We start from the raw sequence: 57,671 nt of genomic DNA on the forward strand, positions 1-57,671 counted from the left end.
CGGGCAGCCGGCCCATCCAGTCGATCTCACCACGAGCCACCCGGATCGCCTCATCGCACTCCTTCAACGTCGCCAACCGGCCCTGCCGGAAGGTGGCGTACTCGTGCAGCAGATTCCACAGCGCGCGAGCGGAATGCGCCTGACCGTCCAGCACCGCCGCCTGGGCCACGCTCAACTCCAGGCGGGCCACATGCGCCCGCGTCTGCTTTACCTTCGCCACACCGTGATCGTATCGTTTCGTTGCGTTACCGGGATGGAAACCGGACCCGGATGTGCGCGCGGACGGCATGTCGTGCACGGTCTCCACGCCCACGCCGATTTGGTGTTCGCCACGAAGTATCGGCGTGGGGCCTTCACCGGCCCGATGCCGGTCCGATGCGAACAGATCATGCGGAAGGTTTGTGCCGACTTCGAGGTCGAACTCGGTGAGTTCAACGGCGAGGACGGCCACGTCCACCTGCTGGTCCACCATCCGCCCAGGGTCGCCTGGTCCAGGCTGGTCAACTCGTTGAAGGGGTTCGGCTCGGATGCTGCGCAAGGAGTTCGGCGCCCACGCCCGCGAATACCTGTAGATGATCATTTCTGATTGGGCTCCTACTTCGCCGGGTCGGTTGGCCGGGGCCCCGCCGACCGTGCTCGAGCAGTACATCGAGCGGCAGAAACGGCCGGTCTGATCGGGGTGGACGCCGGTTCACCTGACGGCGAATCGGCTGTTCTTGCCCCGCTACGCGGGACGGCCCGCTTCACCCCCGGCCTGAAGACCGGAGCACTACGGACGAAACCGGTAGATGCTGCTGCCGTCAGCCGCGAGCCGGTATGCCGACAGATGCCCGCGCTCCCGTAGGTCATCGCGAAGCGTGTCCAGAGCCCGCCGGATCTTCTGCAACGAAGCGTCTTTGCGGAGCCAGACACAGGTGCGAAGCGCCACGACATCTCTGAACGAATAAAGGATCGGCGGGTGGGGTCAGGCGTCTCCCCCACCGTCTGCGGACAGCAGGAACCAGAGGACGCAGCGGGGTCTCTCCTCGGTGAACCCCCAGCGTGAGGACAGCGTGCGGATCAGGCGGATGCCGCGCCCGGAGGTGGCCGGCTCTTCGCCCGTGTCCGGGGTGATGCTCGGCACGGTCCGCCCGCCCTCGTCGCCCACTTCGATCCGGACGCCGTCACCCTCCTCGACCACCACCGCGACGGCGATCACCGAGGTATCGGTGTGCACCAGGGAGTTGGTGACCGCCTCCGACAGCAGCAACACGGCGTCGTCGTGGCGGGGATGGTCGCTGAGGATCTTGCTCAGCCAGCGCCGGGCCTCGCCCGCGGAGGTCTCGGTGGCGGGGAAGGCGGCGCTCTCCGTTCGCCGGGTGTGGGTGCTCATCTGGTCGGTCGTCCTACATAGGGGGAGGTCGAGGTCATGCGGGTCACGCGGCCGGCCTGGCCGCGGTGCGCGTACGGCCGGTCATTAGGACGTCCCGCTCCGCCTGGCGCATCTGCTCGGTGAGCTCCTGCGCGGTGGATTCCTCCACGATCAGCGGATACGGGGCCGGGAACATCGCCACGGCGTAGAAGCGGCGGCTCCATGGTCCGTACAGGATCGTCCAGGCCGGTTCGAGCCGGTCGAGCAGTACGGCGGTGGCGCGGGCGCGCGGGTCGGGATCGCCGGGCTCGACCGGTACGTAGGGCCGTCCGAGGGTGTGGCGGCCGGTCGGCTCGGCATTACGCCCGTACAGGCGCCACCGGCGTTTAGGCTGCGTCACGGGTCAGGACCACCTTCCTGATCAGGGACCCGTACGGCGCTCTCATCGCCTACCGGTCCCGACTTTCGGGAGCGCTACGGGCTGTAGCAGTGCAATCATGGAAAGTGATCGACGATGGTATAAGGGCAACGGTGTGGTCGGGTGCGGCCGCGCCGGACCACTATCCCGAGGGGTGTCATGGCCGCAGACCCGATCGACCCGCACGCCTCCGCATGGCATTTGTTCGGCGCGGTCATGCGCCGCTGCAGGGAGAGCGAACCCAAGATCGCCCTGCGCCGCGTGGCGGCCGATCTCTACATCGACCATTCCAACCTGGCCAAATGGGAGCGCGGTGAGCGCACGCCCCCGCCTGAGATGGTCCCCCGCCTGGACGAGGTGTACGGTGCGCGCGGCATTCTGACCGCGCTGTACGGGACGCTGGTGCGTCTCAACGCCGCCGCCGAGTCAGACCGGCTGCGCGCGGGTAGATATATGGAAAACCCCGCATATCGCAATGGAGATGACGATATGGAACGCCGGGCCGCCCTCCAGCTCCTCGCCGGACTCACCGGACTCGGCGTGCTCGGCACCCCCGGTATCTCAGGTGAACCTCTCCGCCGGCTCCTGGAGCTGTCCCCTGACCAGGCCCACCGCGCCATCGAAGACTGGGAGCTGACCTGCGCCGACCACCTGCACGCGCTGCGCACCCGACCCCCCGCACAGGTCGCCGCCGACCTCCTCATCGACCTGCTCGCGGTACGGCGCCAGTTGGACGCCTCCACCCCCGAAGACGTGATCGAACTCCAGCGGGTCATGGCGGCGCTCTCCACTCTCCACGCCAACGTGCTGACCCGCCTGGGCGATCACGGTGCCGCCATCCGCTGGTGGCGCACCGCACGCCAGGCCGCCGACGCCTCAGGAGACCTCGAACTACAGCTCAGCGTGCGCGCCACCGAGACCGGACACGGCCTCTTCGGACAACGCGATCCGGCGACCGTCCTGAGGCTCACGCAGAACGCCCAGCAGATCGCGGGAGATCACCCATCCCTGGGACTGGCGCTGGTCCTCTGCTCTGAGGCCAAGGCGCTCATGCTCCTCGGAAGGCACGCGGAAGCCCAGCAGACTTTGAAAACCTTCCGCGACCTTGTCACGGCTGATCCGCCAGCGGTGAGCATCATGACCGGCTACTGGAAATACGGGCAACTACCCAACGCCGAGAACACGATCTACGCGGGTGTAGGCAATGAGGCCGAAGCGAACAGCGCGGGCGAGCGCCTGCTCGCCGTCAACAGCGATTATGCGACGGCGGCCAGTGTTCGCCTGAAGGGAGCCCTCTGCACGGTCGTCAACGGGGGCATCGATCAAGGGATGCAACTGGCGGCCTTGGTGATCGATGCCCTGCCACAGGTCTACAACGACAAGATCGTGCTCCAAACCGGACGGATGGTGCTCAGCGCCGTGCCCAGGCACCAGCGCGACCGCCCCTCTGTTGCCGAGTTCCGTGAGATGCTGGCCCTCGAATCTGCCAAAAGCGCCTGACGACAGCCCTTCTCCAGACCGACCAGCGCGTGGCCGTGCAGGCGAATATCACGATCTGGGCGCCAACCCGCTATTGTGTTCCTCCCCCCAGCGGTACCAGACCAGGAGCGGCGACCTCGCCGATCATCTCGCGCAGTGCCGCGCCAGCCATGGCGTCGGGCAGCAGTGCGCTCCCCTCGATCCGGCCACCTCCGAGCGGAGCGCTCTCCGTGGTCAGGGCGGTGACCTGGCAGATACCGAGCGCGTCCCACCTCACGACTACCGTGATGCTCGGGACACAGACCTCCTACGGAGGCACCCGGACCAGGACGATCGGTTCGGCCGGACGGCGGGGCGCGGTCCCGTTCAGCAGGTGTATTCCTCCCAGGACGACCCAGGTGCGTCGCAGCCGCGCATTATTCTGCATGGCTGCTACCCCTTCCAGGATCGCGCACGTCAAGGTGCCCCTCGATGTCGTCGCTCGGCGTTTCCGGCCCGCCGCCGACAGGGGTGCGCGCCCGGAGAGTCATCCGGTCGGATCCACGGACCGAACTGGCGGCGGCATAAGGTGTGGCGGGTGACTCACGGTGTGCCTGGACAAGTGACCTTGGACGCGGCAGGCGCCGATGCTCGCCTCGCTGTGCTGGAGTTCGATGACGCTCGGGCCTGGCTGGAGCGGGCTCGTCAAAGGCCGATGGAGCCGCTGGCGGCGGAGGTCTGGATTACTGACCCTGCCCTCAAGCACGTCCTGCTTGTAAGGCATCGCCGGCGGGGATGGGTCCCGCCTGGAGGCAAGGTCGAGCCAGGTGAGACGCCTCGAGCCGCCGCGTCCCGTGAACTTGTGGAGGAGACCGGTCTGCAGGCTGAGCTGCTTCCTGTTCCGGCGGCGGTGTCCGTACGCTCCTACCGTGCGGATTGGTCGCCGACGTTGGGCCTGTCGTACGCCGCGATCATCGACCGTGATGTTCCGCTCGGTGGGGAGAGTGACCAGCCGCCGAAGTGGTTCGAGCTCGGCGACGAGTGGGAGAGCGTCTTCCCGGAAGACCGCAACCGCATCCAGACGCACGTGCGCCGACTGGCAGCCGAGCACCCGAGAGAGGTGAGCTGAGCCCGTCGCCGAGCATCCATCAGATGATCTTGTCGATCTGAGTGAGAGCGTCGCTGGGCAGCGTCAGGAGCTGAAGGTCGTGCAAGAAGCGGAACCCATACCGGTGTTAGCCCGGGCTGCGCCGTGAACTTCGGTTCGCTGACGTGCTCGGCGGCGTAGGCAGCGGTGCGTTGCGCGTACCACTGGAGCTGGTCGGGGGGGTATCCATCGGGGGGCACGCACCTCTCGGACAGACGGCGGAGTTGACCGGCTGCCTGGGCCTGGTAGATCCACCAGCGATGGTCGGCCCCGCCGTCACTCGGGCGGCGGCACCGGTTGAGCCGCCATGCGGTCAGCAACAGCTGGAGGTGGGCGACTGCCAGGCCGACTTCTTCGGCGAGCTCCGCGATTGCGGCCTGCTCGGGGCCGCCGTGCTGGTCGATGTGACCGGCGACGGGCGCCCGGCTGTTGAAGGGCACGCAGGCCGGTCACGAGGGTGCTCAGGTAGTCGAGTCGTGGCAAGGCCAGGCCTGCCGCCAGTTCCGTCATGCGCGCCTTGGATCGCCACACGGCGTGCGGGGCCGGCTGCCGGGTGTCGCCTCCTAAGGCCCGCATCAGCGCCATCGTGCCGGCGACGATGACGCCTCCCTCGCCGGAGGCGACGAGCTTGTAGGTGTGGGTGGAGAAGGTGGCCAGGGTGCCCCAGCCGCTGGCTGGCCGTCCCTCGACGTCGACGCCCCAGGCCTGGGCGCAGTCCTCGATGAGGGCGATGTCGCACTCGCGTCTTCGCCCTACCTCGGCGCCCAGACCCTCCGCGTCCTGGTCGCCATGGCACTGCTCCTCCTGAGACTATGGCTGTGTGCCCGCACGCTATGCCCACCACGACGACGGCCGGTCACAACCGAACCGTCCCCGCCCGCCGTCATCACCCTCGCCCTGGGAGTGGGCGTCATCGGCGGCATCTACGGGGCGGCGGATCCATCCTCGGCCCCCATCCTGGCCGGCCGCGGCGTGCCCATCGCCCACGTCGCCCCCGCCTCCACCTTCCTCGCCTCGATCGCCGACGCCGCCTACGCCCTGCTGTCCCTCCTCACCCACGGCCCCATTAGCCCCGAGCCCCTCACTGCTCAACCTGCAGGCAGACACTGTGGACTACGCTCGCATCACCGACGCAGATCCACCCCGCGTGTGCGGGGAACGCTGTGGCATGCCGCCGGAAATCCGGAGAGGGCAACTATCACCCATCCGCGGGGAGCACCGAACCACGTCGCCCACCGCGTAGCAGTAAAGGAACCATCCCCGCGTGCGCGGGGAGCTACCTGTAGACGGCGGCCAGGTGGTTGATGATGGGACCCCGCGCGGGGATGGTCCCGGTCGCATCGGCGCCCTGGAGTCCTGGGGCGGTGCTCCCCGCGCACGCGGGGATGGCCCAGTGGAGAACACGGTCGTGCCACTGTCCGCGTTCTGCTGCCCATGCTCGCAGAGTTTCCGACACGGTTATCTTTGATATTGACCGGCCAAGCCCTCGCTTTTGACCAAGCGACCCCAGCGGGCCGAGCGGGCGAACCGGGGCGCTGTTCGGGCCACTACAAGTCAAGGTGTGCCGCCGTCCCTCTCCAAGACGGCGGCACACTTGTTCACTTAGATGTGTTCAGGTGACCCCGCGTTTGGGGGTCCTTGGGGATAATTGGATCGCGCCACGAAGAATTCCTCGACGAGGTCGAACAACGCCCGAATCCGGTCCTCCTCGCCGCTGCATTCAGCATCGCCCGCCTGCCCTGACCCGGCCCTGCGCGCGTCGAGCAGTTCGGCCGCAAGAACAGGCCACGCAAGGTTCGCGCCACTGCCCAATCGCTCGGCCGCCCATTCATTAAAACCATGCAGCAAGGTCCAGCCGGTGGCCATATCCGCACCAATCAGGAACGCCGCGGCCTCATCGAAGGTCCTCAGACCGTAGGAGGTGGGACGACGTCGCGCGTCTCTCAGTCTGTACCGAAGATCGATGTCCATGTCACATCAGTTGAAGTGGAGGTAGTTCTGGTGAAATGGGCGTGAAAACAAGGTCTTCCCCATATTGCCAGTGGTTCCGATACTCTTCCATTGATTCACCTTTGGGACCTGTCCAGGAATCGAAGACCCGATTGTCCTTGACCAGGACGTCATGATAGCGCCAGAAGGTATCCTGGTCTCGATACTTAGGAAGATATGGGGCACCGTATCGGTCGGTTATGCGGTAGCGTGTTCCGCCGAGTTTCATCTGTATATCCATGGCGACTCGATCGCAACCGTTGCTCTTGCAGATCTTGGAGACCGGCAGAGGCCTCCAGTTGGGCCCCAGATCGGGGACCGGCCCACGTCCTATCGGCCCTGCAGGGGCACCGAATTCCATCCCGGCGACGATGCCCAGGCGCCCGAGTGTGTCACCGATGGCGGACCAATCGTCCTTCCACGCTCCCTTTGAGCAGGTGTGGAGCAAGCATTCCACGAAGCCGGGGCCGTCTCCGTCGTCGCCTCGGAAGCCTCCGCCGCCGTAGTTCTGCGAGGGATCGTACTCCCATCCGTCTGTGGGCGGCAGGCTCGGTGAGTTCTGCGTGACGGTATCGCTGCGCGGCTGGACGGGAGTGGGCGAAGCCTGCGGTACACGCGTGGTCGGTGCGACGACTTCCACGCAGTCACATTGGACATATTCTTCCCCATTGCCGCCGGCGCCCCCACTGTCGTCCTTCTGCTTGCAGCCTTTCTTGCACGGTTGGCTTCCGCAGTTCTTTTTACAGGACTGACCGCCACCGCAGTTCTTTTTACAACTGGTTCCTCCGCCCTTGCCGTTCGGACCCATTCCTGAGCAGTTCTTGGTGCACTTGGTCCCCGAGCAGTTCTTTATGCAGCTTCCGTGGCAGTTCTTGATGCACGTGCTCACGCAGTTTTTGGCGCATCTGCTGGTGCAGTTCTGCTTGCAGCTTCCGTGGCAGTTCTTGAGACAGGCACTGCTGCAGTTCTTCACGCATTTGGTGGTCGGCGAGCTGTTCCCGCTGGACCGGTTGCCGCCGCCACCGCCACCGCCTTGGCCGCCACCGCCTTGGCCGCCGCCGCCTTGGCCGCCACCACCCTTACCGCCAGCGCCCCCGCTGCCACCCTTACCTCCACCCTTGCCACCCTTACCTCCGCCCTTGCCACCGCTGCCACCTTTGCCACCCTTACCTCCATCCTTCGGGTTCTTGGCTGGCGGCTCGTATGGTGTGGGCGTTTTCTCGTACCGCGGCGGAAGGGCGATGACGCTCCACTCGTCGTCATTGGACCCGCCGCCGTCTCCTCCTGTCGGCCACAGCCCTTGGTGACCGGACGGGTCGATGGTCGTCAGAGGGTTGGCGTTGCCGTAGACGTAACCATTCTGCTGAAGTGACGGGTCCGGGGAGAGGTTCCAGCTGTCATGACTGGTGAAGGCCCCGGTGCCGGGCTGGTACCAGCGGCTTAGCATATTCACCTTCCCGGAGTCCGGGTCGGTCCATTCGCCCTGGTATCCCAGGTCATGCCTGGTGCCGTTCCGGGCGACCTCCTCGCCGAACGGGTTGTAGGCGACCGAGTCGCTCAGCGTGTTCCCGGTGCCCTGGAAGGTGCCGATGACGTCCCCGTGCAGATCGGTCAGGGCGAAGCGCGGGCCGGTGCCGTCCGAGATGCTGACGGGCTCGCCGTTGATGCCTCTGCCGAAGGTGGCCTGCCTGGCGCCGGCGGCGTCGGTCGTCGCAACGACGTCATTGCCCAGATCCGCGTAGATGAAGCGGCTGACCGCCGTGCCCTGGGTACGACCGGTGACCCGGTCCAGGGCGTCGTAGGTGTAGGTGGCCTGCCCGTCGCTGGTCATCCGGTCGAAGGCGTCGAACTGGAGCTGCTTGGTCACCGCGCCCGTAGTCTGGCTCTTGAGGGTGCCTCGCGCCGTGTAGGTGTAGCTGGATCCGCCGCCGGTCAGCAGCCTGTTGCGCTCATCGTAGGTGAAGGTCTGGGTCCCGGCCTTGACGCGGTTCCCGGAATCGTCCCAGGCGTAGTCCGTGACGGCTCCGCCCGGCGCGGTCCAGGAGGTCAGCCGGTTGCTCCAGTCGTAGGTGTAGGTGTTGGTCCCCGCGCCTGCTGTACCTGTGGTCGTCTTGGTGGTGAGGTTGTCGTCGCGGTCGTAGCCGTAGGTGATCGAAGCGAGTGTGGCGTTGGACGACGACTTCAACGTGTCGCCGGTGAGCCGGTTCATTGGGTCGTAGGTGTAGGTGCGCTTGGGCCCGCCGACGCCGTAGGAGATGTCGGTGAGCCGGTCACCGACGTCATAGCCGTAGGTCAGCGTGGTGGAGGTCACCGAATCGCTGAAGGTCTTGAGCCGGTTGGCATCGTCCCAGGTGAAGGATGCGGTGCCGGACGCGTCGGTCCGCTGGACCAGACGGTCGTCGGCGTCGTAGCTGAAGGACGACAGGGTACCGGGCGTGCCCTGCTTGGCGGTCGTCAGCAGCAGGCCACGGTCGTTGAAGTCGAAGTCGAGATCGCCGACGCCGGTGGGCCGGCCAGCCAGGTCCCAGGTGAAGGTCTTGGCCTGGGTGGCGGCCTCGGCGCCGGTGCCCTGCTCGCTCACCAGCCGGTTGAGGTGATCGTAGGTGTTGTCGACCCGGACACCGCCCGGCCGTAGAAGGCTGACGAGGTTACCCGCCGCGTCGTAGACGCTGGTCGAGGTGCGGTCCTGCAGGTTGGGATGGGCCTGGGTGGAGGGCTCGATCCGACTCTCTAGCAAGCCCATCGTGTTGTAAGTGGCGAGGAAGGAGTTGCCGCGCCCGTCGGTCGTGCGTGTGAGCTGTCCTTCGGCGTCGTAGCCGAAGGATGTGGTGATGCTCTTGGTGGCTGACACGGGCTCGATCAGCTGGGTCAACTGGTTGGCGCCGTCGAAGGAGCGGCGGGTGACGTGGCCTTCGGGGCTGGTCTCCGTGATGAGGTTCCCCACCCCGTCATGATCGAAGCCGTAGGTGCGCGATACCCCGCCGGAGGAATTGAGGTCTTTGACGGTGGTCTCGCGCCCGGCCAGATCGTACTCGGTGGTGGTGGAGTTGCCGAGCGCGTCGGTGACCTTTGTGGTCCGGCCAGCCAGATCGTAGTCGAAGCTCCGGGAGTGTCCGAGCGCGTCGGTCTGCGAGATGGGTTCACCCACGGGGTTGTAGGCCGTCTGGCTGCGGTTTCCCGCAGGCAATTTGAGGGCGAGAAGGTTTCCGGCGGTGTCGTACTCGGCGGTCGTGGTGAGCGCGACGGCGGTGGGCTTCCGTTCGAGCTGTGTCGCGGTGACCTGGCGGCCGAGTCCGTCATAGGTGGCCTCCACACGCGATCCTGTCTGATCGGTGGACGAGAGCAACTCGCCGGTCAAGGTGTAGCTATAGTCCCAGGTGCCCCGTGCGGCTTGATTGGCGGCCGCGGGATCGGTGACGCGCACCGTCCGCCCCAGTGCGTCGTAGGTGGCGTTGGTGACGTAGCCGCGCGGATCGGTCACCGATACGACGTGGCCTGCGGGGTCGTAGCCGAACACGACCTTGGGCGTGATGGCCGCGCCACCGGGAGCCGTGTACGAGGCGCCGGTGATCGAGGTCATCCTGCCCGCCTTATCAAAGGCGGCCACGCTGGTATGGTTCTCCGGGCTGACCTGGTGGGTCAGCTCTCCCGCGGCGTCGTAACCCATCTGGGACGTGGGGCGCTGGGTGACTGCGGGTGAGCCGCCGTGCTCAACCTTCCCCGGCGGCCCCTGGACCTGGACACTCCTGCCCAGCGCGTCGTAGCCGATGAGGGTCGTGTAATCCATCCGGTCCGCGCCGGGAAGGTTGCCACGCGGATCGGTCACCTCGGTGACCAGGCCACGGTCGTCCACTGTCCAGGACGTCTTCAGGTCCGTGGCGCCGTTCTCGGTCGTCCGCTCGATGAGCTGGTCGCCGGCGTCGTAGCCGTAGGACTCCAGTTCGGTTCGCGTGGTGCCTGCGGCCTGCCATTTCACCTGGATGACATTGTCGTCGGCGTCATAGGTGTAGTTGGTCTTCCTGGCCAGCCCTGCCGGGTCCACGGTCGTCGAGGTAAGGCGTCCCGCGGCGTCGTAGACGTAATCGGTCCTGGTCTTGCCGCCTCCGGTGATCTCCCGGGTGAGGTTGCCCGCGGCGTCGTAGTCCGTCGAGGCCAGCACCACGTCAACCGGCGTCGTCGAGGCGTTGAGCTTGACCTGGTCGGCTATCGCCTCGGCGAGCGTGTCGTCACGGTTATAGGTGTAGCGCGTCGTGCGACCCAGTGCGTCGGTCTCGGACGCCAGGCGCCCGCCCGGGTCGTAGGCGTAGGAGTGCACGACCACGTCGTGAGGCGCTTCGGGACTTGTGGGGCTGCCGGTCCAGGCACGCAACGTGACGGTGGCGGACTCGCCGCGCGCTGTGTACCCGTAGTCGTATCGGGCCCCCTCCGCGTCGGTCGTGCTGACCAGTCGTCCCATGTGGTCGTACGCCCGGAGAGCGGTCGCCCCTTCAGGCCCGGTCACCTTACCCAGGCGACCGTAGGCGTCATACTCGTAGGTGGTCGTCCGGTCGGGATCTCCGCCGGTGAGATCGGCCATGGTGCTGGTGACCACGTTGCCGTCGGCGTCGTAGGTATTGCGGAGCTCGGTGGTGTGCGTGACACCGCTGACCCGGTTCTTCACCCCCGAGCCTGTCTCCTTGGCGATACGCCCCATGGCGTCGTAGGCGTACGTCAAGGTGGTCGACGTGCCCGACGTCGCGGTGGCGGCCGCCTGTTGAGCGGAGCGGACGACAGGGGTGTCCTTGTCGGACTGGATCTCGCTCTCCGACAGCGCCCGGTCGTAGACGCGGACCTCGTCGATCACCCCGGCGAAGTACTCGCCCCAGACACTGTTACCACCGATGCGCAACGGCCCGCCGTCGGCACGCAGATTCCCAGAGAAGGCGGATTCGTCAACCTTGTTCCCATTGACGTAGAACTGAAGCTTGGTGCCGTCGTAGCTGAGGGCCAGGTGCGACCAGGTGTTGGACGGCAAATCCTGAGGAGCGTTCACTTCGCCCTCGGTCCCGCTGGTGTTCACCGCCCATCCGTTCGGCTGTGCTCCGTTGGACGCGTAGAGGGCGTAGGACAGCCCGCCGCTGAACTCCTTCATCAAAACCTGCCGCCAGCTGTCCTGGGAGCTCGGTTTGACCCATGCCATGAGAGTCATCCCCTGCGACAGGCGCAGTGAAGGGGAATCAGGCACGGTAACCCACGAGGAGGTGCCGTTGAACTGGAGCGCCTTACCGAACTTGCCGGAGGCCACCCAGGAGGTGTCGGTGGCGACGCCGGCCTGATGCTTACCGGAGTCATCGTCGATCGCCGTCCCGGCGCCCGCGTCGAAGCCGTACGCCGCCACGAGGCCCGCAGGACCCGGATCTCCCGGGTCAGGATCGGGAGTGGGGTCACCCGCCTCTGGCGTGCTGGAGATCTGAGTGGTGGATGCCGGGCGCCCCAGGGCGTCATAGGTGTACCGGGTGATCAGACCGGTCGGCTCGGTGACCTGGGCCAGGTCCCCGGCGGCCGTATAGGCGTACGTACGCTGGTTGCCCTTGGGGTCGGTCTCGGTCTTGAGAAGGCCGGCCGGTGTCAGGCCTCCGCCCATCGCGGGCTCCGAGCCGTCGGTGTAGGCGTAGGTGGTGGAACGCCCGCTAGGGAAGTCAGTGGTGGCCGGGCCGGTCTCCTTGGCCTCCTCCCCGAACGCCGTGTACTCCCACTTGGTCGCGTACGTGTCGCTCGTGCCGCTCGCTGATCGTGCGTCACGGTAGGCGATCATCTGATCGTTGCGCGGGTCGAACTTGTCGGCGGGATTCAGATGAAAGGTGGTGTAGGAGGTCTGGCAGTTGTTCGAGGATCGGCACTTGGTCACGCTGAGTTCGTTGCCACGCTCATCATGGGTGACCTGCGTGGTGTTTTTGTTCCTGTCGGTGACCTTGGATAGATATCCGCCGATGTCGTACTCGTAGGTCGTGCTCTGGTTTAGCTGATCCGTCTGGCGGGTGATCCGCATCTCCCTGAGCGCGTCGTGCACCGAGGTCAAGGTCCCCTCGTGGGGATCGGTTACCGTGACCGTGGCCTGGGGGTCCCCCTCCGGGTTCGCCGAATACTGCGCAACGCCCAGCTTCCACAGGCCGCCGTCGGAGTCGGTATGGGTCCGCAAGCGCCCACCGTCGGCAGCGTAACTGTTCTCAGCCCACACACGTCCGGATGGCAGCGTGGCCTTGGTCATCTGCGGCACCGCCGCCCCCGCCTGGTAGTGGGCGCGGATCTCGGACGCGTTCAGCGATCGACTGTAGATCGCCACCTCGTCGAGGTCACCCGCGAAGGGGAAGACCTGGGTGGAGCCAGTGGAGGAAGGCCAAGAGGGCGAGGTGTACCCCGAGCCAAGGCGCGTGTAGAACTGGTCCCGGTGGTCTATGCCACCGGTACGCGTGCCCGCGGCCTGTCCGTCCAGGTACAACGTCTGGCTGACGCCGTCGCCGGTCAGCACAACGTGATGCCACTGGCCGTTGTTAATCGCCGAAGTCGACGTGATAGGCGACGCCTGCCCGTTCCAGAACTGCGCGCGCAGCTTCCCGTCGGTCCCCACGTACATCACGGGGGTGAAGTTCTGCGGCATGCCTGAGGAGGTGGAGCTGTTATGCCCGACCACCACGCCCGACCCGGTGGTCTTCAGCCACGCCTCGACGGTCAGGTGCGTTCCCCTGCCACTGATCGCCGAATCCGGAAGCCTGACGTATGAACTGGCGGGCGAAGCGCCCGCAAATCGGACCGCAGAGTCGGCCGAACCGCTGAGCGCTCCTGGGACCCCCGTCGTGGCATCGTAGACGCCGGGGCCGCCGTCGAATAACGCGGAGTCGAGGCCGAGCTTCCGTCCTAGAGCGCTGGCCAGTTTCGAGCCGTGGGCGCCGCTACTCTCGTCCAGCCGCCAGTAACTGTAGGGCATCGAGTTCTCCACGCTGTTGCTGTAGCGGGAGGCGTCGGCGTAGGTGAACTCGGTGCAAGCGGTGGCGGATCCCGGGCCGCACACCTTGACCAGCTTGTCCCCGTCGTAGGTGTACGCCCAGCTCAGCGGGCTTCCGTTCACCGGATCGGTCGAGACACCGACCGCGTGGCTCCCGCTCCAGGTGAAATACAGCGACCGCCCGCCAGTGGCCGTTACCTTGGACAGCCTGCCGTCGGAGCCGTACACAAGTTGCTGCGCACGCCCGCGGTTGTCAGTCACGCTGGTGACACGGCCTTGTGCGTCGAACGCATACGAGGTGGCGGACTTGTCCATCAGCCGCCACCCGCCGCCGGTGACCGTGGCCAGGGTCACGTAGACGCCCTGCGGCGGCGCGTATCCGCCGTCCCCTGTGGAGCCGAACCGCATCTGCCGGCCGTCCGGATAGGTGACCAGCACCGTCTGGCTGTCGGGTTCGTTCACCAGCCGCATGTCCCACCGCGTGCTCCAGCCGGTGCCGAACATGCCGTCGTTACGCGGGTCGAGGCTGTTGTAGGTCCGGGTGACGGCCAGCGGCGGACCCACCGTGGTCACCGAAGCGTCTGTCACCGTCTGGACATAGTTGCCCACCACCCGATTGAACTCCCGATCACCGGTGCCGCTGCCCAGCAACGAATTGATCGACGGCTGCTCCGGCTGAGGGATGAAGCTCATCCAATCCGAGGTGTGGGACAGGCTGTTGGATGTGTCCTCGGCCTGCACCGACCACCAATAAGTCTTGCCCCATTTGAGCTTGTTCGAGGGTACGTCCCAAGTGCCCGTGACGTTCCGGCCGGAGCCTTCGCACCAATCCGAGCCGCCCGACGGCCCCGACGGCCCCGAGCACACTTGGAACCAATACACGACCTGCCTGCCGGTGGCGGAGCTCGCCCAGGCGCCGAGCGTAGGGGTCAACGACCCGACGAGTGCCTCGTCCCTCGGCCGGAACATCTGAAAGGTCGGCGGCTCGGGCTCTGGGGCCACATAGCACGGTCCCAGGTCCTGCCACGCGGTCGTCGTCATCGGCGGCGACAGTTGCGAGCCACGCACGGCCTTGAAGTCGTGCGGCTCGGTCATACCCTGGGTCACGTTGAAGTAAGAGACGATCTGTCCCGTCTCGTAGGGCCATAACAGCGACCACGCGGGGTAGGAGCAGTCCGACGCCGCAGCCGCCTGCGCCGCCGGGGTGGAACCACTCGCAGCTGGCACGCTTCTTGAAGGTGACCGCGGCGGCTTCAGCCCGCCCTTGGCAGGTTCATGAGTAACCGGATGCCGGACTTCAAGCGGCAGCGCGCCCTTAGGCTTCTTACCGGCGTTTCCCACGGCATTGGACGCGGATGCGCCGGAGGCGGTCGTCTCCTTGGCCGGCACCAAATGTGGCAAGTTGGCCGCAGATCCTATCTGCTGGACAGGTGTTTCCAAACCTGCGGTCGACATCGGTGCGATCGCCCGCACGGCGGCCTCCGCCGACGCGTTCGAGGGCACCTCGTCGCTCAGCACAGCCCCCGAGGCTAACAACGTCGCTAAGATTAAAAATGACGTACAGGTACGCAATCGCCGCCGAATTCGAGCATGGAACATCGTTCAGTCTCCTTCTTTATGGCATGAAAAAGTCAACAGTCAGGGATGTGGAAGATCCTCGCCTCGCCGCGCGCCGCCCCGTCGAAAATTGCCTTAGGCGACCAATTGCACGGTAATTGGCGAAGGTCACCTTGCCAATGGTGATCCAGATCACATCGCAAGGCGTATCGGAGACTGTGAGCAGGGTGATCGCGTCGACCGCTCAGGCGAGGCCCTTGACGGCCTCAACATCACCAGCGGGTGCTGAACTGGCTCGCAGAGATGCGCCTGAATCGGTGCAGGCACCGGGTGGGCTCAGTCGTCGCTCCGGAAGGTGGCGGGCTTGGGGCTGCTCACTGCTGCTGAAGCTTGCCCACGCCCCCATACAGCCCGGTCTGCGCTGGAGGGATGTCTTCAGCGATCCCATCAGGTCGCGATTCGGGGACGAACACCACGCCGGGGTCGACGAGGTCGAACCCTGCGAAGAAGTGCGAGACCTCGTCCTGATCACGTAGCGAGGTCGGTGAGGTTACCCGTGCGTAGACGGCTTTCACCCAGTTGAACAGCCGACGCTGGTCTGCGAGCGCGCTCTGGTATCCCGTCGCGGTGCCGTGACTGATGGCCAGATAGCTGCCAGCGGGCAGAGCATCGCGGAAGGTGCCGATGATGTCGGCAGGTCGGTCATCGTCGTGGACGAAGCATCATTTCAGACGGAGGCATTTCACGCGATTCGCGGCGGCGCATTGGCGCGCAGTCGTGCCCCAGGGGCGGGCGAGCCCGCACCAGGAGCACGACTTCGGTGGTCGACCCGGCGACCTTGCTATGGAGCCTTTCGGGAGCGGCGGCGACTCCGGTGCCGTCGATGCCCAGCAAAGAGGTGTAACGCCCTCGTTCCAGGCCTCCTGCGTGATGTCGCCGCGCTCAAGCTCGGCGCGCAGGCGGCGCCCGGTGAGGTGGACGGTAATGGCGTACAGGCACGCCTCCTCGAGCGGTCCGCGTTCCAGGGAGAAGGCGCGGGCGCAGTCGTCCAGGCTGGTGGTGGACTCCACCGAAGTCGAATATGAAGGCCTCGAAGGGCACGCGGGCTCCTTTGGTCATCGGGTGATTGGGATGTGGGCGGGTGCGGCGCTCGGTGTGGGGATATGAAGCTCGGCGGTGCGGACGATGGCATCAATGAGGTGGACGACGCGTTCCGCGCGCCGCGCGGAACATCGTGGTTCGCGGGCTTCCCGGAGCGCGTTGGCGAGGTCGAGGACACCCAAGCCGCGGCTGGAAGGTCCAGAGATCGGGGCGGGAGGGAGGGTGTCCCAGCTTCGGGAGCCGTAGGCGCGGTGCAGCACATGGCCGTCGTGGAAGTTCGGGTCGGGCAGGACTAGGGTGCACTCGGCGCCGTGGATCTCCAGGTGCGGCGCTTGGGAGCCGACGGCGTCGAAGCTCGTGGTCAGCGTGACGGGTGTCCCGGTGTCGGTGTCCAGCAGGGCGGCCACGTAGGTGAGCTTCGGGGGTGGTCAGGGCGTACGCCTTGTCCAGGATCTTCATGCGCTGCTGATGTGTGAAGTCGCCGGACGGCTGGGCGAAGATCGGGATGGACAGCCATGCCTTCTTTTCCGCCATCATGCTGTGCTGAGCGTTGACCTCGGTTTCCAGGAAGGTCAGCGCCCGGCGGCAGCCAGGTGTTCGGTAACGGCCTTCAGCGGCAGCTTGGGATTCACATCGGCGGCCAGGGACGGCGTGTAGCCGTACTCGCGGACGGCGATCTGGTGGATCAGCGTGGTGAGCGAGGGTCCGGTGCGCGCGGTCTTCTCCTCCGGGTGGGCGACTCGGGCGAAGCCACCGCCGATGTTGAACACGAACCGGCCGCCGGGCCGCAGAACGTCGCGGAACGCGGCGAATGTGGCCCGGACGTCGGTCTTCCAGATCGCCGAGTTGCACACCACGGCGTCGGCCATGCCGGGGACGTGCTCGGCAAGGTCCTCGCGGCCCGGGCGGTGACCCAGGACAGGCGCGGGCCGGTCACGGTACGGCGGCCGACCTGCTGCATGGCTGCGGCGTTGTCCAGGGAGATGACCTGGGCCTCGGCTGGGACCAGGGCGAGGATCGCTTCAGCGGCCGCGCCGGTTCCGCCGCAAAGGTCGACCACCAGGCGGCTATCGGAGACACGTGTGCGGCGAGTTGATGACGCACGTGCCTGACACCCAATGCTCGTGGGCAAGGCGAGTTCGCGAGCGAGGCCTCGTCGTCGGCTGCGCGGATGGGGGATGCCCGTTAGGGCGAAGGGGCGAAGCCCCCTGGGGAATACAGTCCGAGCCGGAGGCGAGGCCCATTGCCGGCTGGGCGATTAGTCCCCAGGCTTCGCCCGCGAGTCGCGTCGCCCGGGTACGGGGGCGGCTCGCGGGCGGGCGGGGGGCTGCGGTCAGTCGGGGTCGTAGGCGAGGTTGGGGCGGAGCCAGCGTTCGATCTCGGCGAGGTCGACGCCGCGCCGCTTGGCGTAGTCCTCGGCCTGGTCGCGGCCGATGCGGCCCACGGTGAAGTACCGCGAGGCGGGGTGCGCGAAGATCAGCCCGCTGACGCTGGCGGCCGGGGTCATCGCGTAGGACTCGGTCAGGTTCATGCCGAGCCGCTCGGCGTCGAGCAGTTCGAACAGGTCGCGCTTCTCGCTGTGGTCCGGGCTCGCCGGGTAGCCGAAGGCGGGGCGGATGCCACGGAACCGCTCGGCGTGCAGCTCCTCGTACCGGGGGGCGGCGTCCGGCTCGAACCAGTCGCGCCGCGCCTGGAGGTGGACGTACTCGGCGAACGCCTCGGCGAAGCGGTCGGCCAGTGCCTTGACCATGATCGCGTGGTAGTCGTCCTGCCGGTCCTCGAAGGTGCGGGCGAGTTCCTCGGCGCCGTGGACGGCCACGGCGAACCCGCCGAGGTGGTCTCCGGCCGTGGCCACGTAGTCGGCGAGGGACCGGTTGGGACGGCCCGCCGGCTTGGAGGTCTGCTGGCGCAGCATCGGCAGCCGCAGGTCGCCCTGGTCTCCCACGCGGACCACGATGTCGTCGCCCTCGGAGTGGGCGGGCCAGAACGCGTACACGCCCTGGGCGCGGAAGGACCCGTCCGCGATGATCTGGTCGAGCAGGACGTTCGCCTCGTCGTAGAGCTCGCGGGCCTCCGGCTGCTCCAGGATCGCCGGGTACTTGCCCTTGAGCTGCCAGGCGAGGAAGAAGAACTGCCAGTCGATGAACTCGCGGAGGGTGGCGAGGTCGGGCTCGACGAGGCGGGCGCCGGTGAAGGCGGGAACGGGCAGCTCGTCGAACGGCACCTGCTCACGGTTCGCGCGTGCCTGCTCCAGGGTGAGCAGGGGACGCTGCTCGCGGTTCGCGTACTGCTCGCGCAGGCGCTCCTGCTCCGCACGGTTGCTCTTGGCCAGTTCCTCGGCCCGGTCGGCGTCGAGCAGGTCCGAGACCACGCCGACGACGCGGGACGCGTCCAGCACGTGGACGGTGGTGCCGTCGTAGGCGGGGGCGATGCGCACCGCCGTGTGCTGGCGGGAGGTGGTGGCGCCGCCGATCAGCAGGGGCAGTTTCAGGCCGCGCCGCTTCATCTCGGTGGCGACGGAGACCATCTCGTCCAGGGACGGGGTGATCAGCCCGGACAGGCCGACGGCGTCGGCGCCCTCGGCGATCGCGGTGTCGAGGATCGTGTTGGCGGGGACCATGACGCCGAGGTCGATGACCTCGTAGTTGTTGCAGCCGAGCACGACGCCGACGATGTTCTTGCCGATGTCGTGGACGTCGCCCTTGACCGTGGCGAGGACGACCTTGCCGTTGCCGCGGATGACGTCGGCGCGGCCCTCCAGACGCGCCTGCTCCTTCTCGGCCTCCATGTACGGCTCCAGGTAGGCGACCGCGCGCTTCATCACGCGCGCGCTCTTCACCACCTGCGGCAGGAACATCTTCCCCGCGCCGAACAGGTCGCCGACGACCTTCATGCCGTCCATCAGCGCGCCCTCGATCACGTCGAGCGGGCGCGCGGCCCTCTGCCGGGCCTCCTCGGTGTCGTCCTCGATGAAGTCCACGATGCCGTGCACGAGCGCGTGGGACAGGCGCTTCTCCACCGGGGCCTCGCGCCAGGACAGGTCCACCGTGCGGCGGGTGCCCGTCCCGCTGACCGTCTCGGCGAAGGAGACGAGCCGGTCGGTGGCGTCGGGGCGGCGGTCGAACAGAACGTCCTCGACGAGTTCGAGCAGGTCGGCGGGGATGTCCTGGTAGACCGCGAGCTGACCGGCGTTGACGATGCCCATGTCCAGCCCGGCGCGGACGGCGTGGAGGAGGAACGCCGAGTGCATCGCCTCGCGGACGACGTCGTTGCCGCGGAAGGAGAACGACAGGTTGGAGATGCCGCCGCTGGTGCGCGCGCCGGGGCAGCGCTGCTTGATCAGCGGGAGCGCGTCGATGAACGCCTTGGCGTAGCCGTTGTGCTCGACGATGCCGGTGGCGACGGCGAGCACGTTGGGGTCGAAGACGATGTCCTCGGCGGGGAAGCCGGCCTCCTGGGTGAGCAGGTCGTAGGCGCGGCCGCAGATCTCCACCTTGCGCTCGGTGGTGTCGGCCTGGCCCTGCTCGTCGAAGGCCATGACGACCACGCCGGCGCCGTAGTCGCGGATGCGCCGGGCCTGCTCCAGGAACGGGCCCTCGCCCTCCTTGAGGCTGATGGAGTTGACCACGCCCTTGCCCTGCACGCACTTGAGGCCGGCCTCCAGCACGCTCCACCGCGAACTGTCGATCATGATGGGGGTGCGGGCGACCTCGGGCTCGGTCGCGATCAGGTTGAGGAAGGTGGTCATGGCCTGCTCGCTGTCGAGCAGGTCGGCGTCCATGTTGACGTCGAGCAGGTTGGCCCCGCCGCGCACCTGCTCCAGCGCGACGTCCACGGCGGCCTGGTGGTCGTTCGCCTCGATCAGGCGCCGGAACCGGGCGGACCCGGTGACGTTGGTGCGCTCGCCGATCATGACGAACCCCGTGTCGGGGCCGATCTCGAACGGCTCCAGGCCGCTGAAGCGGGTGCTCGCCGCGGGCGCGGGAACCGGGCGGGGCTGCGCGTCCGCCACGGTGGCGGCGATCCGCGCGATGTGCCCGGGCGTGGTCCCGCAGCACCCGCCGACGATGTTCACCATGCCGGACGCGACGAACTCGCTGAGCAGCCCGGCGGTCTCCTCCGGCGTCTCGTCGTAGCCGCCGAACGCGTTCGGCAGGCCGGCGTTGGGGTGGCACGCGGTGTACACGCCGGCCAGCCGCGACAACTCGGCGATGTGCGGGCGCATCTCGGCGGCGCCCAGCGAGCAGTTCACGCCGACGACCAGCGGGTGGGCGTGCTCGATCGCGTTCCAGAACGCCTCGACCGTCTGCCCGGACAGCGTGCGCCCGCTCAGGTCGACGATGGTCACCGAGATCCACAGCGGCAGGTGGGGCGCGACGTCGCGCGCGGCGGCGATGGCGGCCTTCGCGTTCAGCGTGTCGAAGATCGTCTCGATCAGCAGCAGGTCGACGCCGCCGTCCGCCAGCGCCTGGATCTGCTCGGCGTACGAGGCGCGCACGTCGTCGAACGTCACCGCGCGGTACGCGGGGTCCTCCACGCGGGGGGACAGCGAAAGCGTCACGTTCAGCGGGCCGATCGAGCCCGCGACGAAACGCCCGCCCGCCTCGTCCGCGGCCTGCCGCGCGAGCTGGGCTCCGCGCAGGTTCATCTCGCGCACGTACGCCTGGAGCCCGTAGTCGGCCTGGCCGATGCTCGTCGCCGTGAACGTGTTCGTGGTGGTGATGTCCGCGCCGGCCGCGAAGTACTGGCGGTGGACGTCGAGCACGAGATCCGGGCGCGTCAGGTTGAGCAGGTCCGGGTCACCGGTCACGTCGTACGGGTGGTCGTCGAAACGGCCCCCGCCGCGATAGTCGGCCGGCGTCAGGCCCGCGGCCTGCAACATGGTGCCCCAGGCTCCGTCGAGCACCACCACCCGCCGGTCCAAAAGCTCCCGTAGAGCCTCGGTTCCCACCGGACCACCTCCCCATACGGAAGGCGCCCGAGGAGCTGTTCCGGCCGAGCTCCATCACAGCGCCTCTGAGCTTGAAACCCCAAGATACAAGAGCGCATGGCGAGCCCAGAACGGCCCGCGACCCCAGGGCGGGTCATTACGGGGGCCCTCTGGGGTGCGGCCACCCCGCCGACGGCACGGGCCTGGAGAAAGGCCACGTCATTCGGGACGCCGAATGCCCCGCCGCGGTGCGTCACATCGGGCGCGAATGGACGTCATGAAGAATCGAAAGCGTTCCGCCGTTTTCCGCGTACCGGAGAGAGGGCTCCGCCGGCGTGAAAAGTGCGCATCATCAAAGAAAAGCGCAAATGAATTCATACGCGCGTGCACGTCCATGTACGGCGCGGGGCGCGCGTGACGTGGGCGCACGGGTTCGGCGCCTGGACGAGCGGGCGATACGGGACGGCCCGCCGCGGTTCCGCTCGAATCGTGACGGGCCGGGAGCCGTGCTCAGGCGGGGGAACCGGAGATCACGCTGCCGTAGCCGGCCTCGATGATCATCTTAGCGATCGGGACGTACTCCTCCTGGCCGGTCAGGGGGGTGGTGCCGAGGCCGTCGACGTACCGGTTGAACATGCAGAAGGCGGCGGCGATGAGCACCGTGTCGTGGATCTCCAGGTCGCCGGCTCCCGCCTGGTGCGCGGCGGCGATCGCCTCGGCGGTCACGGCCTTCCCGCCCTCGCGCACCTGGGCGGCGACGTCGAGCAGGGCGCGCATCTTCGGCGACACGTCGGCCGTGTGCGGGTTCGCGCAGGCCGCGGCCACCTGCTCCTGGCCGCCGGGAAGCTGCTCGGCGGCCATCGCCCCGTGGATGGAGCCACAGAAGTCGCAGTCGTTGAGCCGGGACACGTAGGCGGCGATCAGTTCGCGCTCGCCGCGGCTCAGCGTGTTGTCGGCCCGCAGGAGCACGTCGACGAGGTCGTTCAGGGGTTTGGCCGTCTCCGGCCGATAGAGCATGGGCCCCACGATGCCGGGGGCGTCGTTTCCTAGCGAGATATGCGGCATGCCGCCGATTCAATGGGACGGGATGCCGCCGTCACCAGATCTCTCGCCGGCTCAAAGGGGTCGCCTAGGGGGCACGGAAAACGCTTCCCCGCGACGGCGACGCGTCGCGTCCCGGCGAGTGCAGGCGAGCGCCTCCCGGTTCGGGGCCGACAGATCCCGTTGAGGACCCCCGCGGCCGGTCAGACGATGGGTCAGACCCCACCGGGAGGCGATCACCTACATCCTCACCGTCAAACGAAGGCGTAGCACTCGACCTCGGCGCGGCGGCTGGAGAGGCCGGCCTTCACCAGGTAGACCACGCAGCGGCGTTCCCGCTTGTTGAGCTTGAGCGTGCCGCAGACGGTGATGCCGGAGTACGTCCGGCAGTCGAGGTTCTCGTTGAACGCCCCGATGCGGTACGTCACCCGCACATCGTGGCGGCACTGCCGGCGCGCCCTGCGGGTGTCGGCGTAACGGCACTGGTTGTAGAGGATCTTGTATTGGGTCGCGCTCACGGTGATCTTGGCCGCGCGCTTCTTGCCCGCCGCCGGAGGCGCCCCCTTACCTCCCGGTGGAGGCGTCCCGCCTCCGCCTCCCCCGGTCACCACGGACGCGGGCGGGGCGGAAATCCCCTCCGGGGCGAGCGCCGAGGCGGATACCTGGGTCGCGGCGAGCGCCGAGGCGGTGAAGACGAGCAGCGCGGTCGCGGCGAGTGTGCGATTCATAGTGCTCTCCCCTGATCACGCGCCGCGTTCACGGCCGGGCTAGGGGGGTCAAAATGACAGATACCCGGACGTGCTGGAAAAAACGCATCTGAGACCAGGCGTCACCTGCGAGGATCCGGACCGGCCAGCGCCGAGAGCACCGTCTCGGCGATGAGCCGGTGCCCCGCGGCGCCGGGATGATCGCCGTCGGCGGCCAGCAGCGCGGTGTCGTCGCGCGTCCCGTCCTCCCCCTTGAACGCCGTGTAAAGGTCCGCGAACAGGACGCCGGACGCGGCGGCCGAGGCGGCGAGCGCCTCGTTGACGGCCACGGTGAGCCGATCGCTGCCCGCGGCGTACTTCGGGCCCCGGGCGCGTCCGGCGGCGCCGTCCAGGAAGACGTTCCAGTACCCGGTCACCACCACGCGCCCGCCGGGCCCCCGCAGCGCGTGGATCCTGCTCAGGAGGGTGTCCATGTTGGCCCGCAGCCGGGCCAGCTCCGTCCCGTAGCAGGCGAGGTCCACGCCGCAGGAGTCGTCCTCGACGCCCTCCTCCGCGAAGTCGTTCGCCCCGATGGTGATCACCGTCAGATCCGCCCCCGCCACCCCGGCCCGCACGGTGTCGTCGTCCAGCATGTCCAGCAGGCCCTGGGTGGTCAGGCCCGCGGCGGCGAGGTTCGACCCGGCGACCGGCGTGCCCTGGCGGGCCGACAGGGCCTCGGCGACGAGCGCCACATAGGAGACGCAGTCGCAGCCCGACCCGGCGGGTACGGAGTCGCCGAGGCCGAGGACGGACTCCACCGCCCGGCGCCCCTCGCTCGCCGGCGGACCGGCGGCCTCTGGCGGACCGGCCGTCCACGGCGCCGCGAGGGCAGTGTGCGCGCGCGGCGCTCCGGACGCGGAGGCGACGTCCGGCGCCACCGCGGACGTCACGGCCGTGGCGAGGATCGTCACGGCCGTCCCGAACCGGCGGGACCGGGACCTCTGATGCGCGTACCCCGAGAACATGCTGAGAGAAGCTACTCCTGTCGGTGGCCGCCGCTCACGCTTTGCGCATGATTCGCCACGTCGCGTCGAGGATCGACGCGTCTGGACCGTCACGAGCATCGGCGAAGGATCCGGCGGAAGGCGGAAGGTCCGGTGAAGGGGTCGGTGAGGGCTTCGGCGGAGGAGCCGGGCGCGGGTGTCAGCCCGCCTTGCCGAGCAGGCGGGCGAGGACGGCGGCGTTGCTGATCCGCACGTCCTTCGTGGCGGTGAGCAGGGTCACGGGCGGCTCACGGAGCAGTTCGCGCAGCCGCTCCAGGGCTGGACGGTGGCGGGAGTCCTCCAGTTCGGCGAGGTAGCGGCCCTCGAACTCCGGGAACCTGCCCGGGTCGTGGCCGTACCAGGCCCGCAGCTCGTCGGACGGCGCGATGTCCTTGAGCCACAGATCCACGTGCGCGGCCGCCTCGGACAGGCCCCTCGGCCAGAGACGGTCCACCAGGACGCGGGCCCCGTCCTTCGGGGAAGGGTCGTCGTAGATCCGGCGCACCTGTACAGGCGACATGTCCCCCCGTCCGACGCGGGCGCCCGCCGATCTCTTCGGCGGGACGCCGGTCTCGATGACTGAAGGAAGTATGCCCAGGTATGGGGGTTTTCATCCCATCGCGGCGGCAGGCCGGGCGGGCGCCCCAGAGCCGGATCAGGCCGGAGGGGCGACCGGCGCGGAGTCGAGGGCACCGTCGAGGCGGCCGTCGAAGGCGGCGAGCAGGAGACGGGCCTCGCCGGCGTCGAGGCGGCGGGCGATCATCACGACTGCCGTCTTGACCTCGTGCCCGGCGGCGGCCAGCGCGCCACGGGCGGCGGCGAGGTCCGCGCCGGTGATGTCGGCGACGATGCGCGCGGCCCGGTCGACGAGCTTGGCGTTGCTCGCGGACACCTCGATCATGTAGTTCCCGAACGTGCGCCCGCACTTGATCATCGAGATCGTCGAGATCATGTTCAAGACGAGCTTCTGCGCCGTCCCGGCCTTCAGCCGGGTCGAGCCGGTGACCACCTCGGGGCCGACGATGACCTCGATCGCGTGCTCGGCGGCCTCCGACAGCGGCCCCCCGCCGTTGCAGGACAGCCCGGCGGTGAGCGCGCCGAGCCGGCGGGCCTGCGCGACGGCGGCCACCACGAACGGCGCCCGTCCGCTCGCGGAGATGCCCACCACCGAGTCCAGGGGGCCCACCCGCTGCTCGCGGATCGCGGCGGCGCCCGCGCCGGCGTCGTCCTCGGCGCCCTCCACGGACCGGGTCAGCGCGCCCTCGCCGCCGGCGATGATGCCGCGCACGACCTCGGGGTCGGTACCGAAGGTCGGCGGGCACTCCGAGGCGTCCAGCACCGCGAGCCGCCCGGAGGTGCCCGCGCCGACGTACAGCAGCCGGCCGCCGTCACGCATGCGGGCGGCGATGTCCTCGATCGCGGCCGAGATCGCCGGCACGGCGCGGGCCACGGCGGCCGGGACGGTGGAGTCGGCGGCGTTCATCAGCCGGGCGATCTCCTCGGTGGGCAGCCGGTCGATCCTGCGGTAGCGGGGATCGCTCTGCTCGGTCGTGGCAAGCGCTGCTGGTGGTCGGGTCATCAGTCCTCATTCCGAAATATCCCGAAATCGGGGGGCGCAGGCGGGCGTCCGCCGACGTCAGGCGAGAGATCGGTTGTACAGCCAGAACGCGCGCTCCACCCACGCGCCGGCGGTCTTGGCGTAGAACGCCAGCGGCCCCACCCAGCCGATCTGGGCGGTGCGCTGCCCGGTCGCCGCCAGCTCGCGCAGGCAGCACCGCAGCAGCACGCTGCCGACCCCGAGCCCGCGCGCCGACTCGGCGGTCCCCATCGGGCCGAACCACAGGGGCCGGGCGCCCCAGGCCGCGAAGCCGAGGATCTCCCCGCCCCGGACGGCGTAGTGGCAGCCGGTCGCGTGCTCGGCCTCCCACGCCCACGCGTCGTTCCAGTTCTCACGGGCGAACGCGACCACCGCGTCCCGCTGCCCCGCGGGCGCCGCGCGGACGGTCGCCCCCGCCGCGGCGAGCCGGGCGAGGTCGTCCTCCTCCGAGGGCGCCCGGGCGTAGCCCGTCCCGGTGGCGAGCGGCTCGGCGGAGGCGTCCCGGGGGCCGTATGCGGCCAGGTCGACGGTCATGTTCCAGGCGACGCGGTACCGCTCGTACCCCATGCTCTCGGCCAGCAGGACGGCGGGCGTGTAGCGGACGTCGATGCCCGGCCAGGCGTAGCACGGCGGGTTGGCGGCGAGCCGCACCTCCCGCACCCCGTGATCGCGCAGCCAGCCCTCGGCCGCGACGACCAGGGCCCGGCCGAGGCCCCGGCACCGGGCCTCGGGGCGCACGGCGAACAGGTCCACGTGGCCGAGGCCCGGGACGGCCGAGGTGGAGGCGAACACCACGCCTTCCAGGCCGGAGGTGACCAGCGCCGTCCAGGTGCGGCCCTCGGGCGGATCGGCCAGCCGGGCGACGAGCTGCGGCGCCTCGGGAGCGTCCAGCGTCAGCGCCTCGCGTGCCAGCCCGCCGACGACGGGCATGTCGTCGGCGGAGGCGATCCGGATGCCGATCACGCCGCCTCCGGGCGAACGGGACTCCTCACGCCGCCTCCTCGGGGATCACGTTGCGCCGCGCCGGGTGGAAGCAGGCGTGCTCGTGCGGCGCGGGGACGTGCCCGCCGATCGGCGGTTCCTCCACACGCATCAGTTCGGGAAGCTCGGCCGTGCAGCGCTCGGTGCGGAACGGGCATCTGCGGGCGAACAGGCAGCCCGAGTCCGGGTGGCGCTCGTCCAGGGCCTCGGTCGGCACCACGCGGTCCCGCCCCGGACGCTCCAGCCCGTGCAGGACCGGGATCGCCGACAACAGCGACTGCGTGTACGGGTGGACGGGTCCGGAGATCACGGACTCGGTGAGCCCCCGCTCCACCACCTGCCCCCGGTACAGGACGTACAGCTCGCCCTCGTCGCCGACGTACCGCGCGGTGGCGATGTCGTGGGTGATGAACAGCACGCTCACCCCGAGCCGCTCTCGCAGGTCCTTCAGCAGGGCGAGGACGCTGAGCCGCATCGACACGTCGATCATCGAGACCGACTCGTCGGCCACGAGCATCTCCGGGTCCACGGTGAGCGCGCGGGCGATGACCACGCGCTGGCGCATGCCGCCGGAGAGCTGGTGGGGGTAGCGGCCGAGCACGTACCCGGGGTCGATGCCGACCAGGGACAGCAGCTCCTCGGCGCGGTCGTCCACCCAGGCCGACGACCGCCCGGTGCGGCGGGCGCGCAGGGCGAGCGGCGCCTCCAGGGTCTGGTGGATCGTGCGCGTCGGGTTGAGCGCGGAGTACGGGTCCTGGTGGATGAGCTGGATCTTGCGGAACTCCGCCTCCCGCCGCTTGTGCCGCAGCGAGGACATCGGCGTGCCGTCGATGACGATCTCGCCGGAGTCGTAGGTCTCCAGGCCCGCGATGATGCGCCCGAGCGTGGTCTTGCCGCAGCCGGACTCGCCGATGAACGAGACCGCCCCGCCCTTGGGGATGCTGAAGTCGACCCCGCGCAGCGCCCGCACCTCGCGTCCGCCGAGCACGTTCCCGCGCTGCCTGTAGGTCTTGGTGATCCCGGTGCCGCTGATCACGCGTGCTCCCCCCGTCCGGCGGCGGACACCTGCGGCTCCCGGGCGTGGCAGGCGACGGTCCGCTCCTCGTGTCGCACGGGCGAGGGCGCGGTCGTCTCGCAGACCTCCATGCGCAGCGGGCAGCGCTCGCGGAACACGCACCCCTGCTTGGGCAGCGTGCCCAGCGTGGGGGGCCGTCCGGGCAGGGCACAGGCCTCGGCGGGGTCGCCGGACAGGCGCGGGATGGCCCGGATCAGGCCCTGGGTGTACGGGTGGCTGGGCGCGCCGAGGACGTCCATGGTGGGCCCGTGCTCGACCACCCGGCCGCCGTACATCACGGCGAGCCGGTCGGTGACCTCGGCCGCCACGCCGATGTCGTGGGTGACCATGAGCGTGGTGAGCCCGCGCTCCTTGTGGACCTCCCGGATGATCCGCAGGATCGTCGCCTGCGTGATCATGTCGAGGGCGGTGGTGGGCTCGTCCAGGATCGCCAGGCGGGCGTTCAGCACGAGGGCCAGCATGATGCCGACCCGCTGGCGCATCCCGCCCGACAGCTCGTGCTGGTGAGAGTCCAGGACGCGGGCGCCGTCCAGGCCCATGCGCTCCAGCAGCGCCCGAGCGTCCCGGACCAGCGCGGCCAGGTCGTCCACGCCGTGCGAGCGGCCGAGGTCGAGCAGCTGCTTGCCGACCGTCTTCAGCGGGTTGAGGGAGTTCTGCGCGGCCTGGAAGACGTACCCGAGGTGACGTCCCCGCGCGCCGCGCAGCTCGTCGCCCGTGAGCCGGAGCACGTCGCCGAGGCCGTCGACCTCCACGCTGCCGCCGGCGATGCGGCCGGGCGGCTGCACGGCGTTGAGCAGCGACAGCGCCAGCGTCGACTTGCCCGAGCCGGACTCGCCGACGATGCCGGTGATCGTGCCCGGGTCGATGGTGAGGGAGACGCCGCCGAGGGCGGGCAGCTCGCCGAGCGGGGTCTTGTAGACGACCGTGAGGTCGCGCACGCGGACGCCCGGCGGCGGCCCCGCGTCGGGACGGGGGGCGCCGGTACTGCCCGGACCGGTACTGCCCGGACCGGTACTGCCCGGAACGGTGCTGTCCGAGGCGGGCCCGGCGGGGCGGGAACGCCTCAGGAGCCGTGACGCGTTCATGGTCACCGGGTTACTCCTCACGCAGCCGTGGGTTGAAGATCTCGTCCATCGCGTCCACGACGAGGACGATGCCAAGGGTCAGCAGCAGGATGGCCAGCAGCGGCGCCAGCAGGTACGGCAGCGCGGCCGCGCTGGTCAGCGCGCCGCCGCCGAAGACGGCGAGGTTCAGCATCACGCCCCAGTTGTTGGAGTCGAAGGGCAGGACGCCGAGGAAGAACAGGCCGACCTGGGCGTAGATCGCGCCGGTCACGGCGATCAGCATGTTCATCGCGATGTACGGCGCCATGCCCGGCAGCAGCTCGCGCAGGATGATGTGCCGGGTGGGCAGGCCGAGCCCCCGGGCGGCCTCGATGAAGCCGCGCTCACGCAGCGACAACGTCTGCGAGCGGACGGCCCGCGCGATGCCACCCCAGCCGAGCAGGCCGAGGACCAGGCCCATCTCCAGCGGGCCCTCGAACTTCCAGACCGTCGACAGCACCAGCAGCAGCGGAAGCCCCGGGATGGTGAGCTGAAGGTCGGTGAAGCGCATGAGCACGGTGTCCCAGCGTCCCCGGTGGAACCCGGCGAGCAGCCCGAGCGCCGTGCCCACCGCGACCGTGATGACCGCCGTGGCCAGGCCGGTGAGGATGACGTACCGGGACCCGGTGACGACCAGCGCGAGGACGTCGGTGCCCTCGAAGTCGGTGCCGAAGGGGTGGGCCAGGCTCGGCGCGGCGTACAGGGCGTTGTCGTCGCGCGGGAGGTGGGCCGGGTACAGCATCGGGCCGAACACGGCCATCAGCGCGAACAGGGCGATGATGGCCACCCCGGCGATGCGGCTCGGCTTACGGCGCAGCACGCGGGCCACGCCCCGCCAGAAGTTGCGGCGCAGGGTGGCGCGGGCGCTTCCCTGGCCTCCGGGGAGCATCGCGGTGACGGTCATGCCGCGCCTCCCGTCCGCACGCGCGGGTCGATCACGGCGTACAGCAGGTCGGCCGCGATGTTGGCGACGATGACCGCGACCGTGGTCACCAGGAAGGTGCCGCCCATGAGCGCGTAGTCGCGGGCGCCGATGCTGTTGACGAGCAGGAGCCCGAGCCCGGGATAGTTGAAGATCCGCTCGATGAAGATGGCGCCACCGAACAGCATGCCCAGCGACAGCGCGAGGATCGTGAACAGCGGCAGGATCGCGTTGCGGGCGATGTACCGGAACAGCACCCAGCGCGACATCCCGCGCAGCTCGGCGGCGAGGATGAAGTCGTCGCCGAGGACGGTCGCCACGCTGGACTTCATCGCCAGCACCCAGCCGCCGTAGCTGGCCAGGGCGTACGTCAGCACGGGCAGCGTGGCGTGCTGGATCAGCGAGGCCAGGTACGGACCGTTCAAACCGGGCGTGAACTCGACGTCCACCGGCCCGCCGGCCGGGAGGATCGGCCACAGCGTCGTGAAGATCGCCAGGACCAGCAGGCCGAGCACGTACTGCGGCACGCCGTGCAGCAGCGAGCCGGAGATCGCCAGCGCGTCGCCCAGCTTGCCCGACCGCTTGATGCCCGCGTAGACGCCGAGCGTCACCCCGAGCAGGAAGCTCAGCAGCGTGCCGCCGAGCACGGGAAGGATGGTCCACGAGGCGGCGTGCCCGATCAGCGTGGTGACCTCGGCGCCGGGCGTGCTGAGCGACTGGCCGAGGTCCAGGTGCAGCAGCGCCTTCATGTAGTCGACGTACTGCTGCCACAGCGAGCCCGTGGGCAGGAAACCGTACAGGGCGGCGGTCGCGCGCTGCGCCTGGTCCGGGGACATGCCGCGCTCGATCAGCTTCTCGTACTGGCCGAGGACCGGATTTCCGGGGATGTTGCGGATGATCACGAAGCTGATCGTGGTGACCACCCAGATCATGGCGAGCCCGCGCACCAGATGGCCCGCGAAGCGCCGCCGGACCGCGCGGCCCGCGGCCTTCCTGCCGGCCCGGTCGGGCAGGTAGGGTTCGGGGGCGATCGGCGTGCCCGCCGTGCCGGTCGAGCCTGCATGGCCCGTTCTGTCCCCCTGGTCCGCCCGGGAGGCGTCACGGGTCGCGAAAAGCTTCATAGGTTACTTCTTCTCGATCATGCCGAGCTGCATCCACACGCCCGCGGGCAGCCGCAGCGCCTCGCTGCCGGCCGGAGGCCAGCCGGTGTAGCGGGTCGTGTTGACGAACTGGGTGTTGACGTAGTCGTAGAGCTGGATCACCGGGAGCTGCTGGTTCGTCAGCCCCGCGAGCGTGCCGACGATGCGCTGCTGCTCGTCCGGCGTGGCCAGGTTCAGGCGGTTGGTGAGTTCGCCGGGGTTCACCCCGGCGACGACCTCGGGGCCGCCCATCCAGTTACCGTCCTTGCCGGGCGGCGAGTGGCGCAGCCGCCCCGCGAGCAACGACCAGCCGTTGGCCGAGCCGTAGAGGCGCTGGAAGATGTTGTACGGCGACGGGCCGAGCGCCATCAGCCAGAACCCGATGTCGAGCTTGCCCGACGCCAGCTCGTCCAGGTAGAGCGTGTAGTCGGCCGAGGTGGTCACGCTCGCGTCGATGCCGTGGTCGTTGAGCTGGCTCGCGATCGACTTGGCCGCCGCCACCCAGTCGGAGAACTCGGCGGGCACGGTGAGGCGCACCTTCCAGGGCTTGCCGTCCGGCATCGCCCACAGGCCGTTCCTCTTGACCATGCCGGCCGCCTTCAGCTCCTTCGTGGCCTTGGCCGGGTCCATCTTGTACGGGTTCAGCTTCGCGAGCCCGTCGCCGAGCCACGCCTTGGCCGCGGTGCCGTGGATGCCGGTGGTCGTGACGGACGGCGTGCCCGCCTCGGGCGAGGCGATCTTGGTGAGCTGGGCGCGGTCGATCAGGTAGGCCAGCGCGCGGCGGACGTGCACGTTGTCGTACGGCTTGTGCGCCTGGTCGAACGCCAGCGACGCCGCCACCGGGGAGTAGCCCTTGCGGATCTCGTTGCCCTTGGTGGCCTTGATGCGGGCCATGACGGCGGCCGGCACGGCGGTGAACGGCGCGTTGTCCAGCTTGCCGGAGACCAGGTAGTTCCAGATCTGCTCGTTGCCGGTGTAGTTGAGCACCTTCACCTTGTCGGGCACGATCTTGTGGGCGTCGTAGAAGTGGGGGTTCTTCTTCAGCAGCGCGGCCCCGGGGTTGATCCGCTCCAGCACGAACGGGCCCGCCGAGACGTCCTCCGGCGGCGAGAAGCCGATGACCTTCTGCGACAGGCCGGTGATCTGGGCCTTGGCCTTGTCGGCGGCCGGGCCGGTGCCCCGGGCGGCCTTGAGCGTGGCCCAGAAGCCGGCGGGCAGCAGCGGGCCGTAGACGTGGTCGGGCACGATGACCGTCGACAGGACGTTCCTGAGGAACGCGTTGCTGCGGTTGGCGCCCTGGGTGATCTTGACGGTCTTGGCGTCGACCACCGTGATGTCGGCCGCGGCCCCGGCGGCGCCCGCGTTCACGGTGTACGCGCTGCCGCCCTGGGTGTAGGCGAGGCCGATCGACGTGCGGACGTCCGCGCTGGTCACGGGCTTGCCGTCCGACCAGCGGGCCTGCGGGCGCAGGTGGATGACGACCTCACCCTGGCCGGGCGTGACCGACCAGCTTCCGGCGAGGCCGGGGTAGAACAGGTCAGGGTTCATCAGATCGTTCTTGGGCCAGCCCAGCGACATCGCGTCGTAGCCCATGAACGTGCTGCCCTGCGGGTTGAAGGGGTTGATCGGCGCGCTGGCGTCGATCTGCTTCGAACCGTCGATCGTCGTGTATATGCCTCCAGGCCCGCTGGAGGAGTTCCCCGTGGTGCCGCAGGCGGTGGCTGTCGCGACCACCGCCAGGGCGGCGATCGCTGTGAGTCGCTTCATCAAAAGTGCTCCAGGTCCCCGATTGCCAGGACCATACGGGCGCCAGGACAGGGTGGTCAATTTTTTCGTTCACACAGCTTAGCATGAAGCTATCTTTTATCTAGTCCTCTACCTGCGACGATGCCCTCGGACGGCGGGCGACGGCGGGCATGGCGGGCACCGAGACGGGAGCCGCGCGTGACATCGGCCACACCAGCCATGACGGGTCGAAGGCGTGCGCCGAAGCCCGTGCGCATGCCCGGGGACGCGAAAAGGCCCCGGCCGGAGACCGGGGCCCGTCGAGAATGTAGGGGGAGCCGGAGGGGTCAGACCGCGCGGCCGAGGCCGCCGACCGCGCCCGCCTCACCTGGCCTGACGAGCGAGAGATGCACGTCCGGACGCCAATCCTGGAGCTCCACGACGCCGGGCTCGATCATCTCCAGTCCGTCGAAGAAGGCGCGCACCTGCTCCGCCGACCGGGACTTCGTCCCCGGCACGGTCGTCCGGCTGAACACCTGGTGGCCCTGGCGCTCCTTCTCGGGGCTCAGGGCGCGGACCGAGCCGTGGGAGATCGCCAGGTGGCCACCGGGCCCGAGCGCGCCCTTCATGGCCGTGACGATGCGCGCGGCCTCGTCGTCGTCCGGGACGAAGTGCAGCACGCCGACCAGCAGGATCGCCACGGGTCGCGAGAAGTCCAGGTGGGAGCGGATCTCCTTGTGGCCGAGCAGGGCCTCCGGGTCGCGCATGTCGGCGCCCACGGCGACCACGCGCTCGTTCTCGGCCAGCAGTGCGCGGGCGTGCGACAGGACGATGGGGTCGTTGTCGACGTAGACGATGCGGGAGTCGGGGGCGAACTCCTGCGCGACCTGGTGGACGTTGCGCTGCGTCGGCAGCCCGGCGCCGATGTCCAGGAACTGGCGGATGCCCAGGCGGCTGAGGTACGTCACGGCGCGGACGAGGAACTCGCGGTTCTCGCGGGCGATGTCGCGGATGTTCGGGAGGATCTCGATGATCTTCTCGGCCGCCGCGCGGTCGGACGCGAAGTTGTCCTTGCCACCGAGGTAGTAGTCGTACATTCTCGCGACGCTCGGCGTGAACGGATCGACTCCCGCTGGTGCCTTCGGCTCACTCACGCCACTCCTCGCACGATGACTTAGTACATCAAGGATCTTAGGGGATTCGGCGGTGGATGTGGATTTCCGACCCCAAACCCGGGATATGTGGCGACCGATGGGCGAGACGCGACAGAGCGCCCAAGCGTTCCTCGAAGAGGGGGACGGCGTGTGAAAAGCCGGGCATGGCCTGCGGTGATTCCGAGCACCATACGAGGGAAATCGGGATAAAGGACGAAAGGGCCGCCCCGGGAACGTCCCGGAACGGCCCTCCCGGGCCAACTCAGCCGCCGAGCAGCTTGCGCACACGGTCGGCGCCGGCCGCCAGCAGCAGCGTCGGCAGGCGCGGGCCGGTGTCCCGCCCGACCAGCAGTGTGTAGAGCAGCGCGAAGAACTCGCGCTGCGCGACCTTGAGCTCGGGCGTCGGCTTGGCGTCGGGCGTGAGCCCGGCCTGGACCTTCGGCACGCCGTACACCAGCGTCGTCAGCCCGTCCAGCGACCAGTGCTCGTCCAGGCCGTCCAGCAGCAGGCGCAGCGACTCGCGCTCGCGGTCGCCGAGGGACGCCAGCAGCGCGATGTCCGGCTCCTCGCGCACGCGGGTGCGCTGCTCGGCGGGGACCTGCGTGGTGACCCACCGCTCGGCGCGGTCGAGCCGGGGCCGGGTCTCGTCCAGGGACGTGATCGGGTGCTCCGGGTCGAGATCGCGCAGGATGCGCAGCGTCTGCTCGGCGTGGCCGGTGGTCACGTCGACGATCGAGGCCAGCGTGCGGTAGGGCAGCGGCCTCGGCGTCGTGGGCAGCGGGCCCGCGGCGGTCGCCGCCGCCCGGCCGTACGCGGACAGGTCGGCCGGCAGGGCCGTGCCCTCGTCGACCTTGCGCCGCAGCGTGTCCCACTCGTCGTAGGTGCGCTGGATCTCCTGGTCGAAGGCGATCTTGAACGACTGGTTCGGCTTGCGCCGCGCGTACAGCCAGCGCAGCAGCGGCGCCTCCATGATGGCCAGGGCGTCGGCCGGGGTCGGCACGGCGCCCTTGGAGCTGCTCATCTTGGCCATGCCGCTGATGCCGACGAACGCGTACATCGGCCCGATCGGCTGCTCGGCGCCGAAGATCTCCTTGACGATGTGCCCGCCGACGACGAAGGACGACCCCGGCGAGCTGTGGTCGACGCCGGAGGGCTCGAACACCACGCCCTCGTACGCCCAGCGCATCGGCCAGTCGACCTTCCACACCAGCTTGCCCCGGTCGAACTCCGAGAGCCGGACGGTCTCGGAGTGGCCGCACACGCAGGTGTAGGACAGTTCGGTGGTCTCGTCGTCGTAGGCGGTGACCGTGGTCATGTCGCGGTCGCACACCGAGCAGTACGGCTTGTACGGGAAGTAGCCCGCCGCGGCCGTCCCGTCGTCCTCGCTCGCCGCGCCGGAGCCCTCGGCCGCCGCCTCGGCCGCGGCGGCGTCGGCCTCGTCCAGCCCCTGCTGGGGGGCCTTCTTGGCCTGCTTGCCCTTGGTGCGGTAGCGGTCGAGGATCGCGTCGATGCGCGCGCGCTCGCGCATGGCGAGCAAGATCTGCGAGCGGTAGGCACCCGAGGTGTACTGCGCGGTCTGGCTGATGCCTCGGTACTCGACGCCGAGCTCGGCCAGCGCGGCGATCATCGGCGCCTTGAAGTGCTCGGCCCAGTTCGGGTGCTCACTGCCGGGCGGGGCGGGCACGGAGCTCAGCGGCTTGCCGATGTGCTCCGACCACGAGGAGTCGACCCCGGCGGGCACCTTGCGGAACCGGTCGAAATCATCCCACGAGATGATGTGCACGACCTCGTGGCCCCGGCGGCGGATCTCGTCGGCCACCAGGTGAGGCGTCATGACCTCGCGCAGGTTGCCGAGGTGGATCGGGCCCGACGGGCTGAGGCCCGATGCGCAGACGATCGGTTTGCCGGGAGCGCGGCGCTCCGCCTCGGCAATGACCTCGTCCGCGAATCGTGAGACCCAATCGGCCTCAGGGCTCATAGCCACGATGGGCACATCCTTCCTAGAAAGCCTGACGCCTCCATTGTCCCGGACCGCCGCAGTGGACCGTGCACCCGCGCCCGGACACGCCGCCGTCCCGGGCGCCTCAGGCAGCGACCGGGACGGAAAGGCTCAGGCGGCCGCCGGACGGACGGGCTCAGGCGGCCAGGACAGGGCGGGCTCAGGCGGCGACGGGGCCGGGGACGTAGGAGACGCCGGTGAGGGTCTCGGCCGTCTGCCACAGGCGCGCGGCCACGGCGTCGTCGTGCGCCCGGCGCGGCATCTTGGCCAGGCCCGGCCTGCCGACCACGCCGAACAGCCCGCGCGGCCCGTAGTACTGGCCGCCGCGCACGTCCGGGCCGGTGGCCGCGAGGATCGTGGCGAGCGCGCCCTCGGCGGGCGCCATGTTCATGCCGAAGCGCTCGCCGAGCCTGTTGGCGCCCGGCCCCCGGTTCGTGTCCCGCCCGAGGTTCGGGCCGCTGGCCTGCAGGTTCGTCCTGGTGGAGCCGGGGTGGGAGGCGATGCTGGTCACTCCCCACCCTTCGCGCGCGCTCCGCCGCTCCAGTTCCAGGGCGAACAGCAGGTTGGCCAGCTTGGACTGCGCGTACGCCCGCATGGGACGGTAGTGCCGGTCGCCGTTCAGGTCCCCGAAATCGATCTTGCCGATGTTGGCCAGGGCGCTGCTGACGTGCACGACCCGGGACGACCCGGCCTTGACCAGCAGCGGGAGCAGCCTGCCGGTGAGCGCGAAGTGGCCGAGGTAGTTGGTCGCGAACTGCAACTCGAAGCCGTCGGGGGTCGCGGTGCGCCCGGGCACGGCCATGACGCCCGCGTTGTTGACGAGAATGTCGATCGGCCGCCCGCCGTCGATCATCGCCTGGGCGAAGGCGGCGACCGCGTCGAGGCTGGAGACGTCGAGCCGCTCGGCCGTGACCTCGCCCTTCGGCCCTCCGGCGCGGATGTCCGCCACCGCGTTCGCGCCCTTGGCGAGGTCTCGCACGGCGAGCACGACGTCGGCACCGGCGAGGGCGAGGCGGCGGGCCGTCTCCAGCCCGATGCCGCTGTTCGCGCCGGTGACCACGGCCAGCTTCCCCGCCTGGCCTGGAACTTCGATGTCGTACGAAGCGCTGCCCATCTTTGGCTCCTCGTCAGCATAAAAGACCATTGGTCCGCTATATCCGTCAAGCTATCAGACCGATGGCCTCTTACCAAGCACCCGGTACCCCTCCAAGGACCCGAGGCCCCCGCCGGACCGGACTCGGCGAGTGGCGGATTTCTGTCGGTGCGGGCTGGCAAGATCATGCTGCAGGGCCGAAACCGCCGAAGGGATCGCGCGATGGCCGACGCGACGGCAGCCGATTACGCCTGGTTCGAAGAGAAGTACGGCGACAGCTTATGGACGTCCGGTTTCTGCCTGACGTTCGTCCGCGACCTCACCCCGGAGGACGCCTTCCGCCGCCTCGCGGTGGCGGGCCGGCCCGCGGACGACCCCGGGAAGACGTCGGACGCCCACCCGATCACCGCGTACACCGCGATCGGCGGCGCGGTCCTGCTGGAGGACGAAGGCCGCGCGGGCACCCTGGCCGAGGTCACCCGGCGCCTCTCGGCGGGCACGGTGACGGCGACCGTGTACCTCGACGCCGAGGACGGGCCGCAGTTCCTCTTCGCCGCCGACGGCCACCTCGTCACCGGGTTCGAGCCCGGCCTCCCGGACGGACGCTGGGGCCCGTCCCCCGACCGGCTCCTCCCCCAGATGCGCGCCGTGGGCCTGCCCACCGGCCACGACGACGCCGATCCCCCTGGTGAGGACACGGCCGTCGGCATCACGGCCGACATGGACGACGACACGGCGACCGGCGCGGGCCCGGACACCGCCGTCCTCGCCGCGATGGCCCTCGCCGAGCGCGTCACGGGCGTGCGGCTGACCTGGCGTCACCTCGCGCGGCCCGCCCTCGCAGGCTCGGCCGCGCACCTCTACTGAGCGACGGTTCCAGGCCTCCCCTGGGCCAAGCCCCCCGGCCACCGAACCCTGTCCATCGGGCCACATCGACCGGCCACGAACCCTCGTCAGCACGTCCCGGGGCCCGTCAGGCGTCCCAGTGCGCCGTCAGGGGGTCTCGGCGATCTCGATCAGCGCGATGCCGGCGAAGGCCGCCGCCAGGACCTCGTTCCCCGAACGGCCGGAGGCGGCGAGCAGGTCCACGATCAGCAGCGGCGCGTGCCGCGCGACCTCCGCGCCGTCCAGGGTGAACCCCTCGGCCTCCGACTGGTGCAGGCCCAGCGCCCCGGCCACCAGGATCACCACGACGTCGGCCTCGACGCCGGGGAACCACGCCGCCGACCGCACGGAATGCGCGACCAGATTCCGCACGTCGTCCGCCGTCAGCCCGTCGGGGTGCAGTTCTTCGAGCAGAGACCGCACCACCGCGCCCAGCACGTTGCCGACCTGCTCGGAGTCGAGCGCGGCGAGCCGTGCCGCCTCGATCGGGAACGCCTCGGCGTCACGGGACCGGGCGGCCTCGACCGCGCCGGTCGCGGCCTCGGCGATGGCCCGCGCGGGCTTGGGCAGGTGACGCCAGGTAACGCTCATGGCCTCGTTCTCCGGGTGCGGCGACGGGACGACGGACGCCAGCATGCCACGCCCGCGCCGCCGCCACGCCCGCCACGACACACGGCCCGCGCCGCCTTCGCGACCGGGCCCGCGCCGTTCAACCAGGGAACGTGGAGCAACCCCTACGCGTTGGTAGTGTTCATAAACGCGGCGGTGTTCGCGGCCAGTGATCGTCACGATGTGGGAGGGCTCAGCATGACGTCACAATCGGCCCAGACCACGCCCAAGCTCGACCGTCCCCCGACCCGGGGCACCCGGGTCAGGGGAACCCGGCAGGCTGAGGCGCTGGTGTCGGTGCTGGGCACGTTGTCCGGGTTCCACAGCGCTCAGGAGATCCACGCCGAGTTGCGCCGCCAAGGCGAGCAGGTCGGCCTGACCACCGTCTACCGGCATCTTCAGGTGCTGAGCGAGAACGACATGGTCGACGCGATCCGCGACGAGAGCGGCGAGACGCTGTACCGCCGCTGCGCGACCGGCCGCCATCACCACCACGTGACCTGCCGCTCGTGCGGGCGCAGCGTCGAGGTCGAGGGCAAGGCCGTCGAGCGGTGGGCCGACCGCGTCGCGGCCGAGGCCGGTTTCGTCGACGTCGACCACACGGTGGAGATCTTCGGCGTCTGCCCCGACTGCGTCCCGACCCGCTGACCACCGTTCCCGGCCCGGTGGGCTGCTTCCTCAGCCGCCTGGCACCGGTCCCCGAAACCGCTCGTACCCATCTGGACGGCTACGGTCCGACCGGCGGCCTGGTCAGCAGGCGCGCGTGTCCCCGCGCTCGGCGGCCCGGACGGTGAGGCCGGTGACGTAGGTGGTCAGACCGTCACGGAGGTTGGTCGGGAAGGCCTCCTCGGCCGGCGGAAGCCCCAGCTCAGCGGCGACGCGCGCGACGGCCTCCGTGGGGTGCGCGTAGGGCCACAGCCCGGACAACACGATGATCACCGCTCCCGCGAAGTGCTCGGCGACGGCGCCCTCCAGGGCGGGCAGGTGGCGGCCGACCAGTTCGCCCAGGCGGCGGATGTTCCCCATCGCCCGTTCCTTGAACCGGCGGGCGAAGTCGACCGATATCTTCCGCTCCAGCACGCCCGCCATGGCGCTGAGCAGTTCGCACAGCATCGGACGCGCGACGAGCGTATCGGCCACGGCACGCGCCACGGCCTCCTCCCGCGCGTACGGCCCCGCGCCGGCCGTCGCCTGAGCCGCGGTGCCCCCCGTCACGGCGGCCTCGCTTCCCCCTGCTTCGGTTCCCGCGGTTTCCGACCCCGCTGACTCCGTACCCGCGGATTCGGTTTTGACGGACTCGGTTCCGGCGGCGAGGGCGGCGTCCAGGGCGTCGAGCCATTCCTGCCACAGCTCGTCGAGGATCTCCAGGAAGATCGCCTCGCGGCTCTCGAAGTAGCGGAGCACGTTCGACTTGGCCAGCCCGACCCGGCTCGCGAGTTCGTTCAGGCTCAGCTCCGCCAGTGGCCGCTGGCCGAGCATCTCCCGCGCCATCGCCAGGATGGCCCCCTTGCGGATCTCGACCTGCTCGGGACGGCGTGCGCGCTGGAAGTCGGCGTGGATCACCCTGCCACGTTAGCAAACCAGTGGTCTGTTCAGCCGGTCCCGGACGGACACCGGCCCGCTTCGCCGCAGCTCACACGGACGTCCAGCAATAAGAGACCGCCGGTCGCTTGCTAGAGGAGCTGTGAGCGTCAGAGCCGGACGGAGGTGACGTCCAGGGAGCCGAACAGGGTCGAGTGGACGTTGGAGAGCCGGTCCGAGTACCCGGCCACGTTGCGGTAGAAGAAGAGCGGGACGGCCGGCAGGTCGCGGACGAGGATCTTCTCGGCGCGGCGGTAGAGCGCGCCGGCCCTGGACGGCGACGGGGTGCGGTCGGCGGCGGCCAGCAGGGCGTCGAATCCCTTGTCGCTGTAGCCGGTGTGGTTGCTGGAGTCCGCGGTGCGGTAGGTCGCCAGGACGTCGGACACGTGAGGGCTGTCCAGGAGCCACGCCCAGCGGTAGGCGCCCTGGAGCGTGCCCTGCTCGGCCCGGGTCAGCAGGTCCGCGAAGGTCGGCACGCTCGCGGCCACCACTTTCACCTGCCCGCCCAGCGCCTTGGTGGCGGCGGTGGCGGCGAGCTTGGCCCACCGGGAGTGCTGCGCGTCCCCGTTGTAGTAGATGGTGAAGGTCTTGGGCGGGACGAACCCCGCGGCGCGGGCCCTGGCCAGGGCGGCGCGCGCGCCGGCCTGGTCGTACGCGCAGGCCTCGCCGCACGTCCCGCGCCGGGCGCCGAGGGCGGGCGGCGGTACGAAGGAGTCGGCGGGTACGCGGCTCGCGCCGAACTCCTTGCCGATGGTCTCGCGCGGGATCGCCGTGGAGATGGCCCGGCGGAAGTCGGCGTTCCCGGAGATCTTGGGCTGCCTCATGGGGAAGTTGAGCACATGGATGCCGCCGGAGGGCGTGTTCACGACGCGCCCGCCGAGCCCGGTGGCGCGCGGGATGTTCGGCGCGAAGTCGACCTGGCCGTCCAGCAGCGCCTTGTACGCGGCGTCCCAGTCGGCGTAGGTGCGGTAGACGATCCGGCCGGCGGCGGGCAGGGCGGGGCCGCCGTAGTCGTCGTACCGCTCGACGGTGACGTCCTCGCCGGTGCGGGAGACGAAGCGGTACGGCCCGTTGCCGATCGGGGAATTGCGGTAGGCGGAGGGGCTGGTGAAGAAGGAGTCGGGCAGCGGCGCGAACGCCAGCCGTCCGAGCATGGGGACGAACCCCCCGAACGGCTCGTTCAGCGTGATCGTGAACGCGTGGTCGTCGATCACCTTCAGGCCGGAGAGCACCCCCGAACGCGCGGGCTTCTGGAAGCCGGCGATGTGCTGGAAGTAGTAGGAGCCGTTCGCGCTCTCGCGGGCGCCGTGGCTCCAGGCCTTGACGAAGTTGCGGGCCTTCACCTCGGTGCCGTCGTGGAAACGCCAGCCCTTCTTCAGCCGTACGGTGAAGACCTTGTTGTCCTTGGTGGTGATCGAGGACGCGACGGCGTACCGGGTGGCGGCCCTGCCGGGAAGGTACTCGACGAGGCCGGTGAACATCGCGCCGAGCGCCTCGCCGCCGCACGCCTCGTCCAGCTCGGCCGGTTCCATGGTGCCCGGCGGGCAGGCGGCGACCGTGATCTCGTCGCCCTCGGCGGCGGACGCCCCGGGGGCGAAGGCGGCCAGGGCGAGCAGGGACGCGGTGGCGGCCACGGTGGCGCGTCGCGTAGCGGGCATTCTCGACCTCCACGAAGGCGGAAAAGATCACCCTAGTGGAGACGCCGTCCCCCTGCCCGCGAACGCCGGACCCGGAGCGCCAGGCCGACGCCGCGCCCTCCAGGTCCCCGGCCCTACAGGCTGACCCGCACCCGGTAGCGTTCGAGCCAGCCATTGAACTGCAGGAACCCCTCCAGCGCGGCGCGCACGTCGTGGCGGCTCACCGCGTCCTGCGGCAGGTCCAGCAGGGCGCGCACCTTGGCGACGTCCACCAGCGGCTCCGCGGCGACGTGCCCGGACAGGACCCGGGCGGCCCGCTCGCGCAGGGCCTTCTCGTACCCGGGGTCCTGTGTCGAGGGGTACGGGCTCTTGCGCCGTTCCAGCACCGACCGCGGCAGCAGGTCGCCGGTCGCCGCGCGCAGCAGGCTCTTCTCCCGCCCGTCGAAGGTCTTCAGCGACCACGGCGCGTTGAACACGTACTCGACGAGCCGGTGGTCGCAGAACGGGACGCGGACCTCCAGGCCGGTGGCCATGCTCATGCGATCCTTGCGGTCCAGCAGGATCTGCACGAACCGGGTGAGGTGCAGGTAGCTGATCTCCCGCATGCGCGCCTCCAGCCCGGTCTCCCCGGGCAGGCGCGGCACCTCGTCCAGCGCCTGGCGGTAGCGCGCCGCGCGGTAGCCGGGGATGTCCAGCTTGTCGGCGAGGTCCTCGTTGAGGACCTTTTCCAGGGCGGTGAACTGCGTGCCGTGCAAGGCCAGCCACGGGAAGGTGCCGGAGTTGACGGCCTCGGGGTCGTGGAACCACTTGTACCCGCCGAACACCTCGTCGGCCGACTCTCCGGACAGCGCGACGGTCGAGTGGCCGCGGATGGCCTTGAACAGCAGGTAGAGCGAGGTGTCCATGTCGCCGATGCCGGTGGGCATGTCGCGGGCCCGCAGGACGCCGGAGCGCACGGCCGGGTCCATGAGGTCGACGGAGTCCAGGACGATGTCGGTGTGCTCGACGCCGAGGCTCCTGAGGTGGCCGACGAGGTCGTGGACGAACGGCGTGTCGGGTGTGTCGCGCATCTCGTCGGGGCTGAAGTGCTCGGTGTAGCCGACGAAGTCGACCGAGAACGAGCGCAGCTTGCCCTCTCCGTGCTCGTGCAGGGCCTTGGCGGCGAGCGCGGTGACCGCGCTTGAGTCGAGCCCGCCGGACAGCAGCGTGCACAGCGGCACGTCGGAGATCAGCTGACGTTCGACGATGTCGTCGAGCAGTCCCCTGACGGTGCGGACGGTCGCATGCACGTCGTCGGTGTGCTCGTGCGATTCGAGCTGCCAGTACCGCTCCTTGGCGATGCCGTGGCGGTTCACGACGACGACGGAGCCGGGGCGCACCTCGTACATACCCTGGTAGATCGCGCATTCCGGGGTCTTGACGAACGAGATCAGCTCGCGCATGCCCTCGGCGTCGACGACCGGATGGCACAGGGGGTTCGCCAGGATGGCCTTGGGCTCGGAGCCGAACAGCACGCCGCACGGGGTCGGGTAGTAGTACAGGGGCTTGATGCCGAGGCGGTCCCGGACGAGCAGGAGTTCCTCGGTGCGGGTGTCCCAGATGCCGAGGGCGTACATGCCGTTGAGGCGGGTGGCGAAGCCGATGCCCCATTCCATGTAGGCGCGCAGGACGACCTCGGTGTCGCTGCGGGTGCGGAATCGATGGCCCTTCGCGGCCAGCTCGGAGCGTAGTTCGAGGAAGTTGTAGACCTCGCCGCTGTAGGTCAGGACGGCCTCGACCTCCTCGTCCTCCTCGGCGACCATCGGCTGGCGGCCACCCTTGAGGTCGATGATCGCCAGGCGCCGGTGCCCCACGGCACCGTGCAGGGAGATCCACATTCCTTCGTCGTCCGGCCCCCGGCATGCCATCTGCTCGGTCATGTCGTGAAGCGTGTCCCTCGACTCCTGGAGATCTCTGCCGTAGTCCACCCATCCGCAGATTCCGCACATCTCGACGACCCCACGTCCCGTCGGAAGAAAAGCGTCTTACCAGGTCAAACAGCCACGGAGGTATCGGGTATGCCCGCCGGCACGCCAAGGGCACCCCCTGTGCGGCCCCCGGCTCGGTAGGGGCGGGCGGGGTCGCGGTCAGCGCTCGATGATCGCCGGGTGCCGGGGGTCGTCCACGCGGACGACCACGTCGGCGAGGTCCCGCGGCGCGGCCTCGTCCTCGTACCGGGCGTAGGCGGGCAGGGTCCAGCGCTGCTCCTCGGGCGTGCGCCTGGCCAGCGCGCCCGGCGAGAGCCACAGGTGGACGGTGAGGTCGAACGCCAGCCAGCGCCCGAGCATGAGCGCGCCGTCCATGATCAGAACGGTTCCGGGCGGGACGGTGACGTACGGAGCACGGGTGGCGCGGTCGATCGCGCTGTCCCACAGGGTCGGGATGACCTTGCCCGAGCCGCCCGGCTCCAGCGGGTCGAGCACCTCGCGGGCGAGCGCGCCGACATCGAGCCAGTCGTCGTAGAAGGCGTCGGGGTCGGTGCGGCCGTACTCGAAGCGCAGCGAGGCCGGGCGCAGGAAGTCGGACGCGGAGACGCGCATGACCTCGCGGCCGCGCAGGCGCAGCGGGCCGATCAGCGCGTTCCCGAGGTCCCCCGGACGGGCCGGCGGCGCGCCGTCCAGGGCCACCCGCACGCGGGCCGGGGCGGGCGTCGCGGCGATGCGGTCGGCGAGCTCCTCGACCAGCGCGCCGGGCGAGATGGGGCGTACGTGCACCTCCCCATCCTGGCCGATCATCGGCCCGCGCCGTTCCAACAACGGCACCGCGGCCCTCAACGGCTGGACGACCGCCTGGACGCTGCAGTCCGGCACCACGATCAACACCCTGTGGAACGGCGTCCATACGGTGAGCGGCAGCAACATCACCGTCAAGAACGCCGACTACAACCGGACCATCCCGGGAGGCGGCACCACAACCTTCGGGTACGTGGCCTCCGGCACCCCGGGAACGCCCACCCTCACCTGCACGAGCCCCTGACGGCTCCCTCAAAACGGCACTGAAACGGCACAGAAACGGCACTGAGACGGCACTGAGACGGCGCCGCCCGCGCGGGCGGCGCCGTCGCCGGGGCGCGGGTGAACAACCGGTTAATGCCCGGCCGGACCGCGCGCGCCCGTACCGGGAGTCGTGTTGGCTACTGTCCATGAACCCCGCCCCCGCCGCGCGCCCCTCCCGGTCCTGGCCCGACGCCGACGTCGTGGGAACGGCGGTCGGCAGGCCCGTCACCGTGTACAGATCGGTCGACACGACCACCGGCGGCGAGCTGGCGCACGAGGGGAACCGCGTCCCCGACATCGTGGCGCTCGACGCGCGCACGCTGGTCGTCGGCTGGCGCGCGGGCGTCCGGGACAGCCGCGACCCCTCCCCCACCGACCAGGGCTCCATCCTTTTCGCGCGCTCCACGGACGGCGGCGCCACCTGGACGTCCGGCACGCTGGCCGCGGCGACGTCCACCCACCGCTACCACTTCGTGATCTTCCTGAACGACGCCGGGACGCTGTACGCGCTGCTCGGCCGGATCACCATCGCCGACGACCGCGACGCGCAGGGCGAGGTCGACGGCTTTCCCGTGCAGATGGTCGCCAAGCGCAGCACGGACGCGGGCCGGACGTGGGCGGACTTCCCCATCACGGTCCAGGTGCCGGGCAACAAGCGGGGCGTCGTGGTCGCGGGCAAGCCGCTGAGGCACGAAGGGGTGTGGCTGCTGCCGTTCTGGCGCGAGGCGGGCGGCCAGACCCGCGCGGGCGTGCTGCGCTCGACGGACCTGGTGACCTGGACGCCGGGCGGGCTGGCGGCGAACCCTCCCGACGTCGGCATCGAGGAGCCGCAGGTCATCGCCTCGCACGACGAGCCCGGCACGCTGATCATGATGGCGCGCACGCTCGACAAGCGGGGCGGCACCTCGCCCGCGCAGCGGGACGCGTACTACCGCACCCACGCGGTGCAGGCGGCCACGTGCACAAGCCGGGACGGCGGCCTGACCTGGTCCCCGATGGCGCTGGACCCGGACATCCCGAACTACTACGTCAAGGGGTTCCTCACCCGGGACACCGGCGGCCGGTACCTCACGATCTACAACACCCTCGCCGGCCCGTTCACGGGGTCGGGCGCGAGCAAGCCGGACCAGTACCGCGAGGTCCTCTGCTACAAGATCAAGCGCCCGCGCGCGCCCTGGGGCCCCGGCCGGCTCTTCGCCGACGGCGCCCGCCTCACCACCGGCGCCGCCCGCGGCTGGGACGTGTACGCCAGCGCCGACGAGTACGCGCCGGGCCGCTTCTTCGTCGTCTGGGAGCACAACCAGACCGCCATCATGGTCGCGCCGCTCGACATCACCACGTCGTTCACCGGCGTCGGCGGCGGCTTCGGCGACCTGTCGGCGTGGACGGCCACGCCCGGCGGCGGCACGGCGGCCCTCGACGGCTCCGGCCACCTCCACCTGGCCAACGCCGAGGCCGGGACCACGACCGGCTTCTCGGGCGTCACCCAGATGTACGGCCCGGCGAGCGGATTCGTCGCGTCGATCCGGGGGCGCGTGGTCTCCCATTCCCGGCTGAACCCCGCCACGGGCGCGGGCGCGGGGCTCGCGCTGAAGGTCGCCACGGGTTCCAAGAGGCTGATGCTCGCGCTCCAGGCCGACGGGGTGTACTCGTTCGTCCAGGGGACCTCTGGCTGGAGCCGCGTGCACACCGTCCAGATCGACACCTCCGCGTCCCACACGTGGCAGGTCGCGGTCGGCGCGCGCGGCGACGCCGTCCTGTACCGCGACGGCGCCGAGATGGGGGCGCGGTGGGTCGTCGCCGACTCGCGGGAGACGCCCCGCGTGTCGGTGTGGTGCTCGGGCACGGCGGCCGCGCCGTCGGAGGCGCTGGTGGACGCGGTGGAGGTCGTGGACAACGTCGCGAGCAGCGCCTGGGACGCCTTCGGCGACTGGACGCTGGACGGGGCCGGGGGCTCCGCCGAGGTCGCGGACGGCATGCTGCGCCTGCGCAGCACCGGGCGCAGGGCGTCCAGCGCGTCGATCGGCCTGGACGTCGCCGACGGCTGTGACTTCACGCTGGAGTTCCGCGGGCGGGTGGACGACGACAGCGCGCTGAACCCCGCGGGCGGGGAGGGCGTCAGCCTGGGCACCAAGGTGTCCAACGGCTACCGGCGGCTCATGCTGACGGTCCAGAAGAACGGGGTGTGGACGATGCGCAAGGGTTCGGACGTGTGGGAGAGGGTCCACGCCTCGAACACGGCCGCCGCGCCGTCCACCTGGCGGGTCACGGTGGGGTCCTCGGGCGTGGCCCGGCTCTACCGCGACGGCGCCGACACCGGGGCAACCTGGGTGATCCAGGACAGCCGGGAGAGGCCGCAGGTGACGCACTGGGTGACGGGAACGGCGGGCGGCAACGCGGCGCAGGCCCGCGTCGAGTGGACGCGCGTGACCGCGACGCCGCCTGGGGCCTGAGCCGGGGAACCCCTGCCCCGCCCGGGCCGGGACTCACCGCCTGGGGCCTGGGCCGGGGACCCGGCGGGCCGGCACCTTGTGGGTGCGTCCGGCCCGGCCGGGTGGTCTGCCGGTCGCGACCCGCGTGGACGGGAGTCGTGACCTCAGGTGGCCTCCGTGACCTCAGTACCTCAGTGGCCTGAGCGGCCTCAGTGGTCTTCGCGACCGGAGAGGTCGGCGTCGAGGTCGCGGGTCAGCCGGATGGTGATGAACTCGTTGTTGTCCGGCTTGCCCGGAGTGCGGCCGGCGGAGAACGGGAAGTTGTTGTCGTTCAGCAGGCCGAGGGTGCGGTCGTCGAGGATCACGATGTCCTCGATCGTCTGGAACGGGAAGCGGAAGGTCGGGCCGAAGCCGCCGAGGCCGCGCGGGTTGGCGAGGTCGAGCAGGTCGGCGACCTGCGTCTTGTCGACCTTGCCGTCCTTGTCGCGGTCGCGGAAGTCGACCATGAAGACCTTCTTGAACTTGGCGGCGTCGCCCTGCCCGTTGTCCCGCTCGATGACCAGGAAGCGGTTGCGGTCGACCGTGATGAAGTCGCCGATGGCGTTCGCCGGGTCCTCGAGCTGGTACATCCAGCGCTTGCCGGTGTAGGCGCGCTTGCGGACGTCGAACTCGTTGATGCGCAGCGTGCCCGCGGGGTCGCCGGCGACGGTGCCCTCCAGCATCGGGTACAGGGTGCGGCCGTCGGCGGAGCGCGCCATGCCCTCGAAGCCCTTGCTGCCGCCCAGGTTCGGCTGGCCGCCGTTCAGGTACGGGTTCTCCGGGGCCTTGACGCCGGGCAGCGAGATCGGGGCCTCCAGCAGCACGCCCTTGGACGAGAAGTGCAGCAGGAACGGGCCGAACTCGTCGCCGATCCAGTACGTGCCGTCGTCGGCGCCGACGATCGACTCGACGTCGAAGTCGGAGCCGGTGAGCTTGCGGTCCGCGCGGGTGAGCGCGAAGGGGACGCGGCCGTTGGGGTCGGTCAGGTTGACGCCGCCGACCACGCGGACCTTGCCGGTGCGGAATTCCGGCGCGAGTTGGTGGATGCGCAGCAGGAAGTCACCGCTGTTGGCCTTGTTGCCGTAGCCGTTGTCGGACAGCACGTCGAAGGTGCCGTCCTTGCGGCGCAGCACGCCGCTGAAGCCCTGGACGGGCTGGCCGGGAAGGGGCAGGGTGATGCCGTTGATCGGGGCGGTGCCGATCTTGGAACCCGAGGGCTCGCTTCCGGGCACGTAGGTCTCGGCGGGGAGGGAGGCGAAGCCGGTCAGCGTCGCGCGGCCGAACGTGTCGCCGCCGTGACCGCGGCCGTCGTTCCCGTGGTCGGCGAAGGCAGGAGCGGACATGCTCAGCGCCATCGCGACGGCGCCCAGCCCGATCATGGTTTTTCTCATGGCCGACACGCTAGAGACGCCTGGTGACGGCGAGCACAACACAGGATGGCCCCGTGGTGCCGCGTCGAGATCGGAAAGCCACATTGACGGAAAGATCGGACATGCGGGATTTCTCTACCGCCGATCTCCCAAAACCATAGCGCGACCAGCACCTTTGCCAAACAGCCAATGTACGTGACACGACCCTTCGACTACTATTCGTAATCAACTGCATGCTATAAGTAGTGGAGCGATGCGTTGACGGAGACACGAACGGCGATGACGGCGGTCCTCCGCGCCTTCCCGGCCGTGGCCACCGCCCTGCTGCTCGTCCTCGGCATCGTCCCCCTCGGCCACCCCCCCTTCCCGACGCCCCAGGCCGTCGCGTCCGCGTTCGCCGCGGGGCAACCTGAGGCGGCCCCCGTACCGGCCCCCGCGCCCATTCCCGAGGACAACCACGACGGGTGCCCGAAGCCCTGGGAACAGCCCTGCTCGGCCGGTTGCTTCAAGCCTCCCCCGCCGCCGTCACGCAACGGCGGACCCCCACCGCAGAGATCGAGGCCCGCCGAGGAGACGGCGCGTCTGGCGGGGATGTCCGGAGCGGGCGCCTCCGCCCTGCGGTGGGCGCGGCCGACAGGGCCGCGGCTGCCCGTCTTCCGCTGCTGATCAGAGGGATCTCCCGCGCCGTGACGCGGGGATCGGACACGCCCGAAGGCGGTCCGATCGGTCATCCATCCCCCGTCTCGATCAACGGGGGCCCGATCATCAGCACGAAGGAGTCCTTCCATGCAGTCGTTGATCGACCATGCCCGCACGTTCCACCAGAAGGTCAGCGGAGGGCGAGAACAGGCGGCGACCCTCGAAGAAGGCATCTCGCCGCAGGCGATGTTCATCACCTGCTCCGACGCGCAGGTAATCCCGTCCCTGATCACCGGGGCGCGGCCCGGCGAGCTGTTCGAGCTGCGCACGGCGGGGAACATCATCCCGCCCTACCGGCTCGGCCGCCTCACGGCCGAGGCCGCCACCATCGAGTACGCCGTCAACATCCTCGGCGTGCAGGACCTGATCGTCTGCGGTCACACCCGCTGCGGCGCCGTCCAGGGCAGGGTCCGCTCGTGGACGCTGCGCTCGGCGCCCACCACCCGCTGGTGGCTGCTGCAGACGCACCGCTGGCGCGAGGCGCGCCTCGACGCGAGCGAGGAGCCCGGCCGGGCCCACCTCATCGCGCAGCTCGACAAGCTCCACCGCTACCCGCGGGTGGCGCGGCGCGTCGCGAGCGGGCGTCTGCGCCTGCACGGCTGGTTCTACGAGGTGGACACCGGCGTCGTGTCCAACTACCGCCGTGACACGGGGGTGTTCACGCCCTTGTAGGGGGTCGGGGCACCCCGCCAGGACAGGCCGTGCCGTGCCGTGGGAGGCGGTGCGGCACGGCCGTTCCGTCCGGTTTCCTCCAGCGGCGCGGCTTTCCGGTCTCGACAAGCGGCGCGCCGGTTCCTACACTTCAATATATGAAAGATCGTTCAACCGTCGTAGTGGTGGACCCCGACGCCTGCACGACGCCCGTCGTCGACGCCGAACGCGTCTCGTCCGTCCGCCAGGCCCTCCCCTCCGAGGAGACGGTGCAGGACCTGGCCCAGGTGTTCGGTCTGCTCGCCGACCCCGGCCGGCTGCGCATGATGGCCGCCCTTCTGGAGGGCGGCGAGATGTGCGTGTGCGACCTCGCCGCGGCCACCGGCCAGAGCATGTCCGGCGCCTCGCACGCGCTGCGGCTGCTGCGCATGCGCCGCGTGGTCAAGGTGCGCAGGTCGGGACGCATGGCGTACTACCAGCTCGCCGACTCCCACGTGCGCATGCTGTTCGACCTGGCGATCACCCATGCGCGGCACACGGAGGGGGAGCCCGGCGATGGCTGACAGGGCCGCCCGCCGGCGCACCACGGAACCCGCGGCGGCCCAGGGGCACGGGCACGGCGGGCACGGGCATGGGCACGGTCACGGGTTCGGCGCCGACACCGACCGGCGTTACCTGAGCGGCGCGCTCGCGCTCATCGTCGCCTTCATGGTCGTCGAGGTGGTCATCGGCTTCGTCTCGGGCTCGCTGGCGCTGATCACCGACGCCGGCCACATGCTGACCGACGCGATCTCCATCGTGTTCGCGCTGGTCGCGATGCGCATCGCCCAGCGTCCCCCGCAGGGCGGCTTCACCTACGGGCTCAAACGCGCCGAGATCGTGTCCGCGCAGATCAACGGCATCACGCTGCTGCTACTGAGCGCCTATTTCGTGTACGAGGGCATCGTCAGGCTCGTCGCGCCGCCGCGCGTCGAGGGCGCGTACGTCGTCTTCACGGGCCTGGCCGGCATCGCCGTGAACGTGGCCGCGACGCTGCTGCTGAGCCGGGCGAACCGCTCCAGCCTCAACGTCGAGGGCGCCTTCCAGCACATCCTCAACGACCTGTACGCGTTCATCGCCACCACCGTCGCGGGCCTGGTGATCTGGACGACCGGCTGGGCGCGGGCCGACGCCGTCGCCGCCCTGGTGGTCGCCGCGCTGATGCTGAAGGCGGGCTGGGGGCTGGTGCGCGAGTCGGGACGGGTCTTCATGGAGGCCGCTCCGGCGGGGATGAACCCGGCCGAGATCGGCAGGAAGGCGGCGGCGCTGGAGCACGTCGTGGAGGTCCACGACCTGCACATCTGGGAGGTCACCTCCGGCTACGCCGCGCTGTCGGCGCACATCCTGGTCGAGCCGGGGGCCGACTGCCACGGCGTGCGGGTGGCCGCCGAGCGGCTGGTCCACGACCAGTACGGCATCGGCCACACGACGCTCCAGGTGGACCACGCGACGCCCGAACTGCTCACCATCGGCCGCGACCGCGCGCACTGCGCCGACCCCCACGGGCCCACGCACCACGGCGGCTTCACCACGCCGGCGGACGGCACCTGACGTACTGCGTGACCGTCAGCGGAAATGGCGGGTGGAACCGACCCGCCATGTTGGCGGATTTCTCCTTCCACGATGAAAATAGTGGACATTTACTATTAATTTCCGTCAAGCTTATGCGGGTCCAGTGCGGCGTACCCCGGCGAGGAAAGGCGGACCATGACCGACGCACGCCACCCGTTAGAAGCGGATGAACCCGCCTTTTATCTCACGCACAGCGTTTTCAGCGACCCCGGCGACCTGACCAGGCTGGACGGAATCCCCACCGCGCCCGCCGAACTGGCGCGGCTGGTCCGCGACCTTCTCGTGAACCGGGAAGAATGCCCGCTTTTCGGCTTCACGCTGCCGGAACACCGCAAGAACGAGGCCGAGACGCGCTACGTCTCCGCGATCCTGCGGATCGTCACCGAAATGGACGACCGGCCGCTCACGGTCGCCCGCGCGCCCGGAAAACGGTTCGCCGGAACGTGCCGCGACTTCGCGCTCGTCCTGTGCTCCCTGCTGCGCAGCACCGGCACGCCCGCGCGCATCCGCTGCGGATTCGCGACGTATTTCATCCCCGGGCGCAACGAGGACCACTGGGTCACCGAATACTGGGATCGCGACAAGGGCTGGACGCTGATCGACGCCCAGCTCCCCACGCCGCGGATCATGGAGGAGTTCAAGATCTCCTTCGACCCGATGGACGTGCCGCGCGACCGCTTCCTGGTCGCGGGCGACGCCTGGCGGGCCTGCCGCCAGGAGGGAGCCGACCCCGCGACGTTCGGCGTGTCGCTCATCGACGTGAGCGGTCTCGACTTCGTCCAGGGCAACGTCGTGCGCGACCTGGCGGCGCTGAACAAGGTCGAGGTCCTGCCCTGGGACGGCTGGAACCTGTCCGAGCGGGTCCACCTCGACGAGACCGACGCCCGGCTACTCGACGACGTGGCCGAGGCCGAGAGCCGTGGCGGGCCGTTCTCGCGCCTGCGGCACCTGTTCCTCGGCAACCCGGGCCTGCGCACGCCACGGACGATCACCTCCTACACCACCTACTCGGGCATCCGGACCGTCGACATCGGCGTGTGAACCGGGAGGCGCCGCCTCACCCGCGCAGGCGCGCGTTCCAGGGATGATCGCCGCAGTAGGCCAGGGCCGCAGGACGCTCGGCGGGTCGTCTCAGGCAGAGTCGGGGCCGGCCTCGATGTCGCCCTCCACCTTGAGGTAGACCTCCTGGAGGTCGCGCAGGACGTCCGGATCGGGGTGCTCCCACATGCCCCGCGACGCCGCCTCCAGCAGCCGTTCGGCGATGCCGTGCAGGGCCCACGGGTTGGACTCGGCGAGGAAACGCCGGTTCTCCGGGTCCAGCACGTACGTCGCCGCGAGCTTGTCGTACATCCAGTCGGCGACCACGCCCGTCGTCGCGTCGTACCCGAACAGGTAGTCGACCGTGGCCGCGAGCTCGAACGCCCCCTTGTACCCGTGCCGCCGCATCGCCGCCACCCAGCGCGGGTTGACCACGCGGGCGCGGAACACCCGGGAGGTCTCCTCCGAGAGGGTGCGGGTGCGCACGGCGTCCGGGCGGGTGCTGTCGCCGACGTACGCGGCCGGCGCGCGGCCGGTCAGCGCGCGGACGGTGGCGATCATGCCGCCGTGGTACTGGAAGTAGTCGTCGGAGTCGGCGATGTCGTGCTCGCGCGTGTCGACGTTCTTGGCCGCCACCGCGATGCGCCGGTAGGCCGCCTCCATGTCCCCGCGCGCCGGCACGCCGTCCATGTCCCTGCCGTACGCGAACCCGCCCCACAGGGCGTACACCTCGGCCAGGTCGGCGTCGTCGCGCCAGTTGCGGCTGTCGATCAGCGGCAGCAGCCCCGCGCCGTACGCGCCCGGGCGCGAGCCGAAGACGCGGGTGGTGGCCCGCCGCTCGTCCCCGTGATCCCGCGTGTCGGCGAGGACGTGCGCGCGGACGTAGTTCTCGTCCTCCGGCTCGTCCAGGGACGCGACCAGGCGGACGGCGTCGTCCAGCATCACCACGACATGCGGGAACGCGTCGCGGAAGAACCCGCTGATGCGGACGGTGACGTCCACCCGGGGGCGGCCCAGCTCGGCCGGGCTCATCGGTTCCAGTCCGGTCACCCGCCGCGACGCCTCGTCCCACACCGGGCGGACGCCGAGCAGCGCCAGCACCTCGGCCACGTCGTCGCCCGCCGTGCGCATGGCGCTGGTGCCCCAGATCGACAGGCCGACCGAACGGGGCCACTCACCGGTGTCGGCGCGGTAGCGGGCGAGCAGCGAGTCGGCCATGGCCTGCCCCGTCTCCCAGGCGAGCCGGCTCGGCACCGCCTTCGGGTCCACCGAGTAGAAGTTCCGCCCGGTCGGCAGCACGTTGATCAGCCCGCGCAGCGGCGACCCGCTGGGCCCCGCCGGCACGTACCCCCCGTCCAGGGCGTGCAGCACGGCGTCGATCTCGTCGGACGTCCGCGCCAGCCGGGGCACGACCTCCGTCGCCGCGAACTCCAGAACCCGCACCACCTGGCCCGCGTCCCCGGCCGAGCCGTCCAGGACGGCCGCGCACACCTCGGCCGCCGCGCCCGGATCCCAGGCGCGCTCCTCCATGCCCTCGACCAGGGCCTCCGCCAGCGCCTCGGCCTCGTCCACGCCCGCGCGGCCGGCGGTGCCGTCCTCGGACAGGCCGAGCGCCTCCCGCAGGCCGGGAAGCGCGACGTTGCCCGCCCACATCTGCCGGGCGCGCAGCATGGCCAGCACGAGATCCACCCGGACGCGGCCCTGCGGCGCCTCGCCGAGGACGTGCAGCCCGTCGCGGATCTGCACGTCCTTCACCTCGCACAGCCAGCCGTCGACGTGCAGCAGGAAGTCGTCGAACTCCGCGTCGTGCGGACGGTCGGCCACCCCGAGGTCGTGGTCCAGCCGCGCGGCCTGGATCAGCGTCCAGATCTGGGCGCGGATCGCGGGCAGCTTCGCCGGATCCATCGCCGCGATCGAGGCGTGCTCGTCCAGGAGCTGCTCCAGCCGCGCCATGTCGCCGTAGCTGTCCGCGCGGGCCATCGGAGGCACGAGGTGGTCGACCAGGGTGGCGTGCGCGCGCCGCTTGGCCTGCGTTCCCTCGCCCGGGTCGTTGACCAGGAACGGGTAGACGAGCGGCAGGTCGCCGAGCGCCGCGTCCGTGCCGCAGGACGCCGACATCCCCGCCGACTTGCCCGGCAGCCACTCCAGGTTGCCGTGCTTGCCGACGTGGACGACCGCGTGCGCGCCGAAGCCGTCCGCCAGCCAGCGGTACGCGGCCAGGTAGTGGTGGCTCGGCGGCAGGTCGGGGTCGTGGTAGATCGCGATCGGGTTCTCGCCGAACCCGCGCGGCGGCTGCACCATGACCACGAGGTTCCCGGCGCGCAGCGCGGCCAGCACGATCTCGCCGTCCGGGTCGCGGGAGCGGTCGACGAACAACTCGCCCGGCGGCGGGCCCCAGTGGCGCTCCATGCCTTCCCGCAGGTCCCCGGGCAGGGTGGCGTACCACTCGCGGTAGCGGGCGGCGGAGATGCGGACCGGGTTGCCCTCCAGCTGCTCCTCGGTCAGCCAGTCCTGGTCCTGGCCACCGGCGGCGATGAGCGCGTGGATCAGCGCGTCGCCGTCCTGCGCAGCTACGCCCGGAATCTCCCCATCTGCACCTGTATCACCGATGTCGTACCCCCGGTCGCGCATTGCCGCCAGCAGGCGCACCACGCTCGCGGGCGTGTCGAGGCCCACGGCGTTGCCGATGCGGGCGTGCTTGGTGGGATACGCCGACAGCATCACGGCGATCCGCCGGTCGGCGGGCGGCACGTGCCGCAGCGCCGCGTGCCGGACCGCGATGCCCGCGACCCGCGCCGCGCGCTCGGGGTCCGCCACGTACACCGGGAGCCCGTCGGCGTCGACCTCCTTGAACGAGAACGGGACCGTGATGATGCGCCCGTCGAACTCCGGGATCGCCACCTGCGAGGCCGCGTCCAGAGGAGACAGCCCGTCGTCGCTGCCCTCCCACGTCTCGCGGTCCCCCGTGAGGCACAGGCCCTGCAGGATCGGCACGTCCAGCCGTGCCAACGCGCCCACGTCCCACGCCTCGTCGTCGCCGCCCGCCGACGCCGTGGCGGGACGGGTGCCGCCCGCGGCCAGCACCGTGACGACCAGCGCGTCCACCTGGCCGAGCACGTCCAGGAGCGCGGGTTCGGCCGTGCGCAGCGACGCGCAGTACACCGGCAACGCCCGGCCGCCCGCGTCCTCGATGGCGTCGCACAGCACCTGGACGAACCGGGTGTTCCCCGCCACGTGGTGCGCGCGGTAGTACAACACCCCGACGACGGGCCGCACGGCCACCCCGGCCTCCACGGGCCGGGCGTCCGGACGGTCCAGGATGCCCCAGTTCGGGGTCTGCGCGGGCGGCGCGAAGCCGTGGCCGGTCAGCAGGACCGTGTCGGACAGGAAGCGGTGCAGCTCGGCCAGGTTCGCCGACCCCCCGTGGGCGAGGTACGCGTGCGCCTCGGCGCACACCCCGCCCGGGACGGTGGACAGCTCCATCAACTCGGCGTCCGGAGCCTGCTCACCACCCAGCACGACCACCGGCAGCGGGCCCGCCAGTACGGCGTCCAGCCCTTCCTCCCAGACCCGCCGCCCGCCGAGCAGACGGACGACGACCAGCCCGGCGTCCTCCAGCAGGGCGGGAACGTCGGCGGCGGCGAGCCTCGCGGGGTTGCCCAGACGGTACGGCAGGCCGCTCGCGCGTGCGCTGAGCAGGTCGGTGTCGGAGGTCGACAGCAGCAGAACAGGGAGAACTGGCAGATCGCGCACGGCACGTCCTCACTCGGGATCCGCGCCCCGGGTAGTAGGTCCACACGGCCTGGAGTCTCCTGGCTCCCGGATCGACGCTCACCCCGGCCTTCCCGCCCGTTGCCGGGCCGTGGCCTGCGGTGGGGTTGACTCCCCGGTGACAGTGGCGGGACCGCGCCGGAATCACACCGGCTTCCTCCGTATTGCCGTCGCCTCTATGAGACCACGCCCCCCGCCGGAATGCGACCCCGCCCACCCCGTCCACGCCGGGTGCGAGGAGCCGGCCCGGAGGACCGCGGCGGTTCACGACGGATGGCGGGTTACGATCCTCGACATGGCAGATGCGGAGTTCGGGGAGCGGTCCCGGGCGGACGCCTGCCCCGGGGCGTTGCAGACGCATCCGGCGGCGGACGGAGCCGTCGCCCGGGTCCGGGTGCCCGGGGGGCTGCTCACCGGGGAGCGGCTCGCGGAACTCGGCGCGGCCTGCGCGGCGCTCGGTTCGGGGGTCGTCGAGCTGACCTCACGGGCTAACGTGCAGGTGCGCGGGCTGGACGGGCCGGGCGCGGAGCTGTTCGCCGAAAGGATGGCCGCCATCGGGCTTCTGCCGTCGGCCACGCACGAACGCGTCCGCAACATCCTGGCGTCCCCCTTGGCCGGGCTGGACGGTCGCGGGCTGATCGAGGTGGCGCCGCTGGTCCGCGAGCTGGACGAGGCCCTCGTCTCGCACCCGGCCCTGGCGGACCTGCCCGGCCGGTTCCTGTTCGCCGTGGACGACGGACGGGGCGACGTCGCGCTCCCCGCCGCAGACGTCGCCTACCTTCCCCTTCCCGCCGTGCACCTCCCCCGTCCGGCCACCGAAAGCACACGGCCACCCGCCGCGGACGTCCGGGGGGCGTTGCTGCTGGCCGGGCGGGACACGGGGCTGCGCGCCGCGCCCTCCGACGTCGTCCCCCTGATGATCGCAGCGGGCGAGGCGTTCCTGGCCGAACGCGCCGCCCAGGGTTCGGCCGCGTGGCGCGTCGCCGAGCTGGCCGACGGCCCCGCGAACATCACCGCCCGTGTGTCCGCACGGGCGCCGGGAGCCGGCCACATGTCCGGCCCCGGATCGGCGGACGGGCCCCCGTCACCGCCCGTCCAGGAGCAGTCCGGACGGCCGTCCGGGGGACTCGGCGGCAGCCGGCCCGCCTCGTCCATCGGCCTGGGCGATCGGCCCGCGCCCCGGCTTGGGCCCCTCGCCCAGACCGACGGACGGGTGGCACTCGTCGTCATGCCGCCGCTCGGACGGTTGACGGCCGCGCAGGCGTCCGTGCTGGCCGAGGCGGCGCGGGCGGGCACGGGTGAGGTACGGCTCACTCCATGGCGGAGCGTGATCGTCCCGGGTATGAGGACGGAAACCGCCGAATCGTGGCTCGCGAGGCTGGGCGAGGCCGGTCTGGTCACCGACCCGGCCTCTCCGTGGACCGGGGTCACGTCCTGCACGGGACGTCCGGGCTGCGCCAAGTCCCTGGCCGACGTCCAGGCGGACGCCACCCACGCGACCGGCCGGTCCGGCACCGGGCGCGCGACGGTTCAGGCGGCCACGGCGGACGTCAACGGCGAGACCCCGGGACGGAGGTTGCCCGTGCACTGGGCGGGGTGCGAGCGTCAGTGCGGGCGCCCCGGAGGGCCGGCCGTGCTCGTGGTCGCGACCGGGGACGGCTACCGCGTCGAATCCGGCGGCGAAAGCATGCGCCACCTGGGCATCGCGGAGACCGCGGCCGCAGTGGCGACGGCCAGGGCCGCACACCATGCCCACTGAGCCCACTGAGCCCACCACTGAGCCCACTGAGCCCGGTGAGCCCGGTGAGCCCGCTGAGCGCCG

At 70.3% G+C, this 57,671-nt stretch carries 41 protein-coding genes, 5 pseudogenes and 1 riboswitch; of the genes and pseudogenes, 13 read left to right on the forward strand and 33 right to left on the reverse strand.

Features of this window, described 5'->3' with window-relative positions; translation table 11 throughout:
* A pseudogene (locus tag AB0M95_RS18565) lies at nt 1-220 on the reverse strand (RNA-guided endonuclease TnpB family protein); the annotation flags it as partial.
* A 33-nt stretch (nt 221-253) separates the two neighbouring features.
* Here AB0M95_RS18565 and tnpA point away from each other — a divergent pair.
* Nucleotides 254-674: pseudogene (gene tnpA, locus AB0M95_RS18570) on the forward strand (IS200/IS605 family transposase).
* A gap of 290 nt (nt 675-964) precedes the next feature.
* Here the strand turns inward: tnpA and AB0M95_RS18575 are convergent.
* Together AB0M95_RS18575 and AB0M95_RS18580 are read right to left on the reverse strand one after the other, a co-directional pair.
* Nucleotides 965-1,372, reverse strand: a complete 408-nt coding sequence (locus AB0M95_RS18575) for an ATP-binding protein (RefSeq protein ID WP_363765765.1) — start codon at nt 1,370-1,372, stop codon at nt 965-967.
* Between the two features lie 43 nt (nt 1,373-1,415).
* Entirely contained in the window at nt 1,416-1,751 is a 336-nt protein-coding gene (locus AB0M95_RS18580; protein ID WP_363765766.1) for a hypothetical protein, read from the reverse strand.
* Between the two features lie 219 nt (nt 1,752-1,970).
* On the opposite strand from AB0M95_RS18580, the gene AB0M95_RS18585 reads away from it, so the two are divergent.
* Entirely contained in the window at nt 1,971-3,269 is a 1,299-nt protein-coding gene (locus tag AB0M95_RS18585; protein ID WP_363765768.1) for a helix-turn-helix transcriptional regulator, read from the forward strand.
* Nucleotides 3,270-3,339: 70 nt separating this feature from the next.
* On the opposite strand, the gene AB0M95_RS18590 is transcribed toward AB0M95_RS18585, so the two are convergent.
* Entirely contained in the window at nt 3,340-3,525 is a 186-nt protein-coding gene (locus AB0M95_RS18590) for a hypothetical protein (protein ID WP_363765770.1), read from the reverse strand.
* A 417-nt stretch (nt 3,526-3,942) separates the two neighbouring features.
* Between AB0M95_RS18590 and AB0M95_RS18595 the strand changes: the two genes are divergently transcribed.
* The gene (locus AB0M95_RS18595) at nt 3,943-4,356 is read left to right on the forward strand and encodes an NUDIX hydrolase (protein WP_363765997.1); all 414 of its coding nucleotides are present in this window, start codon (nt 3,943-3,945) and stop codon (nt 4,354-4,356) included.
* A 272-nt stretch (nt 4,357-4,628) separates the two neighbouring features.
* Here the strand turns inward: AB0M95_RS18595 and AB0M95_RS18600 are convergent.
* From AB0M95_RS18600 to AB0M95_RS18705, 22 genes and pseudogenes are all read right to left on the reverse strand, one after another.
* Nucleotides 4,629-4,814 (reverse strand): annotated as a pseudogene (locus AB0M95_RS18600) (NUDIX domain-containing protein); the annotation flags it as partial.
* Between the two features lie 19 nt (nt 4,815-4,833).
* Nucleotides 4,834-5,142 (reverse strand): annotated as a pseudogene (locus tag AB0M95_RS18605) (DegT/DnrJ/EryC1/StrS family aminotransferase); the annotation flags it as partial.
* Nucleotides 5,143-5,976: 834 nt separating this feature from the next.
* A complete protein-coding gene (locus tag AB0M95_RS18610; protein WP_363765773.1) occupies nt 5,977-6,345 on the reverse strand; it encodes a hypothetical protein in 369 nt (122 codons plus the stop codon).
* A gap of 1 nt (nt 6,346) precedes the next feature.
* Entirely contained in the window at nt 6,347-14,944 is an 8,598-nt protein-coding gene (locus AB0M95_RS18615) for a LamG-like jellyroll fold domain-containing protein (RefSeq protein WP_363765776.1), read from the reverse strand.
* A 332-nt stretch (nt 14,945-15,276) separates the two neighbouring features.
* Nucleotides 15,277-15,609, reverse strand: a pseudogene (locus tag AB0M95_RS18620) (SAM-dependent methyltransferase); the annotation flags it as partial.
* Between the two features lie 408 nt (nt 15,610-16,017).
* On the reverse strand, nt 16,018-16,410 hold the full coding sequence (locus AB0M95_RS18625) for a hypothetical protein (protein ID WP_363765778.1): 393 nt from the start codon (nt 16,408-16,410) through the stop codon (nt 16,018-16,020).
* A 165-nt stretch (nt 16,411-16,575) separates the two neighbouring features.
* Nucleotides 16,576-16,872 (reverse strand): class I SAM-dependent methyltransferase, encoded by a 297-nt coding sequence (locus AB0M95_RS18630; RefSeq protein ID WP_363765781.1) that lies wholly within the window; start codon nt 16,870-16,872, stop codon nt 16,576-16,578.
* Between the two features lie 464 nt (nt 16,873-17,336).
* Nucleotides 17,337-20,954, reverse strand: a complete 3,618-nt coding sequence (gene metH / locus AB0M95_RS18635) for a methionine synthase (RefSeq protein WP_363765784.1) — start codon at nt 20,952-20,954, stop codon at nt 17,337-17,339.
* 489 nt (nt 20,955-21,443) lie between these two features.
* A complete protein-coding gene (locus AB0M95_RS18640) occupies nt 21,444-21,950 on the reverse strand; it encodes a peroxidase-related enzyme (protein ID WP_363765787.1) in 507 nt (168 codons plus the stop codon).
* Nucleotides 21,951-22,228: 278 nt separating this feature from the next.
* On the reverse strand, nt 22,229-22,702 hold the full coding sequence (locus tag AB0M95_RS18645) for a hypothetical protein (RefSeq protein WP_363765790.1): 474 nt from the start codon (nt 22,700-22,702) through the stop codon (nt 22,229-22,231).
* A 101-nt stretch (nt 22,703-22,803) separates the two neighbouring features.
* The gene (locus AB0M95_RS18650; protein ID WP_363765793.1) at nt 22,804-23,685 is read right to left on the reverse strand and encodes an SGNH/GDSL hydrolase family protein; all 882 of its coding nucleotides are present in this window, start codon (nt 23,683-23,685) and stop codon (nt 22,804-22,806) included.
* Between the two features lie 178 nt (nt 23,686-23,863).
* A complete protein-coding gene (locus tag AB0M95_RS18655) occupies nt 23,864-24,223 on the reverse strand; it encodes a DUF488 family protein (protein WP_363765796.1) in 360 nt (119 codons plus the stop codon).
* 135 nt (nt 24,224-24,358) lie between these two features.
* Nucleotides 24,359-25,282: an N-acetylmuramic acid 6-phosphate etherase gene (gene murQ / locus AB0M95_RS18660; protein WP_363765798.1), complete on the reverse strand. Its 924-nt coding sequence runs from the start codon at nt 25,280-25,282 to the stop codon at nt 24,359-24,361.
* Nucleotides 25,283-25,339: 57 nt separating this feature from the next.
* Nucleotides 25,340-26,263, reverse strand: a complete 924-nt coding sequence (locus AB0M95_RS18665) for a GNAT family N-acetyltransferase (RefSeq protein ID WP_363765801.1) — start codon at nt 26,261-26,263, stop codon at nt 25,340-25,342.
* Nucleotides 26,264-26,288: 25 nt separating this feature from the next.
* Entirely contained in the window at nt 26,289-27,317 is a 1,029-nt protein-coding gene (locus AB0M95_RS18670) for an ABC transporter ATP-binding protein (protein WP_363765803.1), read from the reverse strand.
* The gene (locus AB0M95_RS18675; RefSeq protein ID WP_363766000.1) at nt 27,314-28,441 is read right to left on the reverse strand and encodes an ABC transporter ATP-binding protein; all 1,128 of its coding nucleotides are present in this window, start codon (nt 28,439-28,441) and stop codon (nt 27,314-27,316) included. Before AB0M95_RS18675 ends, AB0M95_RS18670 begins: the two co-directional genes overlap by 4 nt.
* Before the next feature lie 10 nt (nt 28,442-28,451).
* Entirely contained in the window at nt 28,452-29,363 is a 912-nt protein-coding gene (locus tag AB0M95_RS18680) for an ABC transporter permease (protein WP_358512982.1), read from the reverse strand.
* Nucleotides 29,360-30,502 carry an ABC transporter permease gene (locus AB0M95_RS18685; protein ID WP_363765806.1) on the reverse strand — a complete coding sequence of 381 codons (1,143 nt, stop codon included), beginning with the start codon at nt 30,500-30,502 and terminating at the stop codon, nt 29,360-29,362. The genes AB0M95_RS18680 and AB0M95_RS18685 overlap by 4 nt, the downstream gene beginning before the upstream one ends.
* A gap of 3 nt (nt 30,503-30,505) precedes the next feature.
* Nucleotides 30,506-32,287, reverse strand: a complete 1,782-nt coding sequence (locus AB0M95_RS18690) for an ABC transporter substrate-binding protein (protein ID WP_363765808.1) — start codon at nt 32,285-32,287, stop codon at nt 30,506-30,508.
* Between the two features lie 305 nt (nt 32,288-32,592).
* Complete coding sequence (locus AB0M95_RS18695; protein WP_363765810.1) at nt 32,593-33,399, reverse strand: SAM-dependent methyltransferase; 807 nt, start codon at nt 33,397-33,399, stop codon at nt 32,593-32,595.
* Nucleotides 33,400-33,661: 262 nt separating this feature from the next.
* Entirely contained in the window at nt 33,662-35,377 is a 1,716-nt protein-coding gene (gene lysS / locus AB0M95_RS18700; RefSeq protein WP_363766003.1) for a lysine--tRNA ligase, read from the reverse strand.
* 181 nt (nt 35,378-35,558) lie between these two features.
* Nucleotides 35,559-36,512 (reverse strand): SDR family oxidoreductase, encoded by a 954-nt coding sequence (locus AB0M95_RS18705; protein ID WP_363765813.1) that lies wholly within the window; start codon nt 36,510-36,512, stop codon nt 35,559-35,561.
* A gap of 201 nt (nt 36,513-36,713) precedes the next feature.
* Here AB0M95_RS18705 and AB0M95_RS18710 point away from each other — a divergent pair, with 201 nt between their 5' ends.
* Nucleotides 36,714-37,358, forward strand: a complete 645-nt coding sequence (locus AB0M95_RS18710) for a DUF6461 domain-containing protein (protein ID WP_363765816.1) — start codon at nt 36,714-36,716, stop codon at nt 37,356-37,358.
* A gap of 126 nt (nt 37,359-37,484) precedes the next feature.
* On the opposite strand, the gene AB0M95_RS18715 is transcribed toward AB0M95_RS18710, so the two are convergent.
* Complete coding sequence (locus AB0M95_RS18715; RefSeq protein ID WP_363765819.1) at nt 37,485-37,967, reverse strand: hypothetical protein; 483 nt, start codon at nt 37,965-37,967, stop codon at nt 37,485-37,487.
* Nucleotides 37,968-38,183: 216 nt separating this feature from the next.
* Between AB0M95_RS18715 and AB0M95_RS18720 the strand changes: the two genes are divergently transcribed.
* Nucleotides 38,184-38,633, forward strand: a complete 450-nt coding sequence (locus AB0M95_RS18720; protein ID WP_363765822.1) for a Fur family transcriptional regulator — start codon at nt 38,184-38,186, stop codon at nt 38,631-38,633.
* Between the two features lie 102 nt (nt 38,634-38,735).
* On the opposite strand, the gene AB0M95_RS18725 is transcribed toward AB0M95_RS18720, so the two are convergent.
* From AB0M95_RS18725 to AB0M95_RS18740, 4 genes are all read right to left on the reverse strand, one after another.
* Nucleotides 38,736-39,548: a TetR family transcriptional regulator gene (locus AB0M95_RS18725; RefSeq protein ID WP_363765824.1), complete on the reverse strand. Its 813-nt coding sequence runs from the start codon at nt 39,546-39,548 to the stop codon at nt 38,736-38,738.
* Nucleotides 39,549-39,676: 128 nt separating this feature from the next.
* The gene (locus AB0M95_RS18730; protein ID WP_363765827.1) at nt 39,677-41,224 is read right to left on the reverse strand and encodes an ABC transporter substrate-binding protein; all 1,548 of its coding nucleotides are present in this window, start codon (nt 41,222-41,224) and stop codon (nt 39,677-39,679) included.
* Between the two features lie 113 nt (nt 41,225-41,337).
* Nucleotides 41,338-43,191, reverse strand: a complete 1,854-nt coding sequence (gene asnB / locus AB0M95_RS18735) for an asparagine synthase (glutamine-hydrolyzing) (protein WP_363765830.1) — start codon at nt 43,189-43,191, stop codon at nt 41,338-41,340.
* A gap of 138 nt (nt 43,192-43,329) precedes the next feature.
* Complete coding sequence (locus AB0M95_RS18740) at nt 43,330-43,956, reverse strand: uridine kinase (protein ID WP_363765833.1); 627 nt, start codon at nt 43,954-43,956, stop codon at nt 43,330-43,332.
* Here AB0M95_RS18740 and AB0M95_RS18745 point away from each other — a divergent pair.
* Together AB0M95_RS18745 and AB0M95_RS18750 are read left to right on the forward strand one after the other, a co-directional pair.
* Nucleotides 43,940-44,218 carry a cellulose binding domain-containing protein gene (locus AB0M95_RS18745; protein ID WP_363765836.1) on the forward strand — a complete coding sequence of 93 codons (279 nt, stop codon included), beginning with the start codon at nt 43,940-43,942 and terminating at the stop codon, nt 44,216-44,218. The genes AB0M95_RS18740 and AB0M95_RS18745 overlap by 17 nt on opposite strands.
* A 166-nt stretch (nt 44,219-44,384) precedes the next feature.
* Nucleotides 44,385-46,691 carry a sialidase family protein gene (locus AB0M95_RS18750; protein WP_363765839.1) on the forward strand — a complete coding sequence of 769 codons (2,307 nt, stop codon included), beginning with the start codon at nt 44,385-44,387 and terminating at the stop codon, nt 46,689-46,691.
* Between the two features lie 188 nt (nt 46,692-46,879).
* Here AB0M95_RS18750 and AB0M95_RS18755 read toward each other — a convergent pair whose 3' ends face one another.
* The gene (locus AB0M95_RS18755; RefSeq protein ID WP_363765842.1) at nt 46,880-48,100 is read right to left on the reverse strand and encodes an esterase-like activity of phytase family protein; all 1,221 of its coding nucleotides are present in this window, start codon (nt 48,098-48,100) and stop codon (nt 46,880-46,882) included.
* Nucleotides 48,101-48,337: 237 nt separating this feature from the next.
* On the opposite strand from AB0M95_RS18755, the gene AB0M95_RS18760 reads away from it, so the two are divergent.
* The 5 genes from AB0M95_RS18760 (at nt 48,338) to AB0M95_RS18780 (ending at nt 52,081) form a co-directional block, all read left to right on the forward strand.
* A complete protein-coding gene (locus tag AB0M95_RS18760) occupies nt 48,338-48,745 on the forward strand; it encodes a hypothetical protein (protein ID WP_363765845.1) in 408 nt (135 codons plus the stop codon).
* Between the two features lie 120 nt (nt 48,746-48,865).
* Nucleotides 48,866-49,450, forward strand: a complete 585-nt coding sequence (locus tag AB0M95_RS18765; RefSeq protein WP_363765848.1) for a carbonic anhydrase — start codon at nt 48,866-48,868, stop codon at nt 49,448-49,450.
* A gap of 137 nt (nt 49,451-49,587) precedes the next feature.
* Nucleotides 49,588-49,992 (forward strand): metalloregulator ArsR/SmtB family transcription factor, encoded by a 405-nt coding sequence (locus tag AB0M95_RS18770; RefSeq protein ID WP_363765851.1) that lies wholly within the window; start codon nt 49,588-49,590, stop codon nt 49,990-49,992.
* Nucleotides 49,985-51,019, forward strand: a complete 1,035-nt coding sequence (locus AB0M95_RS18775; protein WP_363765854.1) for a cation diffusion facilitator family transporter — start codon at nt 49,985-49,987, stop codon at nt 51,017-51,019. The genes AB0M95_RS18770 and AB0M95_RS18775 overlap by 8 nt, the downstream gene beginning before the upstream one ends.
* Nucleotides 51,020-51,175: 156 nt before the next feature.
* Nucleotides 51,176-52,081: a transglutaminase-like domain-containing protein gene (locus tag AB0M95_RS18780; RefSeq protein WP_358512944.1), complete on the forward strand. Its 906-nt coding sequence runs from the start codon at nt 51,176-51,178 to the stop codon at nt 52,079-52,081.
* A gap of 90 nt (nt 52,082-52,171) precedes the next feature.
* Here AB0M95_RS18780 and cobN read toward each other — a convergent pair whose 3' ends face one another.
* Nucleotides 52,172-55,822 carry a cobaltochelatase subunit CobN gene (gene cobN / locus AB0M95_RS18785; protein WP_363766006.1) on the reverse strand — a complete coding sequence of 1,217 codons (3,651 nt, stop codon included), beginning with the start codon at nt 55,820-55,822 and terminating at the stop codon, nt 52,172-52,174.
* A 61-nt stretch (nt 55,823-55,883) separates the two neighbouring features.
* Nucleotides 55,884-56,014, reverse strand: a riboswitch (cobalamin riboswitch).
* Between the two features lie 130 nt (nt 56,015-56,144).
* Here cobN and cobG point away from each other — a divergent pair.
* A complete protein-coding gene (gene cobG / locus AB0M95_RS18790; protein ID WP_363765857.1) occupies nt 56,145-57,608 on the forward strand; it encodes a precorrin-3B synthase in 1,464 nt (487 codons plus the stop codon).
* Nucleotides 57,609-57,671 lie beyond the last annotated feature (63 nt).

The organism is Sphaerisporangium sp. NPDC051017, assembly GCF_040683095.1.
Lineage (GTDB): Bacteria > Actinomycetota > Actinomycetes > Streptosporangiales > Streptosporangiaceae > Sphaerisporangium.

What these genes read in the sequence shown, in the direction of transcription:
- AB0M95_RS18655 (WP_363765796.1), bottom strand. Translation starts at nt 24,223, where the DNA reads ATGTCGCCTGTACAGGTGCGCCGGATCTACGACGACCCTTCCCCGAAG.
- AB0M95_RS18765 (WP_363765848.1), top strand. Translation starts at nt 48,866, where the DNA reads ATGCAGTCGTTGATCGACCATGCCCGCACGTTCCACCAGAAGGTCAGC.
- AB0M95_RS18610 (WP_363765773.1), bottom strand. Translation starts at nt 6,345, where the DNA reads ATGGACATCGATCTTCGGTACAGACTGAGAGACGCGCGACGTCGTCCC.
- AB0M95_RS18595 (WP_363765997.1), top strand. Translation starts at nt 3,943, where the DNA reads ATGGAGCCGCTGGCGGCGGAGGTCTGGATTACTGACCCTGCCCTCAAG.
- AB0M95_RS18750 (WP_363765839.1), top strand. Translation starts at nt 44,385, where the DNA reads ATGAACCCCGCCCCCGCCGCGCGCCCCTCCCGGTCCTGGCCCGACGCC.
- AB0M95_RS18780 (WP_358512944.1), top strand. Translation starts at nt 51,176, where the DNA reads ATGACCGACGCACGCCACCCGTTAGAAGCGGATGAACCCGCCTTTTAT.
- AB0M95_RS18710 (WP_363765816.1), top strand. Translation starts at nt 36,714, where the DNA reads ATGGCCGACGCGACGGCAGCCGATTACGCCTGGTTCGAAGAGAAGTAC.
- AB0M95_RS18755 (WP_363765842.1), bottom strand. Translation starts at nt 48,100, where the DNA reads ATGAGAAAAACCATGATCGGGCTGGGCGCCGTCGCGATGGCGCTGAGC.
- AB0M95_RS18650 (WP_363765793.1), bottom strand. Translation starts at nt 23,685, where the DNA reads ATGTTCTCGGGGTACGCGCATCAGAGGTCCCGGTCCCGCCGGTTCGGG.
- AB0M95_RS18715 (WP_363765819.1), bottom strand. Translation starts at nt 37,967, where the DNA reads ATGAGCGTTACCTGGCGTCACCTGCCCAAGCCCGCGCGGGCCATCGCC.
- AB0M95_RS18770 (WP_363765851.1), top strand. Translation starts at nt 49,588, where the DNA reads ATGAAAGATCGTTCAACCGTCGTAGTGGTGGACCCCGACGCCTGCACG.
- AB0M95_RS18615 (WP_363765776.1), bottom strand. Translation starts at nt 14,944, where the DNA reads ATGTTCCATGCTCGAATTCGGCGGCGATTGCGTACCTGTACGTCATTT.
- AB0M95_RS18775 (WP_363765854.1), top strand. Translation starts at nt 49,985, where the DNA reads ATGGCTGACAGGGCCGCCCGCCGGCGCACCACGGAACCCGCGGCGGCC.
- AB0M95_RS18705 (WP_363765813.1), bottom strand. Translation starts at nt 36,512, where the DNA reads ATGGGCAGCGCTTCGTACGACATCGAAGTTCCAGGCCAGGCGGGGAAG.
- AB0M95_RS18640 (WP_363765787.1), bottom strand. Translation starts at nt 21,950, where the DNA reads ATGCTCTATCGGCCGGAGACGGCCAAACCCCTGAACGACCTCGTCGAC.
- AB0M95_RS18630 (WP_363765781.1), bottom strand. Translation starts at nt 16,872, where the DNA reads ATGGCCGACGCCGTGGTGTGCAACTCGGCGATCTGGAAGACCGACGTC.
- AB0M95_RS18575 (WP_363765765.1), bottom strand. Translation starts at nt 1,372, where the DNA reads ATGAGCACCCACACCCGGCGAACGGAGAGCGCCGCCTTCCCCGCCACC.
- AB0M95_RS18730 (WP_363765827.1), bottom strand. Translation starts at nt 41,224, where the DNA reads ATGCCCGCTACGCGACGCGCCACCGTGGCCGCCACCGCGTCCCTGCTC.
- AB0M95_RS18745 (WP_363765836.1), top strand. Translation starts at nt 43,940, where the DNA reads ATGGGGCGTACGTGCACCTCCCCATCCTGGCCGATCATCGGCCCGCGC.
- lysS (WP_363766003.1), bottom strand. Translation starts at nt 35,377, where the DNA reads ATGAGCCCTGAGGCCGATTGGGTCTCACGATTCGCGGACGAGGTCATT.
- cobG (WP_363765857.1), top strand. Translation starts at nt 56,145, where the DNA reads ATGGCAGATGCGGAGTTCGGGGAGCGGTCCCGGGCGGACGCCTGCCCC.
- murQ (WP_363765798.1), bottom strand. Translation starts at nt 25,282, where the DNA reads ATGACCCGACCACCAGCAGCGCTTGCCACGACCGAGCAGAGCGATCCC.
- AB0M95_RS18645 (WP_363765790.1), bottom strand. Translation starts at nt 22,702, where the DNA reads ATGAATCGCACACTCGCCGCGACCGCGCTGCTCGTCTTCACCGCCTCG.
- AB0M95_RS18685 (WP_363765806.1), bottom strand. Translation starts at nt 30,502, where the DNA reads ATGAAGCTTTTCGCGACCCGTGACGCCTCCCGGGCGGACCAGGGGGAC.
- asnB (WP_363765830.1), bottom strand. Translation starts at nt 43,191, where the DNA reads ATGTGCGGAATCTGCGGATGGGTGGACTACGGCAGAGATCTCCAGGAG.
- AB0M95_RS18680 (WP_358512982.1), bottom strand. Translation starts at nt 29,363, where the DNA reads ATGACCGTCACCGCGATGCTCCCCGGAGGCCAGGGAAGCGCCCGCGCC.
- AB0M95_RS18720 (WP_363765822.1), top strand. Translation starts at nt 38,184, where the DNA reads ATGACGTCACAATCGGCCCAGACCACGCCCAAGCTCGACCGTCCCCCG.
- AB0M95_RS18690 (WP_363765808.1), bottom strand. Translation starts at nt 32,287, where the DNA reads ATGAAGCGACTCACAGCGATCGCCGCCCTGGCGGTGGTCGCGACAGCC.
- AB0M95_RS18675 (WP_363766000.1), bottom strand. Translation starts at nt 28,441, where the DNA reads ATGAACGCGTCACGGCTCCTGAGGCGTTCCCGCCCCGCCGGGCCCGCC.